The 55068-nt window shown below is 52.8% G+C and carries 59 protein-coding genes and 1 pseudogene; 11 read left to right on the forward strand and 49 right to left on the reverse strand.

From position 1 onward, the window contains the following. The first annotated feature begins 236 nt into the window (after positions 1-236). A complete protein-coding gene (locus K7H09_RS12890; RefSeq protein ID WP_009286938.1) occupies positions 237-1307 on the forward strand; it encodes an endonuclease/exonuclease/phosphatase family protein in 1071 nt (356 codons plus the stop codon). 36 nt (positions 1308-1343) lie between these two features. Here K7H09_RS12890 and K7H09_RS12895 read toward each other — a convergent pair whose 3' ends face one another. Beyond that, positions 1344-2720 (reverse strand): class II fumarate hydratase, encoded by a 1377-nt coding sequence (locus K7H09_RS12895; protein ID WP_027957468.1) that lies wholly within the window; start codon positions 2718-2720, stop codon positions 1344-1346. A gap of 296 nt (positions 2721-3016) precedes the next feature. On the opposite strand from K7H09_RS12895, the gene K7H09_RS12900 reads away from it, so the two are divergent. Then, the gene (locus K7H09_RS12900) at positions 3017-3391 is read left to right on the forward strand and encodes a phasin family protein (protein ID WP_039859040.1); all 375 of its coding nucleotides are present in this window, start codon (positions 3017-3019) and stop codon (positions 3389-3391) included. 111 nt (positions 3392-3502) lie between these two features. On the opposite strand, the gene hda is transcribed toward K7H09_RS12900, so the two are convergent. The 3 genes from hda to K7H09_RS24430 all read right to left on the reverse strand — a co-directional run bounded on the left by hda (position 3503) and on the right by K7H09_RS24430 (position 5623). Beyond that, on the reverse strand, positions 3503-4210 hold the full coding sequence (gene hda / locus K7H09_RS12905) for a DnaA regulatory inactivator Hda (protein ID WP_009286940.1): 708 nt from the start codon (positions 4208-4210) through the stop codon (positions 3503-3505). After that, complete coding sequence (locus tag K7H09_RS12910) at positions 4207-5337, reverse strand: AI-2E family transporter (protein ID WP_009286941.1); 1131 nt, start codon at positions 5335-5337, stop codon at positions 4207-4209. The genes hda and K7H09_RS12910 overlap by 4 nt, the downstream gene beginning before the upstream one ends. A 163-nt stretch (positions 5338-5500) precedes the next feature. Beyond that, the gene (locus K7H09_RS24430; protein ID WP_255200381.1) at positions 5501-5623 is read right to left on the reverse strand and encodes a hypothetical protein; all 123 of its coding nucleotides are present in this window, start codon (positions 5621-5623) and stop codon (positions 5501-5503) included. Between K7H09_RS24430 and purM the strand changes: the two genes are divergently transcribed. Together purM and purN are read left to right on the forward strand one after the other, a co-directional pair. Then, positions 5622-6689, forward strand: a complete 1068-nt coding sequence (purM, locus tag K7H09_RS12915; RefSeq protein WP_027957471.1) for a phosphoribosylformylglycinamidine cyclo-ligase — start codon at positions 5622-5624, stop codon at positions 6687-6689. The two genes, K7H09_RS24430 and purM, sit on opposite strands and share 2 nt — an antisense overlap. Continuing rightward, positions 6686-7441 (forward strand): phosphoribosylglycinamide formyltransferase, encoded by a 756-nt coding sequence (gene purN, locus K7H09_RS12920; protein ID WP_009286943.1) that lies wholly within the window; start codon positions 6686-6688, stop codon positions 7439-7441. The genes purM and purN overlap by 4 nt, the downstream gene beginning before the upstream one ends. 83 nt (positions 7442-7524) lie before the next feature. On the opposite strand, the gene dcd is transcribed toward purN, so the two are convergent. The 4 genes from dcd to cobA all read right to left on the reverse strand — a co-directional run bounded on the left by dcd (position 7525) and on the right by cobA (position 11273). Further along, positions 7525-8091: a dCTP deaminase gene (gene dcd / locus K7H09_RS12925; RefSeq protein ID WP_009286944.1), complete on the reverse strand. Its 567-nt coding sequence runs from the start codon at positions 8089-8091 to the stop codon at positions 7525-7527. 11 nt (positions 8092-8102) lie between these two features. Further along, entirely contained in the window at positions 8103-8903 is an 801-nt protein-coding gene (gene apbC / locus K7H09_RS12930) for an iron-sulfur cluster carrier protein ApbC (protein WP_009286945.1), read from the reverse strand. A 174-nt stretch (positions 8904-9077) separates the two neighbouring features. Continuing rightward, positions 9078-10247 (reverse strand): hypothetical protein, encoded by a 1170-nt coding sequence (locus tag K7H09_RS12935; RefSeq protein ID WP_027957472.1) that lies wholly within the window; start codon positions 10245-10247, stop codon positions 9078-9080. 204 nt (positions 10248-10451) lie between these two features. Next, the gene (cobA, locus tag K7H09_RS12940) at positions 10452-11273 is read right to left on the reverse strand and encodes a uroporphyrinogen-III C-methyltransferase (RefSeq protein ID WP_051430467.1); all 822 of its coding nucleotides are present in this window, start codon (positions 11271-11273) and stop codon (positions 10452-10454) included. A gap of 243 nt (positions 11274-11516) precedes the next feature. Between cobA and K7H09_RS12945 the strand changes: the two genes are divergently transcribed. The 4 genes from K7H09_RS12945 to K7H09_RS12960 all read left to right on the forward strand — a co-directional run bounded on the left by K7H09_RS12945 (position 11517) and on the right by K7H09_RS12960 (position 15601). Then, positions 11517-12419, forward strand: a complete 903-nt coding sequence (locus K7H09_RS12945) for a GGDEF domain-containing protein (RefSeq protein WP_022523231.1) — start codon at positions 11517-11519, stop codon at positions 12417-12419. A gap of 30 nt (positions 12420-12449) precedes the next feature. Then, positions 12450-12788: a 4a-hydroxytetrahydrobiopterin dehydratase gene (locus K7H09_RS12950; protein ID WP_022523230.1), complete on the forward strand. Its 339-nt coding sequence runs from the start codon at positions 12450-12452 to the stop codon at positions 12786-12788. Beyond that, complete coding sequence (locus K7H09_RS12955; protein WP_155705907.1) at positions 12789-13979, forward strand: amino acid aminotransferase; 1191 nt, start codon at positions 12789-12791, stop codon at positions 13977-13979. It abuts the gene before it with no gap. 137 nt (positions 13980-14116) lie between these two features. Then, positions 14117-15601, forward strand: coding sequence for a uracil permease (locus K7H09_RS12960; RefSeq protein ID WP_027957474.1), 1485 nt, complete (start codon positions 14117-14119; stop codon positions 15599-15601). On the opposite strand, the gene K7H09_RS12965 is transcribed toward K7H09_RS12960, so the two are convergent. The 3 genes from K7H09_RS12965 to K7H09_RS12975 all read right to left on the reverse strand — a co-directional run bounded on the left by K7H09_RS12965 (position 15598) and on the right by K7H09_RS12975 (position 18276). Continuing rightward, entirely contained in the window at positions 15598-16932 is a 1335-nt protein-coding gene (locus tag K7H09_RS12965) for an MATE family efflux transporter (protein ID WP_039859217.1), read from the reverse strand. The genes K7H09_RS12960 and K7H09_RS12965 overlap by 4 nt on opposite strands. Positions 16933-17025: 93 nt before the next feature. Next, positions 17026-17610: a YceI family protein gene (locus tag K7H09_RS12970; RefSeq protein ID WP_022523227.1), complete on the reverse strand. Its 585-nt coding sequence runs from the start codon at positions 17608-17610 to the stop codon at positions 17026-17028. A gap of 108 nt (positions 17611-17718) precedes the next feature. Beyond that, entirely contained in the window at positions 17719-18276 is a 558-nt protein-coding gene (locus K7H09_RS12975) for a cytochrome b (RefSeq protein ID WP_022523226.1), read from the reverse strand. Positions 18277-18629: 353 nt separating this feature from the next. Here K7H09_RS12975 and K7H09_RS12980 point away from each other — a divergent pair, with 353 nt between their 5' ends. Then, entirely contained in the window at positions 18630-18908 is a 279-nt protein-coding gene (locus K7H09_RS12980) for a hypothetical protein (RefSeq protein ID WP_022523225.1), read from the forward strand. 114 nt (positions 18909-19022) lie between these two features. On the opposite strand, the gene K7H09_RS12985 is transcribed toward K7H09_RS12980, so the two are convergent. The 15 genes from K7H09_RS12985 to leuC all read right to left on the reverse strand — a co-directional run bounded on the left by K7H09_RS12985 (position 19023) and on the right by leuC (position 36048). Continuing rightward, a complete protein-coding gene (locus K7H09_RS12985; protein ID WP_022523224.1) occupies positions 19023-20234 on the reverse strand; it encodes an O-succinylhomoserine sulfhydrylase in 1212 nt (403 codons plus the stop codon). Between the two features lie 12 nt (positions 20235-20246). Then, entirely contained in the window at positions 20247-21767 is a 1521-nt protein-coding gene (gene purF / locus K7H09_RS12990; protein ID WP_009286952.1) for an amidophosphoribosyltransferase, read from the reverse strand. A gap of 87 nt (positions 21768-21854) precedes the next feature. Continuing rightward, complete coding sequence (locus tag K7H09_RS12995; protein WP_027957477.1) at positions 21855-22430, reverse strand: CvpA family protein; 576 nt, start codon at positions 22428-22430, stop codon at positions 21855-21857. 3 nt (positions 22431-22433) lie between these two features. Beyond that, the gene (locus K7H09_RS13000) at positions 22434-23156 is read right to left on the reverse strand and encodes an SPOR domain-containing protein (protein WP_155705909.1); all 723 of its coding nucleotides are present in this window, start codon (positions 23154-23156) and stop codon (positions 22434-22436) included. Beyond that, the gene (gene folC, locus K7H09_RS13005) at positions 23143-24501 is read right to left on the reverse strand and encodes a bifunctional tetrahydrofolate synthase/dihydrofolate synthase (RefSeq protein WP_230804829.1); all 1359 of its coding nucleotides are present in this window, start codon (positions 24499-24501) and stop codon (positions 23143-23145) included. Before folC ends, K7H09_RS13000 begins: the two co-directional genes overlap by 14 nt. Further along, a complete protein-coding gene (accD, locus tag K7H09_RS13010) occupies positions 24479-25498 on the reverse strand; it encodes an acetyl-CoA carboxylase, carboxyltransferase subunit beta (protein WP_041158510.1) in 1020 nt (339 codons plus the stop codon). The genes folC and accD overlap by 23 nt, the downstream gene beginning before the upstream one ends. A gap of 94 nt (positions 25499-25592) precedes the next feature. Further along, positions 25593-26396, reverse strand: coding sequence for a tryptophan synthase subunit alpha (gene trpA / locus K7H09_RS13015; protein ID WP_230804831.1), 804 nt, complete (start codon positions 26394-26396; stop codon positions 25593-25595). Between the two features lie 24 nt (positions 26397-26420). Next, positions 26421-27608 (reverse strand): tryptophan synthase subunit beta, encoded by a 1188-nt coding sequence (gene trpB, locus K7H09_RS13020; protein WP_171051224.1) that lies wholly within the window; start codon positions 27606-27608, stop codon positions 26421-26423. Between the two features lie 189 nt (positions 27609-27797). Then, positions 27798-28436 (reverse strand): phosphoribosylanthranilate isomerase, encoded by a 639-nt coding sequence (locus K7H09_RS13025; RefSeq protein WP_027957483.1) that lies wholly within the window; start codon positions 28434-28436, stop codon positions 27798-27800. Beyond that, entirely contained in the window at positions 28433-29371 is a 939-nt protein-coding gene (truA, locus tag K7H09_RS13030) for a tRNA pseudouridine(38-40) synthase TruA (RefSeq protein ID WP_022523217.1), read from the reverse strand. Before truA ends, K7H09_RS13025 begins: the two co-directional genes overlap by 4 nt. Before the next feature lie 9 nt (positions 29372-29380). Further along, the gene (locus K7H09_RS13035) at positions 29381-31201 is read right to left on the reverse strand and encodes a type IV pilus assembly protein FimV (protein WP_230804833.1); all 1821 of its coding nucleotides are present in this window, start codon (positions 31199-31201) and stop codon (positions 29381-29383) included. A 180-nt stretch (positions 31202-31381) separates the two neighbouring features. Continuing rightward, the gene (gene asd, locus K7H09_RS13040; protein WP_022523215.1) at positions 31382-32494 is read right to left on the reverse strand and encodes an aspartate-semialdehyde dehydrogenase; all 1113 of its coding nucleotides are present in this window, start codon (positions 32492-32494) and stop codon (positions 31382-31384) included. A 272-nt stretch (positions 32495-32766) separates the two neighbouring features. Then, positions 32767-33846 carry a 3-isopropylmalate dehydrogenase gene (leuB, locus tag K7H09_RS13045; RefSeq protein ID WP_230804835.1) on the reverse strand — a complete coding sequence of 360 codons (1080 nt, stop codon included), beginning with the start codon at positions 33844-33846 and terminating at the stop codon, positions 32767-32769. Positions 33847-33945: 99 nt separating this feature from the next. Beyond that, positions 33946-34593 (reverse strand): 3-isopropylmalate dehydratase small subunit, encoded by a 648-nt coding sequence (leuD, locus tag K7H09_RS13050; RefSeq protein ID WP_230804837.1) that lies wholly within the window; start codon positions 34591-34593, stop codon positions 33946-33948. Positions 34594-34596: 3 nt separating this feature from the next. Further along, positions 34597-36048, reverse strand: coding sequence for a 3-isopropylmalate dehydratase large subunit (gene leuC / locus K7H09_RS13055; RefSeq protein WP_230804839.1), 1452 nt, complete (start codon positions 36046-36048; stop codon positions 34597-34599). Between the two features lie 158 nt (positions 36049-36206). Here leuC and K7H09_RS13060 point away from each other — a divergent pair, with 158 nt between their 5' ends. Beyond that, the gene (locus K7H09_RS13060; protein WP_027957487.1) at positions 36207-37109 is read left to right on the forward strand and encodes a LysR family transcriptional regulator; all 903 of its coding nucleotides are present in this window, start codon (positions 36207-36209) and stop codon (positions 37107-37109) included. A 110-nt stretch (positions 37110-37219) separates the two neighbouring features. Here the strand turns inward: K7H09_RS13060 and K7H09_RS13065 are convergent, their stop codons facing one another. The 11 genes and pseudogenes from K7H09_RS13065 to K7H09_RS13110 all read right to left on the reverse strand — a co-directional run bounded on the left by K7H09_RS13065 (position 37220) and on the right by K7H09_RS13110 (position 43565). Continuing rightward, positions 37220-37765, reverse strand: a complete 546-nt coding sequence (locus tag K7H09_RS13065) for a macro domain-containing protein (protein WP_230804849.1) — start codon at positions 37763-37765, stop codon at positions 37220-37222. A gap of 162 nt (positions 37766-37927) precedes the next feature. Next, the gene (locus tag K7H09_RS13070) at positions 37928-38350 is read right to left on the reverse strand and encodes a GFA family protein (protein WP_022523210.1); all 423 of its coding nucleotides are present in this window, start codon (positions 38348-38350) and stop codon (positions 37928-37930) included. A gap of 144 nt (positions 38351-38494) precedes the next feature. Continuing rightward, the gene (locus K7H09_RS24435) at positions 38495-38626 is read right to left on the reverse strand and encodes a hypothetical protein (RefSeq protein WP_269064000.1); all 132 of its coding nucleotides are present in this window, start codon (positions 38624-38626) and stop codon (positions 38495-38497) included. 100 nt (positions 38627-38726) lie between these two features. Continuing rightward, a pseudogene (locus tag K7H09_RS13075) lies at positions 38727-39350 on the reverse strand (peptidase E). A gap of 125 nt (positions 39351-39475) precedes the next feature. After that, positions 39476-39853, reverse strand: a complete 378-nt coding sequence (locus K7H09_RS13080; RefSeq protein WP_230804851.1) for a hypothetical protein — start codon at positions 39851-39853, stop codon at positions 39476-39478. A 95-nt stretch (positions 39854-39948) separates the two neighbouring features. Beyond that, the gene (locus K7H09_RS13085) at positions 39949-40545 is read right to left on the reverse strand and encodes a GNAT family N-acetyltransferase (protein ID WP_230804853.1); all 597 of its coding nucleotides are present in this window, start codon (positions 40543-40545) and stop codon (positions 39949-39951) included. A gap of 156 nt (positions 40546-40701) precedes the next feature. Further along, on the reverse strand, positions 40702-41175 hold the full coding sequence (locus K7H09_RS13090) for a GNAT family N-acetyltransferase (protein ID WP_230804855.1): 474 nt from the start codon (positions 41173-41175) through the stop codon (positions 40702-40704). Between the two features lie 101 nt (positions 41176-41276). Continuing rightward, positions 41277-41900 carry a SagB/ThcOx family dehydrogenase gene (locus tag K7H09_RS13095; protein WP_230804857.1) on the reverse strand — a complete coding sequence of 208 codons (624 nt, stop codon included), beginning with the start codon at positions 41898-41900 and terminating at the stop codon, positions 41277-41279. Between the two features lie 37 nt (positions 41901-41937). Further along, positions 41938-42165 (reverse strand): DHCW motif cupin fold protein, encoded by a 228-nt coding sequence (locus K7H09_RS13100; protein ID WP_230804859.1) that lies wholly within the window; start codon positions 42163-42165, stop codon positions 41938-41940. Further along, on the reverse strand, positions 42128-42760 hold the full coding sequence (locus K7H09_RS13105) for a LysE family translocator (RefSeq protein ID WP_230804861.1): 633 nt from the start codon (positions 42758-42760) through the stop codon (positions 42128-42130). The genes K7H09_RS13100 and K7H09_RS13105 overlap by 38 nt, the downstream gene beginning before the upstream one ends. 58 nt (positions 42761-42818) lie before the next feature. Further along, positions 42819-43565, reverse strand: coding sequence for a DUF899 domain-containing protein (locus K7H09_RS13110; RefSeq protein WP_039859066.1), 747 nt, complete (start codon positions 43563-43565; stop codon positions 42819-42821). 266 nt (positions 43566-43831) lie between these two features. Between K7H09_RS13110 and rlmF the strand changes: the two genes are divergently transcribed. Further along, a complete protein-coding gene (gene rlmF, locus K7H09_RS13115) occupies positions 43832-44776 on the forward strand; it encodes a 23S rRNA (adenine(1618)-N(6))-methyltransferase RlmF (protein WP_230804864.1) in 945 nt (314 codons plus the stop codon). A gap of 169 nt (positions 44777-44945) precedes the next feature. Here rlmF and K7H09_RS24545 read toward each other — a convergent pair whose 3' ends face one another. The 12 genes from K7H09_RS24545 to K7H09_RS13175 all read right to left on the reverse strand — a co-directional run bounded on the left by K7H09_RS24545 (position 44946) and on the right by K7H09_RS13175 (position 55030). Beyond that, complete coding sequence (locus K7H09_RS24545) at positions 44946-46535, reverse strand: endo-1,4-beta-xylanase (RefSeq protein ID WP_230804866.1); 1590 nt, start codon at positions 46533-46535, stop codon at positions 44946-44948. 361 nt (positions 46536-46896) lie between these two features. Then, the gene (locus tag K7H09_RS13125; RefSeq protein WP_230804867.1) at positions 46897-47058 is read right to left on the reverse strand and encodes a hypothetical protein; all 162 of its coding nucleotides are present in this window, start codon (positions 47056-47058) and stop codon (positions 46897-46899) included. A 185-nt stretch (positions 47059-47243) separates the two neighbouring features. Beyond that, positions 47244-48092, reverse strand: a complete 849-nt coding sequence (locus K7H09_RS13130; RefSeq protein ID WP_230804868.1) for a sulfurtransferase — start codon at positions 48090-48092, stop codon at positions 47244-47246. A 456-nt stretch (positions 48093-48548) separates the two neighbouring features. Further along, the gene (locus K7H09_RS13135; protein WP_330165619.1) at positions 48549-49106 is read right to left on the reverse strand and encodes a transposase; all 558 of its coding nucleotides are present in this window, start codon (positions 49104-49106) and stop codon (positions 48549-48551) included. 3 nt (positions 49107-49109) lie between these two features. Beyond that, a complete protein-coding gene (locus tag K7H09_RS13140) occupies positions 49110-50087 on the reverse strand; it encodes a transposase (RefSeq protein WP_230804869.1) in 978 nt (325 codons plus the stop codon). A gap of 145 nt (positions 50088-50232) precedes the next feature. After that, positions 50233-50982 carry a hypothetical protein gene (locus K7H09_RS13145; RefSeq protein WP_230804870.1) on the reverse strand — a complete coding sequence of 250 codons (750 nt, stop codon included), beginning with the start codon at positions 50980-50982 and terminating at the stop codon, positions 50233-50235. Between the two features lie 98 nt (positions 50983-51080). Next, a complete protein-coding gene (locus K7H09_RS13150; protein WP_230804871.1) occupies positions 51081-51551 on the reverse strand; it encodes a hypothetical protein in 471 nt (156 codons plus the stop codon). Between the two features lie 98 nt (positions 51552-51649). Beyond that, positions 51650-52465 carry a GIY-YIG nuclease family protein gene (locus K7H09_RS13155; RefSeq protein WP_230804872.1) on the reverse strand — a complete coding sequence of 272 codons (816 nt, stop codon included), beginning with the start codon at positions 52463-52465 and terminating at the stop codon, positions 51650-51652. A 74-nt stretch (positions 52466-52539) separates the two neighbouring features. Continuing rightward, positions 52540-53619: a VRR-NUC domain-containing protein gene (locus K7H09_RS13160; RefSeq protein ID WP_230804873.1), complete on the reverse strand. Its 1080-nt coding sequence runs from the start codon at positions 53617-53619 to the stop codon at positions 52540-52542. A 202-nt stretch (positions 53620-53821) separates the two neighbouring features. After that, on the reverse strand, positions 53822-54382 hold the full coding sequence (locus K7H09_RS13165; protein ID WP_230804874.1) for a hypothetical protein: 561 nt from the start codon (positions 54380-54382) through the stop codon (positions 53822-53824). Further along, on the reverse strand, positions 54383-54559 hold the full coding sequence (locus tag K7H09_RS13170) for a hypothetical protein (RefSeq protein WP_230804875.1): 177 nt from the start codon (positions 54557-54559) through the stop codon (positions 54383-54385). 102 nt (positions 54560-54661) lie between these two features. Further along, positions 54662-55030, reverse strand: coding sequence for a hypothetical protein (locus tag K7H09_RS13175; protein WP_230804878.1), 369 nt, complete (start codon positions 55028-55030; stop codon positions 54662-54664). Positions 55031-55068 lie beyond the last annotated feature (38 nt).

Genomic DNA, 55068 nt, shown 5'->3' on the forward strand with positions numbered 1-55068 from the left:
TCTATTGCGCTATCTGTTCTATTGCACTTTCTGAGATGGGCTATTGGATAGCCGCGCGCCTTGCAACGGATGCATATCTTACGCTCTTATCACTGAATTGCAAGTTCTTTTCCATTGCGCGCCCTCTCCCTCCAGCCTTAAACCCATTACGAATAGAGGCTCAATTCGACACCTGTGACCTTCTAGCGCTAGGCTTAGCGCTTCAAGGTGCTGGGTGTTCTATAGGGAGATAAACCATGCTGGGTATTTTGCTAGGAAGCATAGCGATCGTACTGTTATTGGCGACGCTGATTGCAAGAATACATTTACACTGGTGGTGGATCCGCAGTTTTGAATTTCCACGCCTGCAGATCGCTTGCCTAGCTTTAATCACTTGGCTATTAGCCGCTATCTTCGTTGAGCCTGGCCCTTGGCTATGGGTAGCCCTGCTCGCCTCAGGCATCACTTTACTGTTTCAAGTCTACTATATTCTGCCCTGGACACCGCTGTGGCCGGTGCAGGTCAAGGCGGCGAAGAGTAACGATTCAGATAAAACGATCACGCTACTGATCGCTAACGTACTGACCCCTAACCGGCAGGCCCAAGCGCTGATCGATATGATTAAACAGCATCAGCCCGACATAGTACTGACCCTGGAGTCAGACCAGTGGTGGCAAGATCAGTTAGATCCGGCTCTCGCAGAGCAGTGGCCGCACAGCGTTAAAATCCCGCTCGACAACCTTTACGGCATGCACCTTTACTCGCACCTGGAGCTCTCTAACACCTCGGTGGAGTGGCTAATTCAGGACGACATCCCGTCTATTCACACCCGAGTGACGCTTGCTAACGGCGATAGCATTCGCTTTTACGCGTTACATCCCCGTCCACCGGCCCCCAGTGAGAGTGAAAAATCCCTTTGGCGGGATGCTGAACTGCTATTGGTCGGCAAGAAAATTCATGAAGATCCCCAAGCAACGTTGGTCGCCGGGGATCTGAACGATGTAGCGTGGTCGCGCACTACGCGACTTTTCTGCCGCGTTGGCGGCATGCTCGACCCACGCCGGGGACGTGGTTTATTCAGCACCTTCCACGCCAAATATCCCGTGTTGCGCTGGCCCCTTGACCACATTTTTGTGACCGAACACTTCACCTTAGTCGGCATGCAGCGCCTGAGTTACTTCGGCTCCGACCACTTCCCGATACTGGCCACCTTTTGCTACCGCCCTTCGCGTCAAGACGAGCATGAAACGCCCGAAGCCGATGCTGAGGAGCGCAGTGAGGCCAGCGAAACGATTCAGGAAGGTAAAACCGAAAAGCAGGAAACCTGAACGCGGTTGGCCTAAAGATAGCTGACCTTAAACGTGTTACTCAGGAATGCCTCCGTGCGTTAACGCGACCGGATCCAGCAGCCGCTCTAGCGTCTCCCGGTCAAGGTCAGTTTTCTCCTCCGCCACATCAATAATTGGCCTCCCCGCCTGGTAAGCCTCTTTGGCGACAGCGGCGGCGGCGTTATAGCCAATCACGCCATTTAGCGCCGTTACCAAAATGGGATTTCTGGCCAGCGGGCCTTCCAGGTTATCTTCACGAACCTTAAAGGTGGCAATCGCACGATCAGCCAGCAATCGAGCGGTATTACTCATCAAGCTTATAGACGTTAATAAGTTGGAAGCCACCAACGGCAACATCACGTTCAGTTGAAAGTTACCACTCTGCCCGGCCACGGTAATCGCGGTATCCAGGCCAATAACCTGTGCAGCGGCCTGGGCGGCTGACTCAGGAATAACAGGATTAACCTTCCCAGGCATAATTGAGCTACCGGGCTGTAACGCCTCGAGCTCAATCTCGCCCAGCCCCGCCAGCGGCCCCGAATTCATCCAGCGCAGGTCGTTGGCTATTTTCATAATCACGCAGGCTAAGCCTTTCAACTGCCCCGAGAGCTCTACCGCCGCATCCTGAGACGAGAGGCTGGCAAAGAAGCTGTCATTAGGGGTAAACATCAACCCGGTCTGTTCGCTCAGCTCTTGGGCGACCTGCTCAGCAAAACCGATAGGAGCGTTAATGCCGGTCCCCACGGCCGTGCCACCTTGAGCTAATCGGCACAGCCGTTTCATGGCACTATCAAAGCGCTCAATGGCCTGACCTAGTTGGCTAGACCAAGCACCCAGCTCTTGATCCATACGCAGCGGCATGGCGTCCATGAGGTGAGTACGACCGGTTTTTACCACATGGCTCAGCTCACTGGCCCGCTTGTCGATAGTGTCACGCAGGTGGACAAGGGCTGGGCGCAACGATTCGTGCACCGCGATGGCAGCCGACAGGTGAATGGCCGTGGGAATCACATCATTGCTGGACTGCCCCATATTGACGTGATCGTTCGGGGTTACCTCAACGCCTTCACGGCTTGCTAATGTAGCCAACACCTCGTTGACATTCATATTGGTGGAGGTACCTGAGCCAGTTTGAAACACATCGATAGGAAAGTGCTGGTCATGCTTGCCCGTTAACACTTCCCGCGCCGCTTTTTGAATCGCTTCCCCCCGCGCACTATCAAGCCCTCCTAGCGATTGATTAGCCCGGGCTGCCGCTAGCTTGATACGAGTGACAGCGTGAATAAAGGCCGGGGGCATGGGCGAATGAGAGACAGGGAAGTTATTGATTGCTCGCTGGGTTTGTGCCCCATAAAGAGCCTCAGAAGGCACTTCCAACTCGCCCATGCTATCGCGTTCCATCCGTGTTGCCATTGCTCTTTCTCCCATCAGTAAGATTAATGGTGATGCTTATCTGAGCGCATAGCCAACCTATCGTTCACTCGCTAAAGCCACATCCACTGCCTTCAAGCTAGCTGGTTAGACCATAGGGGTAAACAGGCTCTTGCCCCGTGCACTTTAAAATGCCAAAAACCAAATGTTGCACTGCACAAAAACAGTTGCTATGCTGCACTGCAAGATAGCTTATAAATAAAGCTACCCAATTAAATAAGCAGCGCCAACCTCTGGATAGCTGCTTTTGGTAAGACTAACCCCAGGAGGGTATGACGATGCGTACATTAAATACTAACGAAATGACTCAGCAGTTTGACAACATGTTCATGGCGCCAGTACGCGCTTACATGGCGCTGAGCATCGATTACAGCGAAAAAATGATTAACGCTCAGATGGACGCCAGCAAAGCTTATGCCGACACCGGCATTGCGCAAATGCGCCAAATGATGGAAGTAAAAGACGCAGAGGGCCTGCGTAGCTACATGGAAGGCCAGCAAAAGGTAGCTAAAGAGTTGGCTGAGCGTGTTAAAGGCGATACCGATAAAGTCGTATCTCTGCAGCAGGACTTTATCCAGAAAAGCCAGAAAATTACCGAAGACAACGTTAAGCAGGCGCAAACCGCTGCTAGCAAGTTGAACAAAACCGCTTAATCGCTTATTGAAACAGTAAGCTAGCAAGCATGTTTTATAAAACGCCCCTGTCGGCTCTTCGCTGACAGGGGCGTTTTAGTCGTTGCCTTTAGCATTTCTGTACCAGCCGTTTCACCAACCGAGGGCGGATTTCACAAAGGGAATAGTAAGCTTGCGCTTGGCTGAGAGCGATGCTTTATCCAGAGTCTCCACCGCGCGACACAGCTCACCTAACTCGCGGGGGCCACGATGCAAGATATAGCGCCCAACATCATCGGGGAGCTGCATCCCTCTCACACTGGCGCGCAGCTTTAGCGCTGCCAAACGCTCTTCGTCATCCTCCAAAGGGTGAACATGAAACGTTACCCCCCAGGTCAGGCGCGAAGCCAAGTCCGGTAGCACCACGTTTAATTGACGCGGTGAAGCACTGGCGGCAATCACTAATTTCTTGCCAGCATCTCTTAGCCGGTTAAAAGCATGGAACAGCGCTTCCTCCCAGCGCTTGCGACCAATCACACACTCCAGGTCATCAATGGCGACCAGATCCAGGCGCTCGATGTCTTCCAGCATTAATGGCGGAAAGTGGCCCAAGTCATCCAGGGGGAGATACAGTGCTCGTTTATCTGCATCGGACGCCGCATGACACGCCGCCTGTAAAAGATGGCTACGCCCTACCCCTGGCGCGCCCCACAGATAGAGGAACTGCTCCCCCTCCGGGGTAAGCTGCTGGGTAAGGTGTTCTACCAGCGGCGTATTTGCACGCGCCACATAATAATTATCAAAGGTCGCGTCATCACGCAGACCAATTCCCAAGGGAAGCTGTGCCGGTGCTCGGCTCATGGTGACTCCCGTCCATCATGATGGCCCAGCTCATCGTTATGTGAAGAGCTGACCTCAATGATTGGCGTATGTTTATCAGTATTTTGTTCGTCGTATAACTCGCTATGCTGATAGCGAACTTTTACTTCTTTTAGCAGCACTAGAATCACCGCGGCAACAGGCAGAGCCAACAACACCCCTGTTAGGCCAAACAGATTCCCCCCCGCCAGCACGGCGAATATAACCGCGACCGGATGCAGGCCAATCTTATCGCCCAACAATTTAGGCTGGAGAATCACACTCTCGGCCATTTGGCCAATACTAAACACCAGGATAACGCCTAACACCGCCCACCAGGTGGCGTACTGGAACAGCGCCACAACAAGGGCAATCACCAAGCCGACAATAAAACCCAGGAACGGGACAATGCTCACCAGTCCGGACACAAAGCCGATCAATAGGCCAAAGTTGAGCCCCATCAACGTTAAGCCCACCGCATAAATAATCCCTAAACAGAGCATTACCAGCAGCTGGCCGCGTAGAAACGATGACAACACTTCATCACAGCGACGCGCCAACCGGAAGGTATCATCCGCCCACTGGCGTGGCACGAGATTGGCAATATTGGTCAGCAGGCGGTTCCAGTCCAAAAGCAAATAGAAGGTCACCACAGGAATAAGTGCCACATAGGTGATCCAAGAGGCAAACGCCATACCGGAGCGGCCAATTTGGCCTAGCGCCTGGGCTAGGTAGCCACCAGCATCGCGCCAGTTTTCGACCAGCGTCTCGCGCGCGTTGGTTAACTCCGCGGTCAAGTCATAACCTGTCCACTCTTGTACCTGAGGAGCAAGCGTATTTTCTACCCAATTGAAGATACCCGGAATAGCTTCGCCCAGCTGTTTAAGCTGCTGAACAAGCAGCGGGATCAATATCAACAGGCTCGCCACGAGGACGACCAACAGTACTAAAAACACACTGCTCACCGCGAACGGCCGATTCATGCCCCAGCGCTGGAAACGGTTAGCCAGCGGGTCAGCTAAGTAAGCGAGAATCATCCCAGCAATAAAAGGCATCAGCGCCGCGTCTAACAAATAAATTAAACCGCCTATTACCACCAAAAATAGGACGCCCCACCAAGAATTCCGCATAGTTCCCTCTCAAACGTGGATTTAATCCGCTAAATATCACTTATCGTTACTATGGCACTGATCACGACACACTTTACTTATCACTACTAACTTTCACTCGCCACTACTAACTTTCATCCGCCACTACTATGCCGCAAATGAACGAAAGTCGCGCGTCTGCTTTTCATCCTGCGCGACGGCGGTGCGGCCAGCGTCGCTGAGTGTTACAATCCGCCAAAGTTAAGCCCAGCACTGGCCAATTCGCCAGCACTACCAGCACCGCTATTTGCTTCACAGGATCTGTCATGACCGAGACCTCTTCTTCTTCGGCTACTCCTTCCCTCAGCTATAAGGATGCAGGCGTCGATATCGATGCCGGTAACGCCCTTGTTGACCGCATTAAACACGTTGCCAAACGCACGACTCGCCCCGAAGTCATGGGCGGGCTTGGCGGCTTTGGCGCGCTATGCGAGATCCCCGCGGGCTATCGGCAGCCCGTGCTCGTCTCAGGTACCGATGGCGTCGGCACCAAGCTGCGCCTGGCAATGGATCTTGGCAAGCACGACACCATTGGTATTGATTTGGTCGCCATGTGTGTCAACGACCTTATCGTGGCTGGCGCCGAACCGCTGCTATTTCTTGACTACTATGCCACGGGTAAGCTCGATGTGGATATTGCTGCTGACGTTGTCACCGGCATTGGCGCTGGTTGCGAATTGGCTGGCTGCGCCCTGGTAGGCGGCGAAACCGCCGAAATGCCGGGTATGTACGAAGGCAGCGACTACGATTTAGCGGGCTTTTGCGTGGGCGTGGTTGAAAAAGCAGATATTTTAGATGGCAGCAAAGTGGCCGAAGGCGACGTCATATTGGGGCTTGCCTCATCCGGGCCACACTCCAACGGCTACTCATTGATTCGTAAAATCCTTGAGGTCAGCGACGCTTCTCTAGAGACCGACATCGCCGGTAAAACCCTTGGCGATGCGCTGATGGCCCCCACCCGCATCTATGTCAAATCACTGCTCTCCTTGATGCGCGGTAGCGAGATTGCCGTGCATGCGTTATCACACATCACCGGTGGCGGTTTGCTTGAAAACATTCCTCGCGTACTGCCGGACAACCTCGCTGCGCATATTGATATTGCCAGTTGGCAGCGACCAGCCGTGTTTGATTGGCTACAGGCCAATGGAAACGTGAATGAAACTGAAATGCACCGCGTGCTCAATTGCGGTATTGGGATGGTCGTTGTGGTGCCGCAGCATCAAGCAAAACAGGCAATGGCTCACCTGGAAGCCGAAGGCGAATCCGTTTATCGTCTAGGGCAGATCGTTGAACGCCAAGGGGACGCCGTTATTTTGGAGAACCTCTCGGCATGACCAATACGGACTACCAGAGCGATACCATTAAAGACGTAACACCAGAGCCTCTCGGTGCACGCCGCATTGTCGTGCTTATCTCTGGCAGCGGTAGCAATCTTCAGGCGCTGATTGATGCTCAGTCCCACGACCGCTTAGGCGGCGGTGAGATTGTCGCAGTGATTTCCAATATTGCTGACGCCTATGGTTTGAAACGCGCACACGAAGCGGGCATTGAAGCGGTTGCCCTCCCCCACAGGGAGTATGATAGTCGCGAAGCCTACGACGGCGCCTTGATCAAAGTCATTGAGCGTCACGAGCCGGATCTGATTGTACTGGCGGGCTTTATGCGCATTTTGACGCCTCGCTTTGTGCAGCGCTTCCTGGGCCGTATGCTGAATATCCATCCTTCATTGCTGCCAGACTACCAAGGGCTCAACACTCACGCCCGCGCCCTGGCAGACGGTGTTGCCAGCCACGGCTGTAGCGTTCACTTCGTCACCGAAGAGCTAGACGGTGGCCCAGTGGTACTGCAAGCGGAGCTGCTGGTCAACGCGGACGACACGGCTGAAACACTGCAAGAGAAGGTTCGCTCCCGGGAACACCTAATCTACCCGATTGCAGTGCAGTGGTTTTTGGAAGGCAGGCTGCAGTTCAGTGCCGAAGGCGCCAAAATGGACGGTCATCTGCTACCGGAACACGGTATGCGGCTTTCCCACGCTGATGCTGCAGAAGAGCTTGATGAGGAGCTCGACGAAGAGTCGCAGGATTAGCATGAAAACGTCATCATAAGCATTGAAAAGCGCCTTACGTTTTTGCCGTAAGGCGCTTTTTTGTAGCAATGTACTTCGTATAACTAGGTACGCGGCAAGGTTACCCCACGCTGCCCCATATACTTTCCGCCCCGGTCTTTATACGAGGTTTCGCATACTTCGTCGGACTCTAAGAACAACATCTGGGCGACGCCCTCATGAGCGTAGATTTTTGCCGGCAGGTTGGTGGTGTTAGAGAATTCCAGCGTAACGTGGCCCTCCCACTCGGGCTCCAGCGGCGTCACGTTGACAATAATGCCGCAGCGCGCGTAGGTGGATTTCCCCAGGCAAATAGTCAGCACGTTACGGGGAATACGGAAATACTCCACCGTGCGCGCCAGCGCAAAAGAGTTCGGCGGAATAATACAGACATCGCCTTTAATATCGACGAAGCTGTTCGCGTCAAACGCTTTGGGATCAACAATCGCTGAGTGAATATTGGTGAAGACTTTGAATTCGTCTGAGCAGCGCACATCGTAACCGTAGCTTGAGGTGCCGTAGGAAATCACGCGCTGTTCGTTCACGTAGCGCACTTGCTCGGCTTCAAACGGCTCAATCATCGCGTCGCTTTTGGCCATGCGACGAATCCAATTATCAGATTTGATACTCATTTATGTCGTTATCACTCACTAAAGGAAATAGTTGGGCCGTCGCCTTGATTCGCGCTAACCGCTTCAGCGACTTTTTGGGCAATAGTCGCAAAGGTTTGACTCACCGCCCCGTCAGGTTCGGATACCACACTCGGGCGTCCCGAATCTGTCAGCTCTCGGATGGAGAGCGTCAGCGGCAGGCGTCCAAGTACTTGGGTATCGTACTCCTGGGCGATATTATCGCCACCACCTGTGCCGAAAATAGCCGCTTCATGGCCGCACTTTTCGCAGTGGTAGAGGCTCATATTTTCCACCACGCCAAGCACCGGCACGTTGACCTTGCGGAACATTTCGATCCCTTTACGGGCATCTAACAGCGCAATATCCTGTGGGGTGGTCACAATCACCGCCCCTGCCACCGGCACTTTCTGGGCCAGGGTCAGTTGGATATCGCCAGTACCTGGGGGCATGTCGATCAATAGAAAATCGAGATTATCCCATTGGGTTTGCGTCAGCATCTGCTGAAACGCGCCCACTACCATCGGCCCGCGCCACACCATTGGCTCACGGGTATTGACCATAAATGCCATCGACATGGCCTGAATGCCATGGGCCTGGAGCGGAAGGAATTTGTCATTACTTGCCGCCTGGGGGCGCGTACCCTCTTTAACACCGAGCATTTGTGCCTGGCTGGGTCCATAGATATCCGCATCCAGGACACCCACGCGATAGCCCTGTGCTGCCAGCGCTAATGCCAAATTCACGGTGACGGTGGATTTTCCCACGCCTCCCTTGCCCGATGCCACTGCAATAATATGTTTAACCCCATCCATTCAATGGCACTCCTCGTTTTAAGCTCTTAATAACTGAATTAACGTTGAGTGAATGATACGCCTCACAGCCAAAATCATAAACCAACAACAAGTGGGCGGATGCCGGTTCCCCGACATCCGCCCTTACTTTTCTAACGCGAAAGGTGCGTTACAGCATTACTATCCCGCCACTTATTAGCCAGCGTTTTGCTGCGACTCTTCACTGCCACCATCACTGTCATTGGCACTCTCACTTGAAGAGTTCCCATCTGACGAGCCCCCATTCGACGAGCTATCAGAAGAGCTGCTCGGGGAAGATGATGCAGCCTCACCCGCTGACTCTTCTGCATCGGCCAAACGGCTGTCTAACGTCGACAGCTCATCGCGCCATTCACTTAACTGGCTCTCTAAACGCTCTAGCTGGCTTTCACGCTTTTCGATATCACTCTCAACGCTGGCCACTTCTTCACGCCCAATATCCAGGGCAACCATGACGTCATCCAGCTCACTGCGCACCTGACTCAAGCTCTGCTCTTCTTCTTCGCGCAGCGCCGTTAGCGAATCAACATCACTTTGCAGCTCATCGCGTTCGCTGGTGAGTGAGTCACGCTCATTTTTTAGCTCACCAAGCTCGCTCTGGACACTCGAAATTTCCTCTTCTAAGCCACTTAGCTGTTCATTTGACTGGCTAATCTGATCTTCCAGCGAGGACAACTCATCTTCGGTATTGCCCAGCTCTTCGATCGCTTGCTGACGCTGCTGCTCCGCTTCCTGACGGGCAGCCTCAGCCTCCTGGCGGGCTTCTTCAGCACTAGAACGCGCTTCTTCTACTTGCTGGAGGGCACTTTCCGCCTCATCCCGAGTGCTGGTGATTTGATCACGCTCTTCGCGCAACGCAGTCATCTCGCTTTCAGCGCTCTCTACCTGCTCATTAAGAGAGGCAATTTCTTCTTCCAGCGCATCGCGCTCGGACTCAAGCTCTTCTAAACGCGACTGCACATCGCTGACATTGCCTTGGGCACTCTCAAGCGACGAGCTGGCCTCTTGCTGTTGAGCCTCAAGGGACGCCATCTCCTCTTGCAGCGCGGCTAAATTGGTTTCAGCTTCCTCAATTTCGCTAATGCGCTGGCTCATTTGGCTATTTTCCTGCTCAGCGCTGGCGAGCTGCTCTTCTAAGCTATTGACACGATCCTGGCGAGAACCTGCATTAGACTGCGCCATAATGGCCCAGATAACGGCAATGGCGGCGATACCAGCAATCGCTTTTACCCGGTTATCTTGAAAGAGGGTTTTCATGTCCGACTTTTTAGCCGGTTCTGGCTTGTTGGCAGGCGACTGGTGATCCGAGTGGTTTGCTTCCGACATTATGCGTTCCTCTATGGTCTTAGCTAACGTTTGTCCAAGCTAACAACAATCAGTTGCGCGATGATCAAGTACATAGGTAATGCGCTAACCGTGAATGCTCTCCCCCTTCAGCATACACAGCTCACTGTATCTAGCCAGTCTGTTTGCAAAATCGTGTACAAATGTTGCTACTGCGTTACAAGACAAGCAGGAACGATTATTATTTTAGCCAGAAGGAGGATGCTTTCCCTCATGAAAACCAGAGGCCTCTCCGCTCAGCGCATCAAACCAATCCAGTGTGGTATGCAGTGACACTACGCTGCCCACTATTAGCAGCGTAGGCGGTTTAATGTGGCCCGCCAAGAAAGTATCTGGTAATCCAGATAACGTACCCACGTGGGTACGCTGTCGGCGGGTCGTGCCCTGTTCAATCAGCGCCAGCGGTGTGTCTGGCGCTAAACCATGCTTAACCAGCGCCTGGCTGATCACCTTTACGGTGCCCAGCCCCATATAAAACACCAAGGTTTGCCCAGGCCGCGCTAACGCATCCCAATCAAGCTCACACTCCCCCTGCTGTAAATGCCCGGTGATGAAACGCACCGACTGGGCATGGTCGCGATGGGTCAAAGGAATGCCCGCATACGCCGCGCAGCCTGATGCCGCCGTCACCCCTGGGATGACTTCCACGCTTACTTGTGCTGCCACCAGCGCCTCAAGCTCCTCTCCGCCCCGGCCAAAAATAAACGGATCACCACCTTTAAGGCGCACGACACGCTTACCCTGCTGAGCCCACTTTACAAGCGCTTGATTAATCCCCTCTTGAGGGACGCTGTGCAGAGAGCGTGCTTTACCCACATAAAATCGCTGCGCCTGTGGCGGTATAAAGGCGACTATTTCACCGCTAACCAAGCGGTCGTACAGCACCACTTCAGCGGACTGCAGTCGCTTATACGCTTTTAGCGTCAATAACTCCGGGTCGCCAGGGCCCGCGCCCACTAGACTTACCAGGCCGTATGGCTGAGCCGTTTGCTCTCGTCCTGCTTCCAAGAATCCACCCCAGGAATAAAAAAGTTTTTTAATATGCAAAAAAGTAATTAATTTTACCACTAAATGCCAATAACACCTTGTCTATTGCTTATAATGCAATCGAATATATATAAATAGAACATATATATTCTAAAAAAATATAGATAATAGCCATTTTGTCTGCAATGGCTTACATCCTGATTACGTATTTAGGGCTAATCTTCACGATCGAATTTAAATTGGCATATGTTTGGAGATTCACGCATGCCCGTGAATGATATAGACGCACCAGAGCGAGTCAGTGCAGACCACCTCGTACCCCACATACCCGGCGTTATCTTTCAGTTTCATCGCGCGCGCAATGGCCATATGCGGTTCCCCTACTTGGAGGGCGGCGGCGTGGCTCTCAAACATATTGACCGGGAACTGCTCGCCGAAAATGCAGGGCAGCTAGTTGAGCAACTGACCGGCAACGACCACCCCAAGATAATGTCCGCTATCGAACGCTCAGCCCGCTGGATGTTGCCTCTAACCACACGCTTTAGGCTACCGTTTCCACAAGACAAACCACACTGGATTGCGGTTAGCGCCAAACCAAAGCCCGTCGTCGATGGCGTGCAGTGGAACGGCATAATGATGGATATTAGCGATCAAGTCAGCGAAGAGCAGCGGCTGCGCAAACTATGCGATACAGACCCCCTGACTCAACTCCCCAATCGGCGCAAGCTCATGATGCACTTAACCCATGTTGCATCGCTTAGCGCCCGCCACGGCACACCGCTCTCCATCATGATGATCGATATTGATCACTTTAAGCGGCTTAATGATCGTTGGGGACATCTGCACGGGGATGATGTGCTTAAACAGTTGGCAACCTACGCCCAGTCGCTGCTGCGTTGCGAAGACATGGTGGCTCGGTTGGGAGGAGAAGAGTTTATGGTCGTGCTGCCGCTTACTCCGCTGCAGCAATGCCATGCACTTGCCGACCGCTTACGCCAGGCTATCAGTGTACGCGACTTCGGTATGGGGCCAGGCCAAGTGACGCTGAGTATTGGGGTTGCCGAATATCGCTGTGGCGAACCCCTCACGAGTCTGATCGAGCGGGCCGACCAGGCGCTGTATAGCGCCAAAGACGTTGGTCGTGACTGCGTTTGCCATCTACGCTGATAAGGCATACTCAATTGCAGGAGCCAAACAATGACAAGGCTAGCCGACGCCATTTGTGAACCGTGCAGCAAAGATGCTCAACCTTTAAGTAAAGATGAAGCCCAAGAGCGGCTAAAAAGCCTCAGCCAGTGGCAGATTGTCGAGCACGATGGCATCATGAAGCTGTCGCGAAGTTTTAAATTCCGTGACTTTGCCAGCGCATTGGCATTTACCCAAGGCGTTGGCGATATTGCAGAGCAGGCTGGCCATCACCCCGTTATCGTGACCGAGTGGGGCAAAGCCACCGTCACGTGGTGGTCTCACGCTATTAAAGGCCTGCATCTTAATGACTTCATTCTTGCCGCCAGAACCGACGAGGTAGCCGAATAAATGTTTGAGCATATTGAGCGAGTCCCAGGAGATGCCATTCTCGGGCTGATCGAAGCTTTCAAGAAAGATACCAATCCGCAAAAGGTGGATTTAGGTGTTGGTGTTTACCGCGATACCCAAGGCAATACGCCGGTAATGCGCGCCGTTAAGGAAGCAGAAGCTCGCCTGCTCAAGAATGAAACGACGAAAACCTATATCGGTTCTCACGGCGCGCCCAGCTATGGTGAAGTAGTACTTCCCATGGTTTTCGGTGCTGAGTCACCGGTACTCAAAGCCAACCGTGCCAGCGCTACCCAGTCGCCTGGCGGCACCGGCGCCCTGCGCCTGGCAGCCGACTTCATTTCCACTCAGTTGCCGGGCAAAGGTATCTGGGTAAGCGACCCAACATGGCCCAACCACCACGGTATTTTTACCGCCGCGGGTATTGAGCTGCACAAGTACCCCTACGTTGACCCCGACAACCGTCTCGACTTCGACGGTATGCGTGCAGCGCTAAAAAGCATTCCAGAAGGCGATGTAGTCGTACTCCACGCCTGCTGCCATAACCCGACCGGGTTTGACCTTTCCCACGACCAGTGGCAGGAAGTATTAGAGATCGTCCGTGAGCGCAAGCTGCTGCCGCTGATCGACTTTGCCTATCAGGGCTTTGGCGAAGGGCTGGACGAGGATGCTTACGGCGTTCGCTTACTGGCGGAAAACCTCGACGAAGCGATCATCACCAGCTCCTGCTCCAAGAACTTCGGTATTTATTGTGAGCGTACCGGCTGCTTGATCATGGTGGCAAAAGACAGCGAGCAGATGGGCAACATTCGCTCACAGGTCGCGATCGTGGCACGGGAAAACTACTCAAACCCGCCTGCACACGGCGGCGCTATCGTCAGTGAGATCCTCCACGATCCAGAGCTGACTGCGCTATGGCGTGAAGAGCTCACCGAAATGCGTGACCGTATCAATACTCTGCGTCGCGATTTCGTTGAAGCACTGAAACCCTATGGCCTGGACGAGAAGTACGCCTGCGTAGCTGAACAGCGCGGTATGTTCTCCTACACAGGCTTAACGCCGGAACAGGTAGATCGGTTGCGCGATGAGTTTGGCATCTACATGGTACGCTCGGGTCGCGCTAACGTAGCGGGCTTCTCCCATGAGAACCTGCCCTACCTGGCCAAAGCGATTGCCGCTGTCAACGACTAGCTAGCAAGCATTGCCGCACTACAAACGCCCAGGCCTACCTGGGCGTTTTTGTGTGCTGAACACTTGACCGATTAGTCAACACTTCGGCACACTCAGCGTTGCCTTGTATACAACACACCATAATCAAGAGGCCTAACATGGCGGCTGCCAGCACCCACTACCCCTGGTACAAAAAAGAAGACACCGACGCGTTCTTCGCCCTGTTCCAAAACAATATTGCCAACTTTGTCATTATTGCCATCACCATGCTGGGCATGGGATTCCCCTCTTCCATTGTCTATGGGCAGGTGCTGCCAGGCGCGGCAGTAGCGGTAATGGTCGGTAATTTCTACTATGCCTGGAGCGCGGCAAGACTGGCCCGCAAGGAGAACCGTGCCGATGTAACGGCGCTCTCTTACGGTATCTCAACGCCGGTTATGTTTGTGTTTCTATTCGGCGTACTGCTACCCGCCAAACAGCTCACCGGTGATGCAGAAATGGCCTGGAAAGTAGCCGTCGCCGCCTGCTTTATCAGCGGCGCCATCGAAGCCGCAATCAGCATAATTGGCCGCTGGGTGCAGTACCACCTACCGCGCGCTGCCATGCTGGGCGCCGTTGCGGGTGTCGCACTGACGTTTATCGCCGGTGAAATGCTGTTCAAAACGCTGGAAATGCCGATTATTGGTCTACTGGTGCTAGCGATCATTATTGTTGGGCTGGTCGCACGAGTGAGTATGCCGTTTAAACTCCCCACCTCACTATTCGCCATTATCGTCGGCACCACCATGGCCTATTTGATTGGCGACGCCGGCACCGAGCGCTTTAGCGATGCGTTCACGCACTTGGGCTTTTATCCATTACTTCCCAACCTAGCCTGGTTTGAAGGGCTGGGATTACTGCTGACCAGTATGCTGGCGGTACTCACCGTGGTGCTGCCGATTACGCTCTATAACGCCATTGAGACGATGAACAACGTCGAGGCGATGGAGGCCGCAGGCGATAAGTACGATGTGCGGGAGTGTCAGGCGGTCGATGGCGCAGGCACCATGATTGGCGCGCTGTTTGGCGGCGTCTTTCCTACCACGGTCTATATTGCCACCGTAGGGGCCAAGTGGATGGGCGCAGGCCGGGGCTACAGCCTTCTCAACGGCGCGGTATATGCGCTGGCTACCATGTTCGGCTTAATCGCTGCCCTAGCCGCAATCATTCCCGTTTCAGTGGTCGCACCGATTTTGGTCTTTGTCGGTATGTCGATGATTGCCACCGCGTTTCAGTCCAACGACACACGCTACTATCCTGCCGTGGCGTTGGCCATGCTACCCTACTTCGCCAACTACGTGATGACGCGCTTTAACCGCGGGGCTGGTGAGGTCGTCACCGATATATCCAGTGCCATTGTGGTGATGGGCCAAGGGGCTATGTTTATGGCCATTCTGTTGGGCGCTATGACGGTATCGGTGATTGATCACCAGTTCCGACGCGCGGCCGCCTTCGCTGCCATTGCCGCGGGCTTTTCCTTCGTTGGGCTGATGCACGCCCCCGAACTGTCATTCAATGCTGCCCCAGAGTTCGTGATGGGCTACTTAGGGATGGCGCTGCTGTTTATCTACTTCTCCTTTCAGGAAGCTGGGCGCCTGCGTTAATTAACGAATCCCGCCTGCCGATGCGGGCGGGAAAGAATGCGCCGCATGACTTGCCACGCCATCAATCCTGCCAGCAGGTTGCCTACGGCGGCGCCCGCCGCCAGCCCCCACCAACCGAAGAACTGTGAACCTAACCACAGGCAGGGTAAATAGCAGATAAACAGCCGTGCGCTGGATAGCAGCATCGCTCGCAGCGGCCAACCTAGAGCATTGCCCGCCGAAACCACTAACATACAAACGCCCAGCGCTGCGTAGCTTGGCAGCAGAAAGCGAATCAGCAGGGTCAGCTCGTTTTGTACCTCTGGATTGCCTGCTAAGGCCATGGCTAGCCAGGGAGCCCCCAGGGCCAGTAGCACGCCCAGACTAAGCTGCCAAACCAGCGCGACCTTTACCGCCAAACGCATAAGCTGCTGAATTTGCCCCCAATCTCCGGCACCATAGCAGCGTCCTAACCACGGCGGTAGCGACATGGTCATAGCCAGAATAACCATCAGGGAAAGCGTTTCCAAACGGCTCGCCAACCCCCAGGCCGCTACTTCACTTTCACCCAGACCCGCCACCACTGAGATTGCCAGCATCGCAGCCAAGGGCGGCATCAGTTGGCTGACCATCGCGGGGGCGGCAATGCCAGTAAACGGCCGCCACGACTGCCTCGCCTCTAGCCATAGGCCTTGCTGCGATGCCCACTGGCGTTTGAGCAGTTTACGTGTAGTGACCAACAGACCCACTGAGAAGGCAATTGCAGTTGCCCAGGCAGCACCGGGCAATCCCCAACCCTCCCAATCGCCGACACCAAAAATCAGTAGTGGATCGAGCACCAGGTTCACAACACTACTGAGAACCATCATTTTACCTGGTAAACGGGTATCGCCATGGGCACGGAAAATGCTGTAGCTGAAATAGAGCAGTGCTCCCAGCCAGGCGGACAACAGTTGCGGCCCCCAGTAAATATGGATATAGGAAAGCGTCGTTTCATCGGCGCCAAGGAGCTGAAAAACGGGCACATGGAACACCCACAAGGCAAACGCCAACAGACCAATCACTCCGCCACCTGCCATTAATACCAGGCTGCTCAAGCGCCTCGCTCGCTCCCCTTCCCCTGCGCCGAGCGCCCGGGAAATAAGTGCCGCAATGGCGATACCCATACCCACTTGAATGCCGATAATCAGAAATGACAGCGGAAAGGTGAACGACTGCGCCGCTAGCTGTGCGGTACCCAAACGGGCAATAAAGGCGCTATCAACAAGTTGAAAACCCAATAGCGCCAACACCCCGATGGCCATTGGCCAGGTTTGCCGCCATAGGGTTATCGCCAACTCGCGTTGCTGCATCACAATTGCCAAGCCAACTCTCCTTTTATTCGCCTTAAACGCAAAAACGCCACCACCCCTAGCGGAGTGATGGCGCTTAACTAAAAGTACTCTTTACTGACGAATACCTTCAAACGTGACGTACAGCTCAAGCTCATGCATGGATTCTGGAAAATCGCTCATGTCGATTCCGTAATCACTCAACGTCAGCGTAGTGCTGCCTTCGAAACCAGCGCGGTAGTTACCCCAAGGGTCATCACCCTCACCCATCAGTGTAACCGGCATTTCAATCTCTTGGGTTTCGCCATGCAGGGTCAGATCACCAGTCAAGACGCCTTCATTTTCACCCGTTGATTCAAAGCCTGTGGAGCTAAATGTGGCGGTAGGGAACTCACCGGCATTAAGGAAATCTTCGCTCAAGATATGGCGATCACGCTCGGCGTGATTGCTGGTCAGGCTATCAACCTGCACTTCGATTTCAGCAGAAGACGCGTCGAGATCTTCAGGATCATAGGCAAACTGACCATCGAACTCTTCAAAGCTGCCGAGAATGTAGGAGAAGCCCAGATGTGAAATTTTAAACTGGACAAAAGCGTGCTGACCTTCGGTATCAATCTGATAATCAGCTGCCTGCGCTTGGCTCAAAGGTACCAGCGCTACAGCGGCGATCGCGGATGCAAATGCTGTCTTCTTGAACATATTGAATTGCTCCTTGCTTTACTTAATAGGCACCGCGGGCAGTCAATTATCTTACCCGCAGTGTTTAGAAAAACGTGTATACAGACAACGTCATTAACTTGGTGCGTTTTAATTGCCAGCTTGGCTATGCGCTGGGTTTAACATGCGTACCAAGGTTTTATGCCGACCTAACCAATGGTGCTTAACAGCAGCAAGGGCGTGGCCCGCTGCCAGGATCATCAACGCCAGGGCGCTGTACCAGTGTACGGTGCCCGCCTGGCTTGCCTGATTGGGCAAGTCATATAGCAACGCCGGCACCTCAAACCAACCAAACACACTAATACCACGTCCATCAGCAGTAGAAATTAAATAACCGCTCACCATAACGACTATTAGAAGCACATAGAGCGCAATATGACCGAGATGGGCAGCAATAGTTTCTAATCGACTCCCCTCGGCGTAGGGCGTCGGCTGTACGAAGCGCCATACCAAACGCGCAAAGGTAGCAAACAATAACAAGATGCCAATCGAGCGGTGTACCCACGGCCCCTGATTATACCAAGGGTCATAATAGCCCAGGTCAGTCATCCACCAGCCCAGTGCAAACAGACCAATAATGGCCAGCGCGCTTAGCCAATGAAACAGAATACTAATCAATCCCCAACCGTTGCGACTGTTACGCCACATTGTGATATTCCTCATTTTATCTATGGCTGCTTCAACTTAGCCAACGCGCTTATCAGATCTTGGATTACGCTATTCGTCCACGCCCAGAACCTTACCGCTAGAAGCTAATAAAAACCGCTGAAAAAAGCAGGATATTTCATTCGTAAAAACCATTGAATAACCAGGTAACAATTTTTACGCAGTTCGTCTTTCTAAAAAGACAAAGCCAATTCATTCTATAAAATCGAACAAAAAAAGCAAATATAACCAATTTTATAATTTTGTTTGCACGCTTACTATTAATGCATGTCCTAAAGGACATCCAGCAATGACCGAAAAACGGTACATAAACTTTCTATTAGAGAGCGCCAATCATGAAAAAAATGACCCTTATCACCGCTATTGCCATGACATTGACTTCTACTGCCGTTCTAGCTGAACAGGGATCTGGCGAGCTTAACCAGATTATTCAGCCTAGCTCTTCAGCGAATTACAGCACTGACAGCGTGCACCTGACACCAGCTGATTTGCCTTTGGTCAACGGCGATGCAAAGAACAACACCGTTGTTGCTCCGAGCTCTCACATCAATCACTCTTCCAGCAATGAAGACCAGGTTGCGCTGTCAGACCTGCCTCACCGCAACGCTTCTTGAAACAAATAAGGGTGCTTTGTTTGCACAGCATATGACCCATTAGGTTTCAAAAGTACGAAAAACCCACCTTTCAAAGGTGGGTTTTCGTGACTGTACAGGATTGCTTAACATCAATTAGCCAGCCAGAACATCCAAGCCACGAGCAAGATCGCGCTGGATATCCTGCTGACTCTCAAGCCCTACCGCCACGCGGATCAGCCCTGGCGCAATACCCGCCGCTTCTTTCTGAGCATCAGACAAACGCCCATGGGTAGTGGTGGCCGGATGAGTAATAGTGGATTTAACGTCACCCAAATTCCCTGTTATCGAAAGCATTCGGGTTGCATCGATCACCTGCCACGCACCCTCTTGTCCTCCTTTCACTTCAAAACCCAGCACCGCGCCAAACCCTTTCTGCTGCTGTTTAGCCAAAGCGTGCTGAGGATGATTCTCCAGGCCGCTATAAAACACATGCTTAACCGCCGGGTGGGCATCCAGCCAACGCGCCAGGGTCAAGGCGTTTTCACAGTGAGCTTTCATACGCAGCGACAGGGTTTCCAGGCCCTTGGTAAAAATCCACGCGTTGAAGGGGCTCAAGCAAGGCCCGCAGGTGCGCACCACGCCGAACACTTCCTCAAGCAGCGCATGACTACCTACCACGGCACCACCAACTGCACGGCCTTGGCCGTCCAAATACTTGGTCGCTGAGTGAATAACCAAGTCAGCACCTAACGCCAAGGGCTGCTGAAGTGCCGGGGTAAGGAAGCAGTTATCTATCGCCAGTAGCGCATCGTGACGTTTTGCCAACGCAGACAGGGCCGAAATATCGGCAATTTCTGACAGTGGATTTGAGGGCGTTTCGGCAAACAGTAGCCGCGTTTTGGGAGTAATCGCCGCTTCCCAGGCAGCAACGCTGGAAAGTTCCACATAGCGCGTGGTAATACCCAACTTACCTAGATACTTATCGAACAGACTAACCGTCGAGCCAAATAGCGACCGGGAGGCCACAATCTCGTCCCCTGCGGAAAGCAATGCCAGCGCAGTGGAGAGAATAGCGGACATACCCGAGCTGGTGGCCACACAACGCTCGCCACCTTCAAGGGCCGCCAGGCGGCGCTCAAAGGTATGCACTGTCGGGTTGGTAAAGCGCGAGTAGACGTTGCCCGGCTCCTGCCCACCAAATTTACGCGCCGCTTCTGCAGCGCTTTCGTAGACAAAGCTTGAGGTCGGAAAAATAGGCTCCGAGTGTTCTTGCTCGAAGGTGCGCTGATGGCCCGCACGGATAGCCAGCGTCTCTAATGACCACTCATCCTGGTGACCGTCTTCCTGATGATTATCATCATGCATAAGACTTCTCTCCTAATCGTCCAGGTCATCGTCCTGATTGTGCATATCGACCAGGGCATGATCACCGGCACTTTGATCCTTGGCGGAATCATTACGGCTAGCTTCCAAGGCGGCCAGGTAGGCGTCGTCGATATCACCAGTCACGTAATTGCCGTCAAACACCGAGCAATCAAACTCTTCCATTTCCGGGTTCACTTCGCGGCAGGCCGCTTTTAGATCCTCTAGGTTTTGATAGAAGATACGGTCAGCGCCAATCAAATCCCCTACTTCCTCTTCGCTGCGGCCATGAGCAATCAGCTCAGACGCTGCTGGCATATCGATGCCATACACGTTGGGGAAACGTACCGGGGGCGCCGCTGAGGCAAAATAGACCTTGCGTGCCCCGGCATCGCGGGCCATTTGAATGATCTGCTTACAGGTCGTGCCGCGCACAATGGAGTCGTCCACCAGCAAAACGTTTTTGCCTTTAAACTCAACGTCAATAGCATTGAGCTTTTGGCGTACCGATTTTTTACGCTGAGTTTGCCCCGGCATAATAAAGGTACGGCCAATATAGCGGTTCTTCATGAACCCTTCGCGGTAGGTCACCCCGAGGTGCTGCGCCATTTCAAGGGCGGAGGTACGCGATGTATCAGGGATCGGGATGACCACGTCGATATCGTGATCCGGCCACTCGTTGAGAATGCGATCCCCCAGCTTACGTCCCATCTGCATCCGGGTGCCGTAAACATAGGCGCCGTCCAACAGTGAATCGGGACGCGCTAGATAAACGTGCTCAAAGATACACGAACGTAGCTCGGGGCGGTCAGCACATACCTGGGTGTGAATATTGCCTTCGATATCGACAAAGATGGCTTCGCCGGGCGATAGGTCACGCTCCAGTTCAAAACCACCCACATCCAAGGCAACGGATTCGGAGGCAATCATCACCGCCTGCCCGTTCTCCTCTTCGCGGGTACCAAACACCACAGGGCGAATACCGAAGGGGTCACGAAATGCCACCATGCCAAAGCCGTTAATAATCGCGACAGCGGCATAACCACCCTTGCAGCGACGGTGAACACGACGCACGGCGTCGAAGATATCTTCCGCTTCCAGGTGCAAACCCTGCTTGCCCAGCTCGTGAGCGAAGACGTTAAGCAGCACTTCAGAATCGGAGCTGGTGTTGATGTGACGCAGATCGGTAGAGAACAGCTCCTGCTTCAACTGCTCAGAGTTGGTCAGGTTGCCGTTATGCGCCAGCGCAATGCCGTAAGGAGAGTTAACATAGAACGGCTGTGACTCAGCTTCACTTGAAGAGCCTGCCGTCGGGTAACGCACGTGACCAATGCCTAGGTTACCTTTTAGACGGGCCATATGACGGGTGTGAAATACATCACGTACCAAGCCGTTACTCTTGCGCAGTAGGAAGCGTCCCTCGCTCCATGTCATCATGCCGGCAGCGTCCTGGCCACGATGCTGAAGTACGGTCAGGGCATCGTAGATTCCCTGATTTACCGCCTGCTTGCCCAGAAGGCCCACTATACCGCACATTCACGTTACCTCGCTTAATGCCATGGCTTACCTAAGTCACATACCTAAGAAAGCCCGAACGTTCGTAGAATCGACTTCAGTAGCAGGTCAATCACCTGCCGGGATAACCTCACGCTCCGTCGCACTAGGCAGACGCAGTTCAGGTAGAGAGATGTCGCGCAGCGACGATGGCGCCTCAGGCAGCTCACGATCCCACTGATCTAACTGGCTCACCGCCCAATCGCGCAGTTGAATAAAGGTCGGTCGCAGCTCGGCTTGTTGCCACGCCTGCAGTTCCGCCAGCGGTGTGAGGGTAATCAGCACGGTAGCAATAAGCAAAATAACCGCCCCACGAGCAACACCAAAAGCCGCCCCTGCCACGCGGTTCAAAAGCCCCATACCTACCCACTCAATCGCCGCATGCACCAAGCGAATGACTATGCCGCAAAGCAAAATAACGGCAAAGATCACCAGTATAAAAGCGAGCACTAGGCGGGCATCAAAGCTATCGACAAACCCGCTCATCAGTTCGGCCACCGGTTCGGCGAGGACTCGGGCAACCATTAAGGCAACGACCCAGGCGGCCAAACCCAATGCCTCGCGAACAAATCCCCGGACGAATCCGGCTAGCATTGATAGCGCCAGCACGGCCAAGAACACCGCATCAATCCAGGTTAATGCCATCGTTTAGTCTCTTACCCGAACAAGCAGGCCCTGCACATTGGCCCGCTCTTTAATCGAGGACATGGCAGACTCCCCCTCCTCAGAAGTGGCATAAGGGCCCACAAAGACAGTGGTCATATTGTTATCGCGCTCACGCTGATAAACAGTAAACCCTTCACCCGAAAGCTGCTCGCTAAGGCGCTGCGCATTACCGGGCTCTCCAAAGCTGCCGACTTGCACCGCCCACTCTCCCTGAGCACTTGCTGAGGGGGTGGATGAGCTAGATGAGGAGCTTTGCGATGAACGTTGTGAAGAGCCCTGTGAAGAGCCTTCACTGCTGTTTTGACCGCTGCCACTATTGCTGGCAATCAGGTCAGCAATAGGGTCGCTATCGGAGGTCGCCGGCTCTTCATCCGGTTCACTGGATCCCGCCGCCTCGGGACTCGAGGGCGACTGATTAGCAGCAGTAATTTGATCGGTTTCCGGCAACCTCGGATCGACGTCAATAGGCATATCGCCCTCTTCATTACGGGGCGCTGACGATAGAGACGGCTCGCCGATGGTTGAAGGCCTTTCCGGTGCAGGAACGTCACGGCGCTCCACTTCAACGGGCTGCTCGATCACAAAGTTCGGCTGGGGACGTTCTTCCCTTGGTGCGGGGTCGCTCATTAGCCACGGCACAAAGATCGCCAGTAGCGCGAGCAGAATCACAATACCGCTAATGCGTTCCGTTTTACCGTATTTCATTTCCGTCTCCATCAAGCGACGCAGCGCCTGTTGGCAGTGGCCGAGCTAACAGTGCCGCTACTGTAAAGAACGACCCGGTGGCCAAGACACGATCATTGGGCGTTAACATGTTAGCGAGCCAATCGACGCCTGCTTGCGGCGAATCAGCACTAAAATGCACCCGCCCTCCCTGAGCTATAATACGTTGCGACAACTCGCTTGCCTGGCAACCTCGCTCTCCGCTCAACGACACGCACACCCAATCACTAATGCGAGACGCTAACGTCTGTATGACACCGTCAATATCCTTATCATTCAACATGCCAATAAGGCCCCACTGCCGACCACCTTCCGGAGGTTGCGGCAAATGGCGAACGACATACTCGGCAGCATGAGGATTATGACCTACATCCAGGCACCAAGGCCCAATCCATTGCAGCCGCCCCGGCAACTGCACAGAACTCAACGCAGCTTGCACGCGCGCCGCTTCCAACCCAAGCCCTGCAAGCACAAGCGCCTGCAAAGCAGTGGCGGCGTTATCGATAGGCAGCCCCGGCTCGGGAAGCTCGTCAATAAAAATGCGTTGACCATCCGGATGCTGCCCCTGCCAGCGCCATTGCGAAGGCTCAGAAGCCATCGTCTGATGGGCAAATTGCTGGCCCAAACAAAACATAGGCGCCGCCAGCACCTGAGCACATTCAGCGACACTGGAAGGTAACGTTTGGCTACCTAGCACGGCGGGACGATTGGCACGAAAAATACCGGCTTTTTCACGCCCAATCTGGGCTAAATCGGTGCCTAAAAAGTTAGCGTGATCCTGAGCAATAGTGGTAACAATGGCCACATCCGCATCAATAATATTGACTGCATCAAGGCGACCACCCAGCCCCACTTCTAGCACCGCAAGATCAAGCTTTGCATTGGCCAAGCACCACAGTCCGCACAGTGTCCCCGCTTCAAAATAGGTCAGGCTGATTTCACTGCCCTGCAATCGTGCCTGCTCAACCCGCTCAAAGCCTTGCACCAGCAGTTGGTCGTCGGCTTCCTGATCATCGATTTTAACGCGTTCGTTGTAGCGCAATAAATGGGGAGAAGTGTAGGTACCCACTCGCCAACCATGGGCACGGGCAACGCTATCAATCATGGCAAGGGTTGAGCCCTTGCCGTTGGTGCCTGCTACCGTAATAACGCGGGGGGCGATGGGGCTTGAAAGCAGCCCCATCCGTTTAGCCACCTGCGAGACCCGCTCCAGGCCCATATCAATCCCTACCGGATGCAGCGTTTCCAAATGCTGGAGCCACTGTTGCAAAGAGTAGAGCGGCAAAGAAGGTGTCTGCAGAGAGTCAGGCATTGCGCGAATGGTCATCACTCTTAACGAAAGTAGTGTCCTTCTTAGGCGCCTCAACTTTCTCGAACGTTACGTCAGCGGTTTCCGCCAAGCTATCTTCCTCAACGATAGGCTCAACGACCTCAGCATCATCAGGATTGGTCGAACTCACCGGCGTTGCGTCGTGGTGGGTTAACTTACGCAGCACACTACCCACGCGGGCACGCATTTCATGACGATGAACGATCATGTCGACGGTACCGTGCTCAAGCAGAAACTCGCTGCGCTGGAATCCTTCTGGCAAGGTTTCACGCACCGTTTGCTCGATGACCCTGGGGCCTGCAAAACCAATCAAGGCATTGGGTTCGGCAATATTCAAGTCACCCAACATGGCTAGTGAGGCTGAAACACCGCCAAAGACGGGATCCGTAAGCACAGAAATATACGGCACACCCGCTTGTTTGAGCTTTTCAAGCGCGGCGGATGTTTTAGCCATCTGCATCAACGAGAAGAGCGCTTCCTGCATACGTGCCCCACCGGAGGCGGCAAAGCACACCAGCGGGATGTTCTCTTCCAGCGCCACGGTAGCGGCGCGAACAAATTTCTCGCCGACCACAGCCCCCATTGAGCCGCCCATAAAGGTGAACTCAAAGGCAACGGCAACGACCGGAAGACCATCCAACTCACCGCGCATAGCGACCAGCGCATCTTTCTCGCCAGTATCTTTTTGCGCCGCAGTCAGGCGGTCTTTGTATTTTTTAGAGTCGCGAAACTTCAACCGATCATTGGGTTCGATTTCCGCCGCGATCTCTTCGCGTTCTGCTTTATCCAAGAACCAGTCCAAGCGTTTGCGTGCCGTCAAGCGCAGATGGTGATCGCACTTGGGACAGACGCTGTTATGTTTCTCTAGCTCAGGGAGGTAGAGAACCGCTTCGCACTTGGGACATTTACGCCAGAGGCCGTCGGGCACGCTAGCGCGACGGTCTTTACGCTGGATGCGACCCATGGAGGGTACGATCTTGTCTAACCAGCTCATATCAAAAAGGCTTCCGTTATACGTCAACGCCTGGCAGAACCAGGCTCGATGAGTGTCGTGAATCTATTCAGTATAGGCGATAAAGCAATTCGCTTTAGGCATCCATCGCCGTATGCATCTCTGCTAATACACTTTTCAACTGGCCCGCAATGGTTTCCGGCGCATCGACACTTTCAGCGATGCGGTTAACCAAAGCGCTACCTACAATCACACCATCGGCGACTTTAGCTACTTCAGCGGCCGTCACGCCATCGCGGATACCGAAACCAACACATAGCGGTAAATCGGTCATCCCCCGCAGCGGCGCCAAGTGCTTGGCCACATCGTCTGCGTTCAGGGTGGCGGCACCGGTCACGCCTTTCAGCGAAACGTAGTAGAGGTAGCCCTCGCCATGGGCGCATATTGTAGCGGCACGCTGGTTAGAAGTGGTAGGCGCAACCAAAAAAATCGCCGCTAAATCTCGCGATTTCAGCAGCGGCCCAATCTCTTCGGCCTCTTCAGGCGGCATATCCACTATCAGCACACCATCAACGCCCACGCTGGCAGCTTGATCGGCAAAGTTTTCGTAGCCAATTCGCTCAATCGGATTCAAGTAGCCCATCAACACAACCGGTGTGGTGGTATCGGTTTGGCGGAACTCTTTGACCATCTGCATAAGGTCGACCAGCCGTGTGCCCTGCTTTAACGCACGCTCACAGGCTTTTTGAATCACCGGGCCATCCGCCATGGGGTCGGAAAAAGGCACGCCTAGCTCAATCACATCGGCGCCTGCTTCCACCAAAGCATGCATAAAACCAACGGTGTACTGAGGTGCTGGATCACCTGCGGTGATGTAAGGAATCAGGGCCTTGCGGCCCTGCTGCTTAAGTTCACTGAAACGCTGATCAATACGGTTCATGCTCGCCCTTAAAAAAAGCTGACCTTAAAATTCGATGCCATCAATCTTAGCTACGGTCATGATGTCTTTGTCGCCACGCCCGGAGAGGTTGACCACAATATGCTGGTCAGGACGCATGGTAGGCGCCAATACCTTGGCATGGGCCAGCGCATGGGCCGACTCAAGGGCCGGCATAATGCCTTCCATGTGGGTCAGCTCGCGAAACGCTTCGAGCACTTCTTTATCGTTAGCGGCCACATAGGAGACCCGCCCCACGTCTTTCCAAAGCGCGTGTTCGGGGCCTACGCCAGGATAATCCAGGCCAGCTGAAATGGAGTGCGTATCCGACACCTGCCCGGCTTCATCTGACATTAAGTAGGTGCGATTGCCGTGGAGCACGCCACGCGGCGCATTGGATGCCAGCGGCGCCGCGTGGCGGCCGGTTTCGACGCCATCGCCACCGGCCTCCACGCCATACATGGCCACGTCGTCATCTTCCACAAAGGGGTAGAACAGACCCAAAGCATTAGAGCCACCGCCCACGCAGGCAATCAGCGCATCGGGAAGACGGCCGATCTGCTCCAGCGACTGGCGACGCGCTTCACGCCCCACCACCGCGTTGAAATCGCGCACCAGCAGCGGATAAGGGTGCGGGCCCGCCACGGTACCGATGATATAGAAGGTGTTGTCAACGTTGGTGACCCAGTCACGCAGCGCTTCGTTCATGGCGTCTTTGAGGGTGCGGGTACCGGACTCTACCGGAATGACCCGAGCGCCCAGTAGGCGCATACGGTAAACGTTAAGCTTTTGGCGCTGTACGTCTTCAGCCCCCATATACACGTCGCACTCAAGCCCTAGGCGAGCAGCAACGGTCGCCGAGGCAACGCCATGCTGGCCCGCCCCGGTTTCAGCGATAATGCGTGGTTTGCCGGTTTTTTTGGCCAGCAGTGCCTGACCAATGGTGTTGTTTACCTTGTGAGCGCCGGTATGATTCAGATCTTCCCGTTTCAACCAAATCTGTGCGCCCCCAAGACTCGCCGACCAGCGTTTGGCGTGGTAGAGCGGCGATGGACGTCCCACATAGTGGGCAAGATCGTAGTCAAATTCGGCCTGAAAATCGGGGTCATCACGCAGGCTTAAGTACGTTTTCTCCAACTCTTCCAACGCAAAGCTCAGGGTTTCTGACACAAACCGACCGCCGTAAGGGCCAAAATGACCACGGGCATCCGGCATTCGGGTCAGATCGCTGAACTTGGTTTTTGGTGTAGGCGTCGCAGAAACAGTCACAGGGATACCTCACAAGATCGCCAGAGCAGGCAAACAATAAATGAATCGACGTAAACACGTAGCTCGATAAAATACCCATAAGCAATACGCATAAATTACACAAAACTAGGCTTACATAAACTTATGCCGGGAACGCTAGTGGGTGTCGGCTAACGCCACATGACGCACGAAAGACGCCATTTTGTCAGCATCTTTACAGCCGTGAGAGGCTTCAATACCACCGGACACATCCACTGCATAAGGCGCTACCTGACGCACAGCGTCAGCAATGTTATCAGCACTCAGCCCACCGGCGAGGATAACAGGTTTTGCAAGATTTGCGGGAATTCTAGACCAATCAAAGGTCTCCCCCGTGCCCCCCGGCGTCCCCGGTCGATACGCGTCTAGCAGCAGCGCCTGAGCATGATGATAGCGCTCTGCCTCATGGGTAAGATCTATCTCATCGCGCATGCGCAGCGCTTTCATCCAGGGTAGCGAAAAGCGCTGGCACTCATCGGGCGTTTCATTGCCATGAAACTGAAGCATATCGAGATAGGGCAAGCACTGCTCAATGAGCTCAGCAGGCTGGTCGACAAACAGCCCCACGCGGGTCACAAAGGCAGGCACGCGGGCAGAGAGCGCCGCCAGTTGTTCGACATTCACGCTGCGCGCACTTTTTGGCCACATCACGAAACCCAAGGCATCCACGCCCAGCGCCACGGCGAGGTCAATATCCTCACCACGCGTAAAACCACAGAACTTTATTCGGGTGCGGGTTTGCGGAGCAGCACTCATGACGACGCCTCCTGTTTAGGGGTAGCTGCCGGGTTACACAACGAGCGATTGCGTCGATAGGCCACCCGTGGCGTATCAGGAAGCTCGCGCTCTCCCGTCCACTCTCCAGTAAATGAGAGCAGATGCGGCCCCAACGGCTCTTTAGGCAGATCAAAGCGCTCATCGTAGACCGAATCGACAAAATGCAGCCCGCAGGCGGGTGCCGTCACATCCCCTTTGCGACGGTTTTTAAGCGCTAAAAGTTCACCAATATAAGCTTCATCTTGGGCACCGCGTCCGACGCTCACCAGGGCCCCGGCAATGTTGCGAATCATGTGGTGTAAGAACGCGTTGCCTTGAATATCGATCATCACCAGTTGGCCGTAGCGCTTTACGTCCACAAAGTGCATATGTCGCCAGGGGGTTTTGGACTGACACCCAGCGGCACGGAAGCTGGAAAAATCGTGCTCGCCTACCAGCGCCTGGGCGGCCCGGTGCATGGCATCGGCGTCTAACGGGTCACGGCACCAGGTCACATTGGCCCGCTCCAATACAGGGCGGCTGATCTGGTTCAACAGCACGTAGCGGTAGCGGCGCCCCAGGGCGCATAGGCGTGAATGAAAGTCATCGCCCACTGGTTTCACCCAGCGTACAGCAACATCGCGGGGCAAATGGGTATTAGCGCCAAAGATCCAGGCTTTTTCGGAGCGCCCTACCGGCGGGTCAAAGTGGACGATCTGACGGGTCGCATGCACCCCCGAATCGGTGCGCCCACTGGCATTCACCCGGATAGGCTCATTGGCCACCTTGGACAGCGCATCCTCTAACGATGCCTGAACCGATGCGGCGTGGTTTAAGCGCTGAAAACCGCAGTAGCGGGTACCGTCGTACTCGATCCCCATTGCCAAGCGGCCGGTAAGCGGAATTTTCTCATCGAAGTGATAGAACAGCGTCATCAAGCCACATCATTTTGAAGATTTTGAAGGATCGCTATTATCCAGGCCTCGCGGCTTGAATGCTACCTCTTCAATTTCCCACTCCTCTTCAACTGGCCTACGTGGCTGTTTCGCGGGAGGCACCGGTTCGGCATGCGACTCACTGAAGAACTCCACCGTGGGCTGCATTGGGGTCTCGGTGCGCTGACCATCATGGGTGGGTGAAGCGCTGTTTAAGATCGGCGGGTGGTAATCGATAAAGCGATGGCCTGGATCCTCAGCTGTTTCAGAAGGCTTGTCGGTTTGCTGCACATGAGCATTAGCAGCCGCAGGCTCAGAAGCAGGCATACCGGCACGGATAGAAGCCAGCAATTGGCTCATGGGCATAGAACTCGGCGGCGGTGCTAAAGAGACATTTTGAGAACGGTCAGCGGAAACAGCGTGTAGCTTCAGCCTCCGCTGACGCCCCTGCTCAGCGAGTCCCGATGCCTGACTTTTTTCATAGCGAAGGGGGTCGTCTTGCGATGGCGTCTGCCCTTTATCGTCGACCAGCCACTGATCGGTATCTAATGTCGGCGCGGCGTTAGTGGCAAAAGCATCGGTCTCAGCCTTGGGTTCTACGCGAGGCGAAGCCGCTGGCTTAACCACGGGTTCAGCCAGCGGAATGTCTTCCCAGGTCTCCTCTCGGCGCTTACGTAACCATGCCCACAGCACTAGCAGCAGTGTGATGGCGGCCAAAGCCAACGTCCACTGGTAGCGCTCAATTACGCCAGCCACACCCGGGCTATTCGTCTCGTCCATGCTCGCCATGAGTGGCGCTGGAGATTGCTCTTGAGCAGCCAACGTATCGCTTAGCGCCTGCGTTAGGGAGGCAACCCCGCCACGCAGCTCGTCAAGTTCTGCGCGCATCAACTCACGCTCTTCGAGAACCTGCTGTAATGTCGCTTGGCTTAGGTGCAGTTGCTCGGTCAGCTCCGAACGCGTTATTGCTTCAGGCTCGTCGACTTCTTCTTCAACCCCAGCTTGGTCGGCGGCTATGGAGGTAGCAGAAACAGGCGTGGCGGCTTCAACCTTCGGTAGCATTACTGTTTGCAATGAGCCAGGGCGGCGTTGCTGCCAGGCTTCATTCATCGCTTTGATAGCAGCATCGGCATCACCGTGAGAGCGCGCCAGAATGCGTTCAGAATTAGGCACCCGAAGTGTTTGCTCTGCACGCATGTCATTTATATTGCCCGATGGAAAGACCTCAGAGTTGGCCTCCAGCAGCGCCAGCATCATCTGCTGTACGCTCACCTCGTCAGGTTTAATACGCTCGGCAACGCTCCATAGGGTATCGCCGCTCCCCACATAGGCACTCGATGGCGGCGTCGAACTGGGCTGAGCAAGCGGAGACGTGACGGCACTGCTTACTGCTGACGAGCTGGGGGCAGCATTTTGAGCAAGCGCTTGATTCTGAGCATAGCCTTGGGGATCAAACAGTAGTGTTATGTCGCGAAACTGCTGCCCGTCTGGAAACTCCACCGTTAACAGCAAATCAAGCCAGGGCTCCTGCATCGTTTTATCAGAGCTTAAGCGTACCTGTCGGCGCCCCTGCTGCTCTTGAATCTGGACGCGCACGCTGGCCGCTAATGGCGTCCATTCAAGGCCTGCTGAGGCAAAGGCTGGAGGCTCGGCAACGCTGATATGAATCTCGTCGAGGGCGTAATCACTGCTTTCGAGCAGAGGGATCGAAGCATCTAAAGGCGCATCCAGATATGAGCTGACACTCGCCTGCCCAAGACCAACGGCCAGCGCAATCGGACTTACTGCACTCAACGAGAGCCATGCAATCCATGTCAGTGATTTTTTCATGAATGTTCCCTGATCACCTACTTACTTTTAACGACTGATACCAAATAATTTTACTAAGTCTTTTTTGTCATAACTTAACGAAATAACGGTGTTATTCCCACTATCAAGATGACTAGCCGCAAAAAAAACGGGAAGCTGCGAACAGCTTCCCGTTTTCGACTGGCGTACAACAATAAACAATTACTGTTCGCGAAGAATCTTCAACATACGCTTCAGCGGCTCTGCGGCGCCCCACAGCAACTGGTCACCCACGCTAAATGCCGAGAGGTATTCGCCGCCCATTTGCAGTTTACGCAGGCGCCCAACCGGCACTTGCAGCGTGCCAGTGGCAGCCGCAGGCGTTAGGCCAGCAATGGTGGCGTCTTTATCGTTAGGAATCAGCTTGACCCACTCGTTGTGCTTGGCGATGCGATCTTCGATCTCATCCAACGGCACATCGTGCTTCAGCTTGATAGTAAACGCCTGGCTGTGCGAACGCATCGCACCGATACGCACACACAGGCCATCGATGGGAATCGGGTTGTTGTCGAGCCCGAGAATTTTATTGGTCTCAACGCTGCCCTTCCACTCTTCGCGGCTCTGGCCGTTGTCTAGCTTGGTATCGATCCATGGCAGCAAGCTACCTGCCAGCGGCGCGGCAAAGTTATCGGTCGGGAAGTCACCGCTGCGCATGGCAGCCGTTACTTTGCGGTCGATATCCAGAATCGCGCTTGACGGATCTTTTAGCTCTTCGCCGACGCTGTCGCGCAGTTGGCCCATTTGATTGAGCAGCTCACGCATGTGCTTAGCGCCCGAACCAGAAGCCGCCTGATAGGTCATGGAGGTCATCCACTCGACCATATCGGCTTCAAACAGACCGCCCAAGCCCATCAGCATTAGGCTCACGGTACAGTTGCCGCCCACAAAGGTTTTAGCGCCCTTGGCTAGCTGGTCATCGATGACCTTGCGGTTGACCGGATCCAGCACGATAGTCGCTTCATCTTCCATGCGCAGGGTACTGGCGGCGTCAATCCAGTAGCCCTTCCAACCTGCACTGCGAAGATCTTTATAAACTGGCTTGGTGTAGTCACCGCCCTGGCAGGTGACAACAACATCCAACGCTTTGAGCGCTTCAATATCAAAGGCATCTTTCAGCGGAGGTACGTCGACACCGATGTCGGGGCCGGGCTGGCCTACCTGGGAGGTGGTGAAGAACACCGGCTCGATGCCGTTGAAATCACCATCTTCCTGCATGCGCTGCATCAGCACTGAGCCCACCATGCCGCGCCATCCCACGAAACCGACTTTCAACATATAAAGTCCTCCTGCAAAGAATGAGTACTCACATTATACACACTTCTTTACGGTGATTTTGAAGCCGCACTGAACGGCTAATGTTAATGACTGAGCAAACAAAGGCGCCGGGGATAGGTCGTAGAGGGGGTCATTTGCCATGGCCATGAAATGCGTCCATGCAATCACGGCATTTCCGCCATCCATGGCGGTCAGTGGCAAATGTAGCGCCCAGGGAGGGGTTTACAGCGCCCCCTCGTAGACCTATCGCCGGAGTAGCCCGGCGACTTTACTCACTGCTTAGCAAACGCAGCCAACACCGCATCGCCCATGGCATCGGTACCGATGGTCTGCATACCTTCAGAGGCAATATCCGCAGTGCGCAGACCGTCATCCAGCACGCTGCCGACGGCGGCTTCAATACGCTCCGCCATGGCATTTTCACCCAACGAATAACGCAGCATCATGGCCACCGAAAGCATCATGGCCAGTGGGTTAGCTACATTCTGGCCGGCGATATCCGGCGCGCTACCGTGGCATGGCTCGTACATGCCCTGCCCGCTTTCGTTTAGCGAAGCAGAAGGCAGCATACCGATGGAGCCGGTCAGCATAGCGGCAGCGTCAGAGAGAATGTCGCCAAACATATTGCCAGTCACCACCACGTCAAACTGCTTGGGTGCGCGCACCAGCTGCATGGCGGCGTTATCAACGTACATATGGGAAAGCTCAACGTCCGGGTATTCCGGCGCTAAACGCTCCATCACTTCACGCCACAATATGGTCACTTCCAGCACGTTAGCTTTATCTACTGAGCAAAGTTTCTTGCCACGCTTCTGGGCCATCTCGAATGCGACGCGGCCAATACGCTCAATTTCGCTTTCAGAATAGATATAGGTGTTAAAGCCGACCCGCTCGCCGTTGCGCTCTTCAATGCCACGGGGCTGGCCGAAGTAGATACCGCCGGTGAGTTCGCGGACGATCATAATATCTAGCCCAGCCACCAGTTCCGGCTTCAGACTAGAGGCGCTGGCCAACTGCGGGTAGAGCATTGCCGGGCGCAGATTGCCGAACAATCCAAGGTTTTTACGCAGCCCCAGCAGGCCTTTTTCAGGACGCTTGGCGAGGTCTTCAATTTTGTCCCACTTTGGGCCACCCACGGCACCCAGCAAAATAGCGCTAGCGGCTTTGGCTTTCTCCAAAGTTTCCGCGGGCAGCGGCTCGCCGTGTACATCATAGGCAGAGCCGCCCACCAAACCTTCGTCCACTTCAATATCCAAGCCCGCTTCTTGGCACGCCTTCAACAAACGTGCCGCCTGGGCGGCAATCTCGGGGCCAATACCGTCACCCGGTAGCAGTAATACCTTATGAGTCATGCTGATTCCTTAACATGTTATCGAGCGACTTTGGCCGCTTTGCGCATTGCAATGGGGTTGCAACGCGCTATCAAACTTACTGTGAAAACTGGAAAGCGTTTAGGCAGACTGCCGGAACAACCAGGGGCGCGCAGCTTTATGCTTCTGCTCAAAAGCACGAATGGCGTCTTCGTCTTTTAGCGTCAGACCAATATCGTCCAGCCCTTCCAGCAGGCAGTGTTTGCGGAACTCATCCACTTCAAACTCTAAAATCTCACCGCTCGGGGTAATGACCCGCTGGTTCTCCATGTCCACATCCAACTGGTAGCCTTCATTGGCATCCACCTCGGCAAACAGGCGATCTATTACATCTTCTGGGAAGGTAATCAGCAAAATGCCGTTCTTGAACGAGTTGTTGTAGAAGATATCGGCAAAGCTAGGCGCAATCACTACCTTGAAACCGAAATCTTCCAGCGCCCAAGGCGCGTGTTCACGAGAGCTGCCGCAGCCAAAATTGCGCCGAGCAAGTAGCACTTCCGCGCCTTTGAAACGCGACTGGTTCAAGACGAAATCAGGGTTCAGCGGGCGCTGTGAGCAGTCCTGCCCCGGCTGGCCTTCATCCAAGTAACGCAGTTCGTCAAACAGGTTAACGCCAAAGCCGGTGCGCTTGATCGACTTCAAAAACTGCTTCGGGATAATCAAGTCGGTGTCGACGTTGGCGCGGTCAAGGGGTGCTACCACGCCTTCAAAACGTTCAAATTTTTTCATGGTTTAGGCCTCCTGAGCGTGAGTGGCGTCGTTAGCGGGCAAGGTGCGAACATCAACAAAGTGACCGGCAATCGCCGCTGCCGCTGCCATGGCCGGACTGACCAAGTGCGTGCGGCCACCGTAACCCTGGCGCCCTTCAAAGTTTCGGTTAGAAGTAGAGGCGCAGTGTTCACCGGCACCCAGCTTATCCGCGTTCATGGCCAAACACATGGAGCAGCCCGGCTCTCGCCACTCAAAACCTGCTTCAATAAAGATCTTATCCAAACCTTCCGCCTCGGCTTGACGCTTCACCAAGCCAGAACCCGGCACCACCATGGCCAGCTTGATGGAATCAGCCACTTTCTTACCTTTGGCGACTTTGGCGGCTTCGCGTAAATCTTCAATGCGCGAGTTGGTGCAGGAGCCGATAAAGATTTTATCCAGCTTGATATCAGTGATTTTCTGATTGGCGTGAAGGCCCATGTACTCTAAGGCACGAGTGTGGCTGCGCTGCACGGTTTCATCCAGCGCAGCGCTGGGATCAGGCACTTGGCCGGAAATACCGGTGACCATTTCCGGGCTGGTGCCCCAGCTCACCTGTGGCTCGATCTCTTCAGCCTGCAAAGTAACCACTTTATCGAACTGCGCATCGTCGTCAGACACCAGATTGCGCCAGTCCGCCACGGCGGCTTCCCACTGCTCTGCCGTGGGCGCGAAAGGACGCTTGGCAAGGTAATCAATCGTGGTGTCGTCCACGGCGATCAAACCTACTCGTGCGCCCGCCTCAATAGCCATGTTACATACGGTCATGCGCCCTTCCATAGAAAGCGAAGCGATCGCGCTACCGGCAAATTCAATGGCATAACCAGTACCGCCAGCGGTGCCAATCTTGCCGATAATCGCCAGCACCACATCTTTTGCTGTTACGCCCAGGCCAAGCTCACCTTCCACGCGCACCTGCATATTCTTCATTTTTTGCGCCAGCAAGCACTGGGTCGCCATTACATGCTCGACTTCCGAGGTACCAATACCGTGGGCCAAAGCGCCAAAGGCACCGTGGGTCGCGGTGTGGGAGTCGCCACACACCACGGTCATTCCTGGCAGCGTTGCGCCCTGTTCGGGGCCAACTACGTGCACGATGCCCTGGCGCGGGTCGTTGATTTTGAACTCTTCGATGCCGTACTCAAGGCAGTTGTCGTCCAGGGTTTGCACCTGAATCAGCGACACCGGGTCTTTAATACCGCTGTTGCCCTCAGCGCGCTCTTTAATGGTCGTCGGCACGTTATGGTCAGGCGTGGCCAAGTTGGCATCTAAACGCCACGGCTTACGATTAGCTAAACGCAGGCCTTCAAACGCTTGAGGCGAAGTCACCTCGTGAAGCAGCTGGCGGTCGATGTAGATCAACGCGGTGCCGTCATCACGCTGCTTGACCAAGTGCTGATTCCAGAGTTTGTCGTAAAGGGTTTGACCTGACATGTGGCTCTCCTGGGCAGTGCCCTGCTAGTTCGGTATGGCAGCCTCTTCGTGCTGCTTATATGGCGATAGCACGAGTGTTACGCGACTCGCGCATAAAAGCAATTCATGTTATTCATAGATTAGATTCCAAACAGGAATGCTTAATCAAGGATTCGTAAGTGGATACTCAAAGCCTACAAGCCTTTCTGGCTGTCGCCGATACGCAAAGTTTCTCTCGCGCGGCGGAGCAGCTTTATCTTACCCAGCCCGCCGTTAGCAAACGCATCGCTACCTTGGAGTCTCAGGTAGGTGCACGGCTGTTTGACCGCATTGGTCGACGTATTGCGCTAACCGAAGCCGGTAATGTCTTACTGCCCCAAGCGAGGCGCATCCTGTTTACCGTTGAGGACAGCCGCCGGGCACTAGCCAACCTGTCTGGCCAAGTGGGCGGCAAGCTTACCCTGGCCACCAGCCACCATATTGGCCTGCACCGCTTACCACCACTATTAAAGCAGTACACTCAGCGCCATCCGGAAGTCGAACTCGACCTGCACTTTCTGGATTCTGAGCAGGCTTACCAGGGGGTGCTGGATGGCACTCTGGAAATGGCGGTGGTGACTCTCGCCCCCCACCCTCATGAACAACTGCAGGTCGTAGAGCTTTGGCGTGATCGGCTCTGTTTTACCTGTGCGATTGACCACCCACTTGCCAACCAAGACCCGGCACCTCAAAGCCTCCGGTCATTGGCCGACCTGTGTGAATTCAACTGTGTAATGCCGGGGGCGAAGACCTTTACAGGGTCACTTATTGCGAAACGTTTTAACGAAGCTGGACTTCAATTGCCTGTAAGCATGGCGACCAACTATTTAGAAACGCTAAAAATGATGTGCAGCGTAGGATTAGGCTGGAGCCTGCTGCCGGAAAAGATGATCGACAGCGAACTGGTAGAGCTAAAGGTAGACACCCCGCCTATTTACCGACCGCTGGGCTATTTGGTGCATACCAATCGAACGCTTTCTAATGCAGCGCGCCGAATGATTGAGGAACTGGAGAATACGCGGCGTGATAGTGCTATAAAATAGGCTCAAGTGCACCCGCGGCAGCGCAGCAGTGCTAAAGCTGCCCCCTAAGCAGAAGCTGCACCTCCACTCAGCTCTCATGCATGCGTCATGCTAAACAATTGGCGCTACAGCTAGTCTACTGGATCAATGGTTAAGCGTTGAGTCAGAGCTTGGTGGAGGGTATGCCGAGCTGCTTCGTCGTACAGCACAAAGCGGATCAGGCGCACTTTATGCAAGCTGGGCAGTATGGCTTCGAGGGTAGCCGCACACACCTGAGCGGCTTCTTCCACCGGGTAGCCGAAAGCGCCGGTAGACAGTGCCGGGAAAGCAAGCCGCTCAATACCGTGCTCATCGACCAGTTTCAGCGCATTGCGGTAACAGTCCGCCAGCAGTTGATCCTCCGGCTTGTCGACGCCGTATACCGGGCCCAGGCAGTGAATCACCCAGCGGTTGGGCAGATTATGACCGCCGGTGAGTACCGCTTGGCCCGGCTTGATGGGCGCCATTGACTGCCCCTCTTCGGCCAGGCCGGGCCCAGCAGCGCGATGAAGCGCCCCGGCAACGCCCCCACCGGTTCTCAATTGTGCATTGGCGGCATTAACCACGGCATCTACATCGGATTGTCGAGCGATATCGCCCACCACGCACTGCAAGCTGATTCTGCTCTTGTCGCTCATAAGCTCCCCCGTCGATTACCACGCATTACGTAGCGCCCGCTGATGAAGGCTCTCTCTCCTTGCCAAGTGCTGCCGGTTATAACCCTCATTTTGGCAAACCCAAGCTCCGGTTCAAGCCAGCATTAGTAAGAGAGTGGAATTGGTGCACCATGAACTGAGCCTCTACTGCTCCCCAAATTGAGCAAACACTTCTTCCCCCGTCAGTTGCTTGGTTTTTTCTGCTAGTGAATAGTAAGGGGGCTTTTGGTCGATAAATATCTGTTCGGTTATTTTCCAATCATCCGCGCTATCAAGAAGGCCAACGGGAAGCGCGTAATGTCCACCCTGCTTTAAGCGATAGAAGAGGTGGGTGCCACACTGTTGACAGAAACCACGCTCAGCCCATTCTGAGGAACTGAAGGTAGTTATATGCTCCGAGCCGTTAAAATCCACATCACCGGCAAACTCCACCGCAAACAGCGGCCCCCCACCCCACTTTCTGCACATCGAGCAGTGACAAACGCCGACATGGTTGCTTTTGGTGGTAACGGTGACGCTGACAATCCCGCAAAGACAAGCCCCATGAAGCTCTGTGTTGGTTACCATGTGTCTCTCCTTCAGTTCTGATCGTGTTTAACCGTCAAAAGCCAAAATAGCTACGAGGTTTCTCAGCAACATCCACCAAGATAGCTCAAAATTAGACTCTCCATTTAAGGTATGGGCGCGGCAGATAGTTTGTTGGATCGATGGTTAAATGTTGAGCCAGGGCTTGGTAGAGGGGATATCGGCCCGCTGCGTCGAACGTTTGTCGAGCAAGTAACTCTCGGTCTTCTCAAGATCGTTAACCACCAGCACATGTTGGGTTGCTTTTACCTCAAACACTTACGGCTCCTTTTAGCCAGATGGATACTTATAATGCCAAGCACTAAGGCGCGAGTTTAGAAGCGCTCGGAGGCTGCAAGCCACGTGCTGTTTCGCTTTGTTAAGCTTCGTCAGGCCATACTTCAAACTTATTATCATTTACGATAATTGCTTGTGCATTACTAATTGGACAAAGGCCTATTTTCTCTTTATAACTGGAGATGATGCTCTCAACGGATTCTTTGAATGGAAAGTTGGTATGGTGTGGGACTGGATAAAAATCAACGAGACCTAGCGAGGAAAAAGAGCCTACGTTAGGTGCTGCCGTAAAATCATCCATGTCCTTCACATACTCAATATCGCGCGACACAACAATAGAACCGGCTGACTCACCTACATACATCTTCCCTGAATTTATTTGTTCTATTATGGCTTTATCTGCACCTGTTCTTTTTAGCTCTTGAAGTAAAAAGAAAGTATTTCCACCAGTGATATAGATATAATCATTTTTTTGAAGCTTGCTCTCTATTTCATCTTTAGACGCCGTTGAAATTTCAAGCTCATCAACGATAACACCCAGCTTTTCGAGGGCTTACTTGCCAGCGGACACATAAAACCTCACCTCTTCCACGAGGCTCGCCGTGGGAATGAAGGTAGCCGTTTTGCCAGCGCATTTCCCTCCGGTAAATTTTAAAAATAGATCCGCCACATCCGCAAACGATGAAGTTAGAAACATTTTCTTCATTAACGATCCTTATTACCTGAATACGGTGCCCCCAGAAACTTAACTGGAAGTAAAGCAATGCCCTGTCAAAGACGCACATTGGCTGCAAGCCGCGCACTGCTGCGCACTGCTGCGCATTTTTATGATCAAAAGGTAGTATCCGCAACGGCATACATTTTCCATCCATCGGCCGTCTTGGTAAAAGCATAGAACCCATGAACACTCTCAATTTTTGAACCATCTTTTCTGCATCTGACAGCAGAGGCAACTGCATGAGCTTCACTATCATTGACAGCTGTCACCTCGAACCTCCAGTCGACAGAATGATCCCAACCCTTTTCTTTTTTAAGGCTTTTGGGATCTATCGGATAGGAATCACACATTGTCACCGAACCATTTTTAATATATGCGATTGGATACTTGACCATTTTATCGATCAGCGTTACGTCGTTGCTCTTAAATCCAGCAACATAGTATTCCATGTAAGTTTTATGCACTTCAGACCGTAACTCTTCGAACGACATACCACCTCCTCAACACGTGCCATAACACCAGAATAAACGGATCCAATCATGCTTGTATGGCGTTTAAGCATGACTAAGCCACGACGCTTTCCTCACTACGTGCGGGGTCGGCTCAACAGATAGTCGAGATGCGCACGCACCTCTGGCCATTCGCCCTTGTGCAGGCTATACATCACCGTATCGCGAATAGTACCGTCTCGGCGCAACACGTTGCCACGGATCACGCCGTCCTTTTTCGCGCCTAGCCGCTCAATTGCACGCTGACTGGCAAAATTGAAGTTGTCAGTACGCCAGCCGACTACATTACAGCCCAGCGTCTCGAAAGCGTGTGTCAATAGCAGCAGCTTGCAAGTGGTGTTGACATGCGTGTGCTGCACTCGCTTGGCGTACCACGTGTAGCCAATTTCCACTCTTTTTACGTCAGGCAAAATATCATGGTAACTAGTAGAACCAAGCACCGTACCACTGACCTCTTCAATGACGGTAAAGGCAAAGCGGTGGCCTTCCTCTCGGGCTTTCAAAGCGGTATCAATATAGCGGTGCGTCTCGTCAGGCGCTGGTACCGATGTAATGCGCAGGTTCCATAACTCCCCGTCCGCTGCGGCAGCGCGCAGACCGGCTTCGTGGTTGAGTGTAAGCGGCACGATTTTTACGCCGCGCGCAGAGAGGGTGACGGGTTCGATAAAGGCCATATGTGTACTCAAATATCTTCTGTAGGCGGTCAAGGGAGAAGCTTAACGATGAGCGTAAACAGCTGGATTTAAAGCAGCCAGGTCGCATTGACGTTTTTATTAACCAAAGAGGCCAAGCATTGGGAGGTCTTAAAGAATCCTCGTCTGCTTGTAGGATTACAGCTTGAGTTTCATTCCTTCGTGAGACGCTACAAAGCCAAAGCCCTCATAAAAGCGTAATGCATCCGGCCTCAACTTGTCAGTTGTGAGCTGAACCAGAACACACCCTCTTTCTTTAGCGCGATTTATGGCCCACTCAAACATAGCGCGACCAATTCCAGATGACCGGATTTCCTTGGATACGCGAACGCCCTCTATCAGAGCTCGCCATCCCCCCTGGTAGGTTAGATATGGAATGAAGGTAATTTGAAGCACGCCCACAATATGACGACCTGTAACTGCAACTACCAACTCATTGTTAGGATCAGCATCGATAGCTTCGAAGGCCATATGATAGGAACGAGACAGAGGACTTGAAGGATCTTCACGCTTTAGACCAAGGCTATCATCGGCGAGCATCTGAACGATAGCTTGCAGATCGTGGTGGGTGGCCACGCGAAACGAAACGCTTCTCTCTAGAGTCTCGCACATCTCAATTCCTCCTTTTAATGGCTAGGGCGAAGCGCACCAGAGGTCTTTATAGAGCAAAAGGAAGACAAGGCGACCCTCGTGCCGCGTATTGTTATGCTCTGTTAGGCATCACGCCGCAGCCCAATGCAAAGCAGCGCAGTAGGGTCCAAGTCCGCAGGCAATCTCAATACTTCTTTCACTCTTGGATCATCGAAACCTGCCACTAGAACACAACCAACTCCGAGAGCAGTGCTCTGAAGATGGACATTTTGTGCTAGAGCACCAGTTTCCATATATACATAGCGAGCGCCGCGCTCTCCCTGGGGTGGCTGAGCTTCAAAGTGCCGAACTGCCTCTCCCAGTTTCGCGGCAACTCCGATGACGAGAGCCGCTTCTTTCAACCATGGTTGATCGCCAATCCCTAGCGCTTGCACTGCCCCTTCCGGGGCACGGTTCCCAGTTAACTTTAACGAATGGTTGTCAGCCTGATACTCATAGATACCAGGCTCAAGTTCCGATACCCGCTGCACCAATATTTTTAGGTGCAGCGGGTATAATCCACCTGCCGATGGCGTTGCTCTTTTTGTATCCGGCCCTGTTACGCCCTGGGCCGACCAAAGCAATTGAGACAAAACACCGATAGGGAGTGGTGCATTCGTGTACTCCCTCACGCTGCGCCGAGCCGCAATACTGCCAACCAATGACTTGGAGTCTTGCTGCTCTGGTGCAGGTAAGTCGAAGACCATACGTTTACTCCCTATCCATAACAGTGATTATGCGATGCTAATCGACGACGAACAACGTAGCTCCCTGCTCCGTCGAAGAACGATGAAGTTCTGCATTGTCGGCAACTTGATAGCTCGAACCAGGCGTGAGAACAAAACAACGCCCATCGTCTAGCTCAGTAAGAAGCTCACCTTCTAGGCAGAGTAATATGTGCCCTTTAGCACACCAGTGATCGTATATGGCATTATTAACTCGGACTGTTGCGCACCAAGAGAGCGCCAGCACCGATCATCAAACTGCCTGTAACCCAATCCCACCACTGCCGAATGCGCGGCCTGCGTAATGCCTGTGCTACGCGCTCCATAAGTATGACAACGCCCCACCACCAAGCGACACCAATCAGTACATCAAGCACACCGAGTATCAAAATTTGCCGAGCGGCACTAACCGTGGGATCGATGAACTGGGGTAAGACACTGAGGAAAAAGATGACCGCCTTGGGGTTGAGCAAATTGCACAAAAAGCCATTGGCAAAAGCACGGCTACGGCTAGTGGCATCAATGTTTTCTTGCGCGTCTGCCTGTGCACTACGGTGCTGGCTACGACTGCTGTACAGAACTGCTAGCCCCATCCAGATTAAATAAGCCGCACCTGCCCATCGAATCAGCATAAACAGCTCAGCGGAGCGAGCCGCAATGGCCGAAAGGCCCAGAGCGGCCGTCAGCATGTGTATACAGAGTCCGCTCTGAGCACCCAGCGCAGCAGCTAAACCGAGTCGACGATGCTTTACCGCATATCGGCTGACTAGCAGAAAATCCGGACCGGGAATAAGGTATGCCAGCAATACGACTGCGATAAAGCCAATAAGCTCAATACCCATTTACCTTCCTTCTATTATTATACCCCCCTGGGATGGAGCTAACGGCGACGGGCGGCAATCAGCAGGTGTGACAGACCGCTTCTGTCAGACTCACATCGTACTCATCGCGGCGACGAACCCAGTCCATGATTTCCTTCTCGTTGCGGCCCTTCGGCGTGATATCGAGATAAACGAAGGCGCCAATAACCTCTTCATTGCCACGGGCGTAGCTGGAGTAGGTATGGAACACAGCGCCACTTTCATCCCTGTAGAAAACGCTAAGACCGGGCAATTCTTCGCTGAAGTATTTCGGATCCTCGATAGTTTGATAATTGTAGTGGAGCCGACCAGCCTCAAGATCCTCCCGTGCGAAAGAGACCTGAAAGTCAAAATTGAAATCGCTGCCCTGGGAGGATACCCAGTTGGCTGTCCAGCCCATGCGCCTCCGGTAGGCTTCCAGCTTTTCCAACGGCGCGCGGGATACACGAACATAACTGACATCGTGATTGGCGAGGTGGACGATGGCGCCCTCGGCATGATCCGCCTCCAGCGAGCAGCTCGGGCAGCCCGCCTCCCAGTCAGGGCCGAACATGAAATGGTGAATGACCAATTGACTGTTTGTGCCAAATAGCTCGGCAAGCGTCTTCTTCCCTTCCAGCGTGTCGAAGACGTATTCTTTCTCCAGCTTAACCCATGGCAACTCACGCCGTTCACGGGCGACCAGGTCGCGCATACGCGTGAGCGCCTTCTCGTTCTTTAGATGGGCTTTGCGTGCCCGAAACCATTCCTCTTTGGAGACAACTCTCGGTGATTCAATCTGGCTCATGACGGACCTCCTCGCGTAAATTCAGCCTTGCTCCGGCTTGCAGCACCGGAATAATGCGTTCTGCATAGAGTAGTCGTTCGCCACTGATCAAAATCGACAACACCACCGCAATTAATGACGAGGGGCATCGGAGCTAACATATACATCCCCGGGAGAATGGGCGTCCATTTAACTACCGAGTATGCTCAACACAACCATGAAGATTATAATCACGGACTAAGCCATACCCTCTCGACAATTGAACGCCAAGCCTCGGGCCTATTACTGTGAACAACCACCATGAAAGTGAAAAAAGCCCAGCCAAGCCTGTTCGTAAAGGCCTGCACCCGAAGAATCTACACAACCAAGGCTATGACTTCCCAGTGCTCGTAAAGAGCCACCCACCACTAGCCCCCTATGTGAAGCCGAACGCTTATGGCGAACTTTCCATCGATTTCGCAGACCCACTGGCAGTAAAAACGCTCAACGCCGCGTTATTAAACCGATACTACAATATTGTCGATTGGGATATTCCAGAGGGCGCGCTTTGCCCCCCGATCCCAGGCAGAGCCGACTATATTCATCACATGGCGGATTTATTGGAGTTTGGGCTTGGACATGAACAGCCCAGCATCAAGCTGCTCGATATAGGGACAGGAGCCAATGGCATCTACCCACTACTGGCCTGCCAAATTTACGGCTGGCAGTGTGTTGGTAGTGACATTAACCCTCAATCGCTTGAGAACATCGCCACAATTATTACCAACAACCCCAAGCTCAAGGATCGCTTCACGCTACGCACACAGCACGATAAAAACCATATTTTTGAAGGGATCATTCAAGATGGGGAGTTTTTTGACGTCAGTGTATGCAACCCACCCTTTCACGCCTCGCTCGATGAAGCACTTAAAGGTAGCCAGCGTAAATTCAATAACCTTGCTCGTAGTCGCGGCGAACTAAAAGCCACAACCCAATCGCCTACGCTGAACTTTGGCGGGATGGGCGCAGAGCTCTGGTATAAGGGGGGCGAACAGCTGTTTCTTAAAAAGCTAATAAGAGAAAGCCAAGTGTATTCAACTCAATGCCGCTGGTTTAGCAGCCTGGTTTCAAAAAGAGACAATGTTAAGCCTGCCAAGAAGCTGATCCGCAAGCTCGGTGCCGTTGATAGTCGGGAAATAGAGATGAAACAGGGAAATAAGGTTACGCGGATATTGGCCTGGACATTTATGTGAGCCGTTCTCAAGGTAGCGCATGAGGATGCGAAACCTGCCGTGACATTACTCGAACACATATTTTCCACCATGCTTATCCTGACCCATTTAGCCAGGACGATAAGCATGGCCTTTCGCTTTGTTCCGCCTCTATACCATACCGATGCCTATGTTCATAAGATTATTCCTTTCAGCGGGAGGTAAGAGAATTTGCCATCTCGTCCAATTTATTGAAAAGCGCTTGGTAGGCCAACTTAGGTTGATACTGGGCATCGTAAATCAGCCCGTTACCGTGCCCGTAATAGTTGTACCAATCGTTAAGCGATGACCAGCGATCGGTGAAGCCCCACATGGTAAACGAGTGCGCCCCCGCTTCGATGCATGCTTCCAAGTAAGTCGCGTACAACGCCGCTACCGCTTCCGGAGTAGTTGCGAAGATCCGGTGCTGGTTGATATCCAGCTCAGATACCCGTACCTCAATACCAATGGCATGGAAGCGAGCAATCGCTGAGGTTAGGTGCGCCTTGCTGACCGACGTACTATTCACATCCCAGGCGGCCTGGTACTCAGCGTTCACGTCTTCGTGCATCTGCAAGCCAATGCCATGAATGGGCACGCCAGCGGTTTGCAATTCGACCACTAGGTTGAACAGGAAGTCCTGTTTGTCTCCCGCCTCTTCACACCCCCACTCGTTAATGAACAGCAGTACGTCCGGATCCACTTCGTGGGCTTTACGTAATGCCCGTTCAATGTAGCCACGTCCTAATGCCTGGTACCAGACGGAATCTCGGAGTTGGTCTGTCCAGCCCAGGAATGGTTCGTTGATCAAATCGAAAGAGACCATGCGGCCCTTATAGAGACCGAACAACATCTCAATATGTTCGTCGAGGATCTCCCCTACTTCTGTAGCGGTGATGGACCCATCGAGCCAGCCATCCCACAGCCACTGCGGGGTCGCTTCGTTCCACGCCACCGTGTGACCATGCACCTCCATGCCATTACGTTCGGCGTAGTCGATTAGCTTATCCGATTCATAGAAGTCATAGACACCACGGGCAGGCTGGATGAACTGGAATTTCATGCAGTTCTCAGGGGTCATCTGGTTAAACTCATTGCCCAGAATCGTGCGGTACTGCTCATCAAACACCATCGGGTAGGTGGCCACGGCGGTGCCCATGCGGAGCTTACCGGCCTTGTCACGCAAGGTGCCCGCTGTTTTAGGCACACTACGCACAGGCGTCTCTTCTACGATACCGGTCGTGGTGATCTCGGTGACAAGGAACGTTGCACCCACGTTCGCTTCATCCAGGCTTAGATAAACCACCCCATCGGCAAACAGACACATATCCGACTGACGGGTAACTTCCACACCGTTGGTCAGGAACACAAGCTCGGCGCCCTCACGCTTGAAGGTGTAAATCACATTGGTGCCTACACTGGCAGCAGCATTCCCCGCCTCGGTGTTGTCAGGGTGATACATTGTCCAGTAACACCAGTCACCATTGACGATCTGGGCCTTGAAGGTGCTCATTGCGCAGTACCATTCATCCTGCACCATCGGGATAACCCCGTGAAACAGAAAGAAGGTAGAGTTGGCGGCGGTCAGCGTCGCGGTGATATTGATCTCAAAGTCACCGGAGACCCGAAAGCGCATTGCCAGGTTGAGCGACGGGTTATGTACCGGTGCGTCTGTGCTTTCAGGCAACGGCGACAGTTTACGGTCGAGGCCTACAAACAGCACGCCATTGGATTGAACGGTGGCCCAGAAAAGCCTTCCCACAAACGGAATGCAGTATTGGTCAAAGGAATGCCTCCAAAGAAATGTACCAGTGCTTTTTCCCACGCATGGGGCTGTTGGTTTTTTAGGAACAATTACCCGACCTGCATGACGTTATTCTGCATTGATAAGATCCATTACAGTGTCTCAGTGACTATTAAAGCGGAAGCCAGACATCACAAATACTTATAAAAAAGTAGGCCGGTATTCGCTGCCCTAGCTCGGATTCAGTTTAGTCGCTTGAGAACGTCGCCACGTTTATTACCAACAACTTCACACTCACCGATCACTTCACGTTAAGCACGCAGTACAATAATAGCCACATACTTAAAGGGATCATTCAGGCGGGGGATTACCAAATCGCCTACTCTAAATTTAGGCGGGTTGTGGGGAGAAACGATAAGTCTAGCGTGTGCTTGATTAGGTAGTGCGCTGCGTTTTCAAAGGGGCTGGGCAGGAGCTGATATTGGTAGCTGATCACCACCATGGTGTTTTGATCTTGGTTATAGGGTTTGAAGTTCGGCATACTGGCTACTCCTCGTCTATTTCCTCGATCCTACCAAAACTTAGCCGTCATCGGAGTTTTACTACAGACTCAACGCAGACAGCACCCGAGGCTGCGGAATGGAGGAGAAGACGCAATGGAGTAGACGTCGCCGTGCCTGTGATTTTTAGGAACTGCCAATTCATCTAGTAGCGAGATGATATCCGCTACGCCACCGGCAACGCCTCACTGCTGCCCCAGTCGGCCCAGGAACCGTCGTACAGCGACAGCTGAGTATACCCGGTCAGCTCGGCCGCCAGTAGGATGATGCAGGCGGTGATGCCGGAGCCACAGGAAAACACCAGTTGGTGTCCGTTGCTGGGCTGAAGGGAGGGATCGAGGTGGGCAAATGTTGACGCCAGCTGGCTGGCTGGCTTGAACCGATAGCCTTCCAGCACCTCTGTAAACGGCAGGTTGAGAGAATTGGGGATGTAGCCACCGCGCACACCAGGCCTGGGTTCTGGCGCTTGCCCCAGGAAACGCGCCTGTGATCGCGCATCAATGACCGTTACTTGCTCGTCCTCCAGGTGCTGGAAAACGTAGGCAGAATCTCGAACCAGGGTGTCGTCGAGCTTGCCAACCACGCTGCCATGCTTGGTCGCATCTGACACCGAAGCAGAAACGGTGTCCCGACCTTCGGCCAACCACTGCGGCAGGCCGCCATCCAGAACAAACACATGTTTGAGGCCCATAGCCCGCAGAATCCACCAGGCGCGTGGTGACGAGTAGATACCCTGATCGTCGTACAACACCACGAGGCTCTCGGGCTCGATGCCCAATCTACGGATCTCCGCCGTGAACTGCTCTTCCGTCGGGAAGGCGTGAGCTTGGGAAGCTCCGGTATCGCAAAGCGTTCCTTCCAGGTCTATTCGGAAACTTCCCGGGATCAACATCGGACGATCATAAATGATCGGCTCCTTGCCAACGACATTGGCCATGCTAGCGTCGATCAGGACCAAATGTTCGTTATCCAGATTCTCCTGCAGCCAGTCGGTGGTCACGAGGGGGGAAGGCATGGCGTTCTCCGGTCTAGGTCATTATGTAACAGTACACGATCGCGAACGGGCGCGACCAGCAAGTTGACGCGAACCGCGTCATCCGCAGCATGCTGATCGACGAACTACACTAATAGCCGACCGCAGGCGAAAATTTTAGCATCCGCGCCAAACCTCGCAATCAGGCCTGCTATCACTTCGGGACTACTTACCTAGCAACCGCAATCCTCCCCATCTGAGGATATTTCAGCACTCTAACGAGGCTGTAGAAAAACTCGATTTCGAGCCGTTTCCAGCGCCTGTTGTCCTTATTCATTTACCCAGCCGGTCATCTGGCTGAGTAATCTTAATATCGGTATTTAGCCACTTGAGCGCCCAACTAAAGCTTGTTAAAGACGGCCTTTTGCTCTTAAAAAGCAACTGACCCCGCTCTAAGCCCTTCATGACGCGGGCATGTGGCCATAATTCGCTAACTTCTCAATATTTGTGCACCAGGTAGTAAAGCTGCCACTGACCTTGCACCTTTTGCTTACCCCGAAGGCTGAAGCGGTTCAGTCTTTTCGTCGTGCCAATATTGCCGAAAACGGGCTCCACGACTGACATACGGTGGCTGTAAATTTCTTTGCCTTTCGGGCTATCAACTCGGTGCTTCATCCAGTCGGTGTAATTGGGTAAGCGTTTGTTCTCGATAATAAAAGACACTTGTCGGCCGGCACCGTGGCGATGGTCGGCCGAGCCCGGGTTCTGCATGCATCGGTATTTCTTTGGGCAGTGCCGACATTGCAGCAAACGCCCTTCAAAGTGTACCCGAATCTTGCCAGTGTCCGTTTCTCGTTGCCCGCGATAGGACCGCTTTTCGCCGGTGGGGCAGATACACGTTAGCGCTACTGGATCAAACTGGAACGCGCTGGCTGGCGTCGTCTCTCGCCAGCCTTTGTCCAGCAGGTTCTGATGGCGCTTGCCATATTTGTCTTTCTGGTCGGCGAACTTCGGATCTCGGCTGCGTAACTGGTTATCGGAGATGTAGCCGTTGATCTGCTATTCGTACAGATACTTCATGTTAGCTTCATTGGCAAAGCCAGTGTCAGCGGTCACGACGGTGCCTTTCTGGTAGATGTTCTCGGCGATGCCCAGCTTCTTAAAACGCGCTTCTACCTGCTCCAGAACTGGCTTCAGGGTATGATGCTCTTGGCCTTCGCCGAAGGCCTGAGCATCAATGACGATCTGGTGCTTTTTATCCACCGTGGCTACGCCGTTATAGCCCTGGATGGTGCCCTTGCTGGTGATCATTTTGGCACTTTCGTTATCGGTCAGATTGCTCTTCACTTCCTTGATTCGCTTCCCCCGTCCCATCCTTGGGCTGTGCGTCTTTAGGAAACGATCCACTTTGTTCATGGCGGCATCTAGCGAGAGGATCATCTTGGCCCGGCGGATATCTCGATCCAGATCGGCTTCCGTTTCGGCTTCATCACGCGCGTAGTGCTCCAATAAATGATGCCGAATCAGTCCTCTTAGTTTCTCCCGCTTCTCGCCCAATTCTTTGAACGTACCCGACCACTCCTTAGAGGCATCGGAGGACATCTTGCAGCCGTCAATGGCAAAGAGTTCGTTACCCAGCAAGCCTTGTTCATGGCACACCAGCAGCACTTGTTCGAATAGCGCTTCAATCTCATCAGCATGGCGACTGACAAAGCTGGCCAGTGTGGTGAAGTGGGGAACGGTATCGCAGGAAAGGGCTTTGAAAATAATATTGGTCTCGCAGCACCACTGCATCTCACGGCTGGAGGTGATGCCTTTGGAGTAAGCAAACAGGATAATCTTAAGCAGGATGGCCGGATCATAGGCCAGCCGGCCGGTCGCATCGTTGCGGTACTTGGGGTGGAAAACGGACAAGTCGAGTTTATGCTCGATCAGGTAATGCACTGCGTGCTCAAAGGTACCGGGTTGGAGTTGATCTTGGTAGTTGATCACCACCATGGCATTTTGATCGTGGTTATAAGGCTTGAAGCGCGGCATGCTGACCACTCCTCGTCTGTTTTCTCGATCCTACCAAAACTTAGCCGTCAGCGGGGTTTTTCTACAGGCTCAACGCCGCCAGCACGCGCGGCTTTGTAGTGAAGGCGAAGCCGCAACGGAAAAGCCGTCGCCGTGCCTGGCCTTGTTAAATTTTTGCCTGAAGAACCTGCCGAGTGTATTCACTACACACACCTGCAACTCGTGACAAAACCTCTGGACGACTTTCGCCGTAGAGGGCCACATAAGGGTTCATTCTCTGTTTGATAGCTCGAGGATATAGTAGAGCCTCGTAATACAGCCTGCCTAGCAGCCATATGATCCGCACTCTAAGACGGCCCACAGCATCTAATTTCTCAACACCAGATAGAAGCAATCGCTCCTCATGATCTTTGAACATCGTTTCGATGGGAGTTATATCCGATGTGGGAGCTTTATCGGCGTACCCCGATAGCGATTCATGATCCCATAAATGAGAGAATTTATTTCTGACTTTCCGCAAGGAATCCATATCCTTTAGTATATCTTCACTCATCCATTCAAAGGCGCAGGCAACTTGTATTCTTTTCGAAAGACTTGAGAATGGTCCATAGCCAGAGAAGAGGCTGTCTCTACCTCCAGGAATACCCTTGGGAATCTCGCGCTTGTACATTTCGTCAAGAACTTCGTCAGCGAAAGCACATGCTATGACCGGAATGAGCCTTTCATCATCAGACGCAATCGCAAGGCACACCTTATCCAGTCTAGAAACGTCGTGAGACTCTGCATCAACCTCCGCAGCAAATTTCTTAGCCTGCTCCCTCTCAAACGCCTTTGTATAGTTTCGATAGACCTGAAGGCCATTTTTCTCGACATCGCTCATATTAAGCGCCGCGATATCTTCATCCCATTCAGGCATTCTTATGGACTCCAATGAAATTTAACGCCTTAATGTGGGGCAGTCATAAAAAAGCGAAGCGACGTGTCGACTGTCCCACACCATTGGTTTGTTAGGATTTAGCCCCATGACTTCAAAATTATTACACACTCGTAAAGTCCCCAAACAAATGCAATTAAAGAACTAACCTGCAAGACGAATACAACTACACGCCCCTTTTTACTAAGCCCGTAACCTCGTATATCATCAATGCTGATTTGATTTCTTAGAAATTGATCAACTTGGTTCACAATGCTGGCTGTTGCTTGGTGAGAGACAGCCAAGAAAGGGAAATACATTAATGCAGCCAAAATGGCGCCCACTGAAAATTTTATAAGCGGATCGACAAGAGCAGAAATGTTTTCAGAGTTACTGGAAATAGCGCCCATAAATGTTGATAGCAACAGTATTCCGGAGCCATTTCCAAGTGTTAACAAGCGCAAGAATTGGCGGCCAAACTCCTGTTCTTCTTGTGATTTTATTTGGATCATATGAAGCAAGATATTTTTATATGCATCCTTTTGATCTTTGTCCATTTCCTTGAATTTCACTCATGACCCCTTATTCCTAACGCAAAGCTTTGCGGCAATTTTGGAGCCGCGCAGCGGTGGAAAAATTGTCCGCCAACAGCGACTTGTTGGGTTTCAGGTTAATTCGAATTGTAGCCATGCGTACGAGATAGCAAGACATTCTTCCAATGAGTTTCGCGGGCGATAACTTCAGTTTTGTTTGCATGCACATCTGCTACCTCAAGAATTGAAAAGCGGAAAGCGTCAGCGGTTTTTGCACCGAGTTCTTTCAAGAGCATTCGCAGCTCCACATTGTTCCCATGCCCCGAAGAGGAATACTGCGCCCAGCGGGCCCAAATGCCGCCTTCCCCATATGCGCTGCCGACGTAAAGCTTTCCTGACTTTGTATCTGATATTACGTAAACCCCAGAGACAGATGAGAGCGCACCTCTCCAAGATGGGATGCTTTGGCGAATGACGCCATCTAGCTCCCGCTTGGACAAATTCACAGACTTAAAGCCTGGAAACTCTGATAAGGTGAGACGCTCTGGCTTGAGTTCCGATACCGAAATCGATTCACTCCACCGATCAGCCAGCAAGTATGATTGCCGAAATTTCCGACCAAACTTAACAACCAAGCGACCAGCAAGTTCCGCGCAGTCTTTTACTTGCTCCAAATCATAGTAGTAGTAATTGGCCTCTTTTTTATATTCAATTCCCATTCGCTCGTAGAGGCCGCCGAAAAGCCAATTTTTCGTACCAGGCATGCTGATGAGAGAGACGACATAGCGACGCTCAAAGTTACGCTTGCTCTGCCACCGCTGCCACTCCTCGAAATCTCCCGCGAGGAATACATCGAGGGGATGCTCTTCTCCATTCCAGACCGCCATGTGTAACTTACAATCAGCCGCCGACAATGTGGGACTTAGCAGCCCTAGAAGGTCAAATAGCTTCATACTTTTAACGCAAAGCTTTGCGGCAAGTTTGGAACCGCGAAGCGGTGGAAAAATTGTCCGGCAACAGCGTATTGTTATGCTTTGCCGACTTTAAAAATTGTTGCATAAAACCCCATGTTGGCGTGATTACCCAATAGCCAATTTTTTTGATCTTCACTCAGTTTGTCGTTCTTTGACTTAACTTCAACGAATCGAATCTCATCGTCATTGTGAACCAACAAATCTGGCCATCCGCAAAAATTGCCCCAATAATCCATAGACAAGTAATGGAGCACCGTCTTTAATTTTTTCAATCCAAGCACACGCATTACTTCTTTCGCTTTCAAAACGTCGCTATCACGGTGCGCCCAAAGATATTGTCTAAAGTCAGAACTATGACCAAGCCAATAATCGAAAAGCCATTCAAGATCGTCTAATTCACCTATATGCCAATTTATCAATTCTTTTTGTCGTTCGTAGTACGACTTGCTTCCAAAATCCTCTGGAAGGATGGTAGATATAAGGCCTTCGTCCGACCTACCGTTATCAAAATCCTTTCTACTTCCAAACTGGACGAGGCGACCTTTATCATCCCCAACATCTTGGATAACGAGAAACATGAACACACCGAACAAAACGTGAAAGGGCACGCTCTCAACATGCATCACTCTGTATCCGAGACGCTTAAAGTAACGAGAGGCAAATTCCTCTACAGTGACAATTTCTTTATCGTCTCGAATACCGACTTTTCTCACTTCAGTTTTAACGTGCTCGGCATTGACAAGAACAACTTCGGTGTTCGTTTGAGATATAACTTCCGACTGAGATAGCTCGTTGTATTGATACTTAGGTGAAATTTCATGAAGCCGTTTTATTTCTTCAACAACCTGCTTCTCTATAATCTTCCGTTCATCCGGAAAACTAAACTCAGATAAGCTAGAGTCGTTCGGGTCAATCTCTGGATGTGAATCGTAGAATCTTTTAGTGGTCTCAAATAAAATCTCACGCCAGTAGTACCTGGCTATCTTTGATGTTGCACCATGCATGGGAGCTTTTGGAGCAGCTTCGGGCTTTTCTCCTCTGCACTCCGGACAGGTGTTCTCTTGGAATCCAAGTGTGACGGGCACCCTCTCTCTGGAACCATACCAAGAGCCAAATTCAAGCTGGTGAGGCAAGAACCGCTCGCCGTGCTCCCTATCACAGGTGCACATCATTATCTCTTTACAAAACTCGCACTGGTATTTGCGAATCAAGTCGTATTGATTTAGGCATTTCAGAGATGGATGCGTGCAATTCTTATTCATAACTTATGCATAACGCCCAAAACACCGGACAATTTGGAGCGCAGCGTAAAATTGGTCCGCGTGCTTTCGTTTGTTAGGCATCGGTCTTCTCGGCTTTTTCAATGACCGGATCAATTGTCTTTATCAGCATTTTAACCAAAAGGCTCCAAGTGTCTTTTGTATACCCGCCGGATACATCTATTTTCTGTCCTTCGTCGAACCTGGCCGCATCTCCAGACTTAAGAACATATATTTGATTAGCAACACCAGCATTGTGAACCAGAATATCTCTACACGCTTTGGCTTCAGCTAATTTATATAACTCTTCTCTAGTAAATTCTGGCAGCCCGACTAGCTTATCTAGATAGGAAAACCATTCTGCGACATTTTTATACTTTATTTCGTTTAACTCACGATCGACCAGCTTTGCAAGGAGCTCTTCTTTGCTATTGACTTCAAATATAGTCCCATAGTCGATTTGCTTTTTCTTCGAAAGTCGCTCTGGCCTATCCAGAAGAAGTATTTTAATAAAATCAAAAAAGAGGTGCTCGAAAAGAGCAACTTGCTGTTGATGAATCAAAGAGAAGAAATAGTTTTTCTTTGCATTATCAAAATGACCTGGAAGATCATTTACATTCACTTCTTGATCAACCATTCAAACTTCGCTTGCATATTGCGTATGGCCAAGAACTAATCTTCTATTATTTTCTGGCAAACCAGAGAATTTCTTTGCAAACACATAGGCCAAATCTGTGAATGCTTTAAACTCCATCGCCTCACGAAATTCAGCCAAAACTTTTTCTTTATGTTGCTTCAATTTATCTACGAGCATTCCATCCCTCATTATTGCCTAACGCCGCCAACACGCGCAGCTTTGTAGTGAAGGCGAAGCCGCAACGAAAAAGCTGTCGCTGTGCTTGGCCTTGTTAGAGGTTCAACCTATTTCTCTACCTGGGATAGTAAAACTACGGGACTCTTGGTTGTAAATAGCAGTAACCCCGCGCCATGACGAGATAATTCTAGCGAGATTATCTATTACCGCTTGTCTTTGGCTTGCAAGTTCGTACGACCTTTGCTCGTACTCAATTAGCTTGTTTAGCTGCAACTTACGCCAGTCAGTTCCGTCAAATATACTAGCCAAGAAATAGCCGGGGTAGCCGAAATTCGCATGGCCTCCTTTCCGAGCAAATGCAGCATCACGGCTGTCTCGCCAATACAGGTAAATATCTCCATGAGAGCCTCCATACTGATCAGTTCGAATGGCCCCGGAGATGGTGATTTCCATTGGTTTCTTTGATGCCATGATTAACCTCTAACAGTGAAGCATTTATTCGCCGTGCG

The sequence above is a fragment of the Halomonas sp. IOP_14 genome, from assembly GCF_021021315.1.
Classification (GTDB): Bacteria; Pseudomonadota; Gammaproteobacteria; order Pseudomonadales; family Halomonadaceae; genus Vreelandella; species Vreelandella titanicae.

What these genes read in the sequence shown, in the direction of transcription:
- K7H09_RS13070 (WP_022523210.1), bottom strand. Translation starts at nt 38,350, where the DNA reads ATGGTAACCAACACAGAGCTTCATGGGGCTTGTCTTTGCGGGATTGTC.
- K7H09_RS12970 (WP_022523227.1), bottom strand. Translation starts at nt 17,610, where the DNA reads ATGTTCAAGAAGACAGCATTTGCATCCGCGATCGCCGCTGTAGCGCTG.
- purF (WP_009286952.1), bottom strand. Translation starts at nt 21,767, where the DNA reads ATGTGCGGTATAGTGGGCCTTCTGGGCAAGCAGGCGGTAAATCAGGGA.
- K7H09_RS13130 (WP_230804868.1), bottom strand. Translation starts at nt 48,092, where the DNA reads ATGCCTTCCCCCCTCGTGACCACCGACTGGCTGCAGGAGAATCTGGAT.
- hda (WP_009286940.1), bottom strand. Translation starts at nt 4,210, where the DNA reads ATGAGCCGAGCACCGGCACAGCTTCCCTTGGGAATTGGTCTGCGTGAT.
- K7H09_RS13090 (WP_230804855.1), bottom strand. Translation starts at nt 41,175, where the DNA reads ATGTGCGAGACTCTAGAGAGAAGCGTTTCGTTTCGCGTGGCCACCCAC.
- K7H09_RS12980 (WP_022523225.1), top strand. Translation starts at nt 18,630, where the DNA reads ATGAAAAAAATGACCCTTATCACCGCTATTGCCATGACATTGACTTCT.
- truA (WP_022523217.1), bottom strand. Translation starts at nt 29,371, where the DNA reads ATGACGCTGTTCTATCACTTCGATGAGAAAATTCCGCTTACCGGCCGC.
- K7H09_RS12900 (WP_039859040.1), top strand. Translation starts at nt 3,017, where the DNA reads ATGCGTACATTAAATACTAACGAAATGACTCAGCAGTTTGACAACATG.
- trpA (WP_230804831.1), bottom strand. Translation starts at nt 26,396, where the DNA reads ATGAACCGTATTGATCAGCGTTTCAGTGAACTTAAGCAGCAGGGCCGC.
- accD (WP_041158510.1), bottom strand. Translation starts at nt 25,498, where the DNA reads ATGAGCTGGTTAGACAAGATCGTACCCTCCATGGGTCGCATCCAGCGT.
- dcd (WP_009286944.1), bottom strand. Translation starts at nt 8,091, where the DNA reads ATGAGTATCAAATCTGATAATTGGATTCGTCGCATGGCCAAAAGCGAC.
- K7H09_RS12975 (WP_022523226.1), bottom strand. Translation starts at nt 18,276, where the DNA reads ATGTGGCGTAACAGTCGCAACGGTTGGGGATTGATTAGTATTCTGTTT.
- K7H09_RS13175 (WP_230804878.1), bottom strand. Translation starts at nt 55,030, where the DNA reads ATGGCATCAAAGAAACCAATGGAAATCACCATCTCCGGGGCCATTCGA.
- K7H09_RS12995 (WP_027957477.1), bottom strand. Translation starts at nt 22,430, where the DNA reads ATGGCATTAACCTGGATTGATGCGGTGTTCTTGGCCGTGCTGGCGCTA.
- K7H09_RS12945 (WP_022523231.1), top strand. Translation starts at nt 11,517, where the DNA reads ATGCCCGTGAATGATATAGACGCACCAGAGCGAGTCAGTGCAGACCAC.
- K7H09_RS12935 (WP_027957472.1), bottom strand. Translation starts at nt 10,247, where the DNA reads ATGTCGGAAGCAAACCACTCGGATCACCAGTCGCCTGCCAACAAGCCA.
- folC (WP_230804829.1), bottom strand. Translation starts at nt 24,501, where the DNA reads ATGACCATTCGCGCAATGCCTGACTCTCTGCAGACACCTTCTTTGCCG.
- K7H09_RS13000 (WP_155705909.1), bottom strand. Translation starts at nt 23,156, where the DNA reads ATGAAATACGGTAAAACGGAACGCATTAGCGGTATTGTGATTCTGCTC.
- K7H09_RS13025 (WP_027957483.1), bottom strand. Translation starts at nt 28,436, where the DNA reads ATGAGTGCTGCTCCGCAAACCCGCACCCGAATAAAGTTCTGTGGTTTT.
- K7H09_RS13125 (WP_230804867.1), bottom strand. Translation starts at nt 47,058, where the DNA reads ATGCCGAACTTCAAACCCTATAACCAAGATCAAAACACCATGGTGGTG.
- K7H09_RS12985 (WP_022523224.1), bottom strand. Translation starts at nt 20,234, where the DNA reads ATGCATGATGATAATCATCAGGAAGACGGTCACCAGGATGAGTGGTCA.
- K7H09_RS13085 (WP_230804853.1), bottom strand. Translation starts at nt 40,545, where the DNA reads ATGGCCTTTATCGAACCCGTCACCCTCTCTGCGCGCGGCGTAAAAATC.
- K7H09_RS13080 (WP_230804851.1), bottom strand. Translation starts at nt 39,853, where the DNA reads ATGTCGTTCGAAGAGTTACGGTCTGAAGTGCATAAAACTTACATGGAA.
- K7H09_RS12960 (WP_027957474.1), top strand. Translation starts at nt 14,117, where the DNA reads ATGGCGGCTGCCAGCACCCACTACCCCTGGTACAAAAAAGAAGACACC.
- leuD (WP_230804837.1), bottom strand. Translation starts at nt 34,593, where the DNA reads ATGAAAAAATTTGAACGTTTTGAAGGCGTGGTAGCACCCCTTGACCGC.
- K7H09_RS13165 (WP_230804874.1), bottom strand. Translation starts at nt 54,382, where the DNA reads ATGGTTGATCAAGAAGTGAATGTAAATGATCTTCCAGGTCATTTTGAT.
- K7H09_RS12950 (WP_022523230.1), top strand. Translation starts at nt 12,450, where the DNA reads ATGACAAGGCTAGCCGACGCCATTTGTGAACCGTGCAGCAAAGATGCT.
- K7H09_RS12895 (WP_027957468.1), bottom strand. Translation starts at nt 2,720, where the DNA reads ATGGCAACACGGATGGAACGCGATAGCATGGGCGAGTTGGAAGTGCCT.
- apbC (WP_009286945.1), bottom strand. Translation starts at nt 8,903, where the DNA reads ATGGATGGGGTTAAACATATTATTGCAGTGGCATCGGGCAAGGGAGGC.
- K7H09_RS13105 (WP_230804861.1), bottom strand. Translation starts at nt 42,760, where the DNA reads ATGGGTATTGAGCTTATTGGCTTTATCGCAGTCGTATTGCTGGCATAC.
- leuB (WP_230804835.1), bottom strand. Translation starts at nt 33,846, where the DNA reads ATGACTCATAAGGTATTACTGCTACCGGGTGACGGTATTGGCCCCGAG.
- K7H09_RS13095 (WP_230804857.1), bottom strand. Translation starts at nt 41,900, where the DNA reads ATGGTCTTCGACTTACCTGCACCAGAGCAGCAAGACTCCAAGTCATTG.
- purN (WP_009286943.1), top strand. Translation starts at nt 6,686, where the DNA reads ATGACCAATACGGACTACCAGAGCGATACCATTAAAGACGTAACACCA.
- K7H09_RS12965 (WP_039859217.1), bottom strand. Translation starts at nt 16,932, where the DNA reads ATGCAGCAACGCGAGTTGGCGATAACCCTATGGCGGCAAACCTGGCCA.
- K7H09_RS13145 (WP_230804870.1), bottom strand. Translation starts at nt 50,982, where the DNA reads ATGCCTGAATGGGATGAAGATATCGCGGCGCTTAATATGAGCGATGTC.
- K7H09_RS12955 (WP_155705907.1), top strand. Translation starts at nt 12,789, where the DNA reads ATGTTTGAGCATATTGAGCGAGTCCCAGGAGATGCCATTCTCGGGCTG.
- trpB (WP_171051224.1), bottom strand. Translation starts at nt 27,608, where the DNA reads ATGCCGGATGCCCGTGGTCATTTTGGCCCTTACGGCGGTCGGTTTGTG.
- K7H09_RS12890 (WP_009286938.1), top strand. Translation starts at nt 237, where the DNA reads ATGCTGGGTATTTTGCTAGGAAGCATAGCGATCGTACTGTTATTGGCG.
- purM (WP_027957471.1), top strand. Translation starts at nt 5,622, where the DNA reads ATGACCGAGACCTCTTCTTCTTCGGCTACTCCTTCCCTCAGCTATAAG.
- K7H09_RS13140 (WP_230804869.1), bottom strand. Translation starts at nt 50,087, where the DNA reads ATGCCGCGCTTCAAGCCTTATAACCACGATCAAAATGCCATGGTGGTG.
- K7H09_RS12910 (WP_009286941.1), bottom strand. Translation starts at nt 5,337, where the DNA reads ATGCGGAATTCTTGGTGGGGCGTCCTATTTTTGGTGGTAATAGGCGGT.
- K7H09_RS13065 (WP_230804849.1), bottom strand. Translation starts at nt 37,765, where the DNA reads ATGAGCGACAAGAGCAGAATCAGCTTGCAGTGCGTGGTGGGCGATATC.
- K7H09_RS13155 (WP_230804872.1), bottom strand. Translation starts at nt 52,465, where the DNA reads ATGAAGCTATTTGACCTTCTAGGGCTGCTAAGTCCCACATTGTCGGCG.
- K7H09_RS13110 (WP_039859066.1), bottom strand. Translation starts at nt 43,565, where the DNA reads ATGAGCCAGATTGAATCACCGAGAGTTGTCTCCAAAGAGGAATGGTTT.
- asd (WP_022523215.1), bottom strand. Translation starts at nt 32,494, where the DNA reads ATGTTGAAAGTCGGTTTCGTGGGATGGCGCGGCATGGTGGGCTCAGTG.
- leuC (WP_230804839.1), bottom strand. Translation starts at nt 36,048, where the DNA reads ATGTCAGGTCAAACCCTTTACGACAAACTCTGGAATCAGCACTTGGTC.
- K7H09_RS13035 (WP_230804833.1), bottom strand. Translation starts at nt 31,201, where the DNA reads ATGAAAAAATCACTGACATGGATTGCATGGCTCTCGTTGAGTGCAGTA.
- K7H09_RS24430 (WP_255200381.1), bottom strand. Translation starts at nt 5,623, where the DNA reads ATGACAGATCCTGTGAAGCAAATAGCGGTGCTGGTAGTGCTGGCGAAT.
- K7H09_RS13170 (WP_230804875.1), bottom strand. Translation starts at nt 54,559, where the DNA reads ATGCTCGTAGATAAATTGAAGCAACATAAAGAAAAAGTTTTGGCTGAA.